The organism is Clostridium lacusfryxellense (genome assembly GCF_018861735.1).
Lineage (GTDB): Bacteria > Bacillota > Clostridia > Clostridiales > Clostridiaceae > Clostridium_AD > Clostridium_AD lacusfryxellense.
This window is the reverse complement of the sequence record NZ_JAHLEB010000043.1, coordinates 1-45,156: the sequence shown is the minus strand read 5'-3', so window position 1 is coordinate 45,156 and position 45,156 is coordinate 1. Positions and strand designations below refer to the sequence as shown.

The following is a 45,156-nucleotide window of genomic DNA, read 5'->3' as shown; positions in this document are numbered from 1 at the left end:
ATATAGATATCAATGGGATTTGAAAAAGATGACTCCTGTTCAATACAGAAACCATCTTAATAATTTAGTATAGTTTTTTTCAAATTGTCCTTGACAAAGGGTACAGATTACAGCGAGTTTATGTTTTTTAGAGGGCTAATTAAAAATAAATTTAGGAGTTCTTAGCGAAGCGAATGCAATTGTAGTAATATATACTTTTGATTTTTATACGCCTAAATAATCTCTATCAATTGTCATTACAGCATTATAAAAAGGGTATAATTTTTTAAGTTCTTTATTGATATCTTCTTCTAGATTTGATTCATCACATTCTGAAAATCTAGGATTAAAATCAATTACAACGTCAAATATTAGATTTTTGTGTTCGCCTTCGCCTACAATTCTAAAGTCATGAATTGATTTTATTATAGAAAAAGTCTTTAATACATCTAAAAGTTCATTGCGACATAAGCTAACCTCTTCATCAGTAGTATTTATGGGGTCCATATGGATTACTAGATACATGCTGAATTCATCAGAAATTTCTTTTTCAGCTTTGTCTATAATTTCATGTATCTTAACTATAGAAATATCGCAAGGAACTTCGGCATGGATAGAACCCATACATCTGCCGGGTCCATAGTTATGGATAACTAAATCATGGGAACCTGTAATATAGTCATATGATAGCAATTTTTCCTTAAGCCCATTTACAAGGTCCATATCAGGAGCTTCTCCAAGTAAGGGATTGATAGTTTCTCTAATAAGGGAATAACCGGCATACATTATTATGAGTGATACCACCATTCCCATGTATCCATCTATTGGTAAATCAACCCATTTAGATAAGAGTAGTGATAGTGCGACGCAACTTGAACTATATACATCAGTTAATGCATCAGTTGAAGAAGCTTTAAGGGCAGAGGAATTTATAGCTTTACCCATTGTTTTATTAAATCTACTAATCCAAATTTTAAAACCTATGGATATTAATATTAATATAAAAGGTATAAGAGTAAAGATTACTTTTGATGGATGAATTATTTTATCGAAGGAGGTTTTAATAAACTCGAAACCTACTAAAATCACTAGAAAAGAAACTATGAGTCCAGAAACATATTCAAGCCTTCCGTGTCCAAAAGGATGCTCCCTGTCTGGAGGTTTACTGGCTAGTTTAAACCCTAGAATTGTAATAACTGACGAGGCTACATCTGATAAATTGTTAAAGGCATCTGCAGTAACTGCTATACTGTTTGATATTATTCCTATTATTAGTTTTGTAGCAAAAAGAATTAAATTTAATATAATTCCAACCACTCCACCTAAATAACCATATTCATCTCTTACTTTTTTATTATTAACATCTTTATAATTCTTTATGAATTTTGAAATTAAAAATTTTGATAACATATTTTCACCTCTGATTGTATAGTATAATTTAAAATAAGAATTTTAATCATTAATTTTAAACATATAGTTTATTATAGCATTTATTTAGATTTTATAGAAATATTATGAAAAAAATTTGTTATACTAATAAAATAGATAATTAAAAGCCATAACATTCATTGGAGGAATATATATATGAACAAAGAATTAGAATTTGCGCAAGAGCTTATTGATTTTATTTATGATAGTCCAACAGCTTTCCATGCCGTAGAGAAGGTTAAAGGGGTTTTAGACAAAGAGGGCTTCTTACAAATTAAAGAAGGAGATAAATGGAATCTTAAAAAAGGCGGAAAATACTATAGTACTAAGAATGATTCAGCGATAACTGCTTTTGTGGTTGGACTTGGTGAAATTGAGGAGAATGGTTTTAAAATTATAGGTGCCCATACTGATTCACCTAGTTTTAGAATTAAACCAAAACCAGAAATGGTGGTGGATGATATATACGTAAAATTAAATACAGAGGTTTATGGCGGACCAATACTCAATACTTGGATGGATAGGCCACTTTCAATAGCAGGACGGGTAACTTTAAGAGGTCAGAATATTTTATATCCAGAAACTAGACTAGTCAATATTAGAAAGCCTATATTGATAATTCCAAATATCGCAATTCATATGAATAGAGAAATAAATACTGGATTTGAATTAAATAAGCAAAAGGACACTTTACCACTACTTTCAATGGTAAGTGGTGAGTTAGAAAAGGATAATTACCTTATGAGTGCTATAGCTAAGGAATTATCTGTAGACATTAAACAAATTATAGACTTTGATTTATTCCTTTATGAATATGAAAAAGGGTCAATTATTGGCTTAAATAATGAATTTATATCAAGCTCAAGACTTGATGACTTAGCTATGGTGCATGCAGGTATAAAGGCACTTACTAGGACCACAGCAGTTGTGGCAACGAACGTAATGGTTTGTTTTGATAATGAAGAAGTAGGAAGTTCAACAAAACAAGGCGCTGATTCAAATATGTTAGTTGATGTTTTAGAGCGAATTGCTATATCCTTAGATAAAAGTCGAGAGGATTTCTTAAGAGCTATTTCTAAATCCTTTATAATATCTGCAGACAATGCACATGCTCTACATCCTAATAGTCCAGAAAAAAATGACCCAACGAATAAGCCTTATATGAATAAAGGCCCAGTTATAAAAATAAGTGCAAATCAAAGTTATACAACTGATAGTAATTCCGCTGCAGTCTATGAATTAGTTTGTGAAAAAGCAGGGGTTCCAATGCAAAAGTTTGTTAATCGTTCGGATGCCCGTGGAGGTTCAACTATAGGACCAATATCTTCAACACATTTAAATATACGATCTGTGGATATGGGTAGCCCAACACTTGCTATGCATTCTATAAGAGAACTAGGTGGAGTAATGGATCATACTTATGTAACTAAATCTTTCGAAGAATTCTATAAAATTTAATTTAAATAAAGCTAAGATTCATGTCTGCAAAAGACTCACAATTATTTCGGAGGCCACTGAAAAAAGCACTCTTTTTCAGTTGAGTTTTCAAGATTGAACAGAAAAAGCATGAGATATCCATATTTTTGGATATCTCATGCGTTCTCTGTTATAATTAAGTTTAAAAGGTCCTATTTAATGCTTTTCAACTTAATTATTCTTTTTAGATTTACTGTGAAGATTGATAACGCACCTTGCATTTGCATGCTAATTAAGCCTGATGATGTTGCTACATCATAGCCATGCTGGTGCTTAAGTTCACTGTTTTTAGCCTCTATCATATAACGTTCCCTAGCACGTTTTTTAAAATATTCACTTTTTTCGAACTCCATTTGATCTTTGTGGGTATTTGACTTTATTGAAACTGAATAAGTTTTAGATTTAGCACCTTCTTTATAGCACCCATTTTTATGATCACAATTTTTACACATCTCTACATTAAAATAATAAGTTAGCACTTGGTTTCTACCAATATTCTTCCTTCCCTGTTTTGCTTTTTTAATAGCCATATAGCCTGCTGGACATACAAATAAACCTGCATCTTTGTTAAACTCAAATTCATCCTCTTTTTTTCGTTTTCCTTGTATTTAGTCTTGAAATTAATGCAATTTTATTTTCTTTTGTATATTCTAGGTTTTTCTTTTCAGAATAAGCTGTATCTCCAATAACTTCATTAACCTCTATACCAGCCTCACGGCTTTTTTCTATTAAGGTTATGAGTTCCTTTCCATCACTCTTTTCGCCAGTTGTAATAACAGCTGCTGTAATTACACGTTCTTCACTCATAGCAAGGTGTGATTTATATCCAAAAAAAGAACTATCCTCAGTTTTATGACCAACTTTTGCATCCTCATCTTTTGATAGTTTTAGATTTTCTAAGTCATCACTAACAGCTTCAGTTAAGTAGCTTAATTTAGTTTTCACAGCTGGATTTGCTACAATTTCTGGCTTCTCGTTTATGCTATCAATTAATAATTTGCAGTACTCAAGAATATCTTCGAGTACTCCAGTTGTAACTTTATTAGGCAACTCTTCTTTAATACCAGGATTTACTCCGTACAATGTTTTTCTTAAGTTTTTTGCACGTTTCAATAATTCTTCTCCTGCTGATTTTTGGTTATAACGTGACTTGGTATGTGTCGCATCAACTATTATTGCTTTACTTTTTAAAACTCCCTCTTTTATAGCCAGTTCTACAGTCTTATTTATTAATAAATCCAATAAATTCATATCTTTAAGGCGAAGCTTTCTAAATTTAGTTAATGTACTTGAGTTTATTAAATTTGTTTCTTCTGGGGCTAAATTCAGAAAATATTTAAAGGACATGTCGTAAAGAGCTCTTTCAACAACATCTTCATCTGACAGTTCATAGATAACTTTCAAAAGCAAATATTTAAATAGCATTATGGGGTTAATAGCACCTCGACCCATTGATGAACTATAGTTAATCATTAATTCGTCATAAACAAAAGAAAAGTCAACAAGGTCATTAATTTGCTTTAAAATGTTATCTTTCGGAATAATTAACGAATATAAGCTATGGTATATATTTATTTCTATTTCCAATTGTCCTTTTAGCATAATAGTTTAGCCCCTTTTATTTTATTCTACTATACTAATTCGACATATCTTTTAAATTTCCTTTTTGTTTTTTAGTCTTTTACATAAAAAAATCGCCATCTTTAATTCGATGACGATTTTTCATATAGTTTTTCAGTGGCCTCTTATTTCGTTGTGAGTTTTTTTTATTTTTACTAATAATTAAACGATTAGTTGGAGACAATAATTTCATCTAGTCCGAAAACTTTACAAATATTATTAACAAAAAGTGTTAAAGGGGTGTTTATAATGCCATATGTTATATTAGGGGCAATAGTCGTGATAAGTATTTTAATCTACATAGTGGTAAGTAAAAATCTGAAATATTATGAAGAAGAAAACTTACTAAAAGATGTTCCAACAATAAATGTAAATAGGGAAGATTTAGAAAAACATGCCTTTGAAATAGCACGTCATTATTCTGATGTCAAAAATACTAACTGTAAGAAAAAGCTTATTAGTAATTTAGATAGAAGTTATGAGAAAATTTTAAGAGGCTACGAGAATATTGATAAAGAGGGTAAAGAAAAAAAAGAGGTATTACCTGCCGCAGAGTGGCTTTTAGATAATCTTTATTTGGTAGAAAAGGAATATAAAAGTATTAAGTATAATATGCCACAAACATATTATAAAGATCTTCCAGTAATATACAAGGGAGTTATGAAGGGTTATCCAAGGGTTTATCATATAGCTATTGAGATAGTATCTCACACTGATGGGAGGATGGATGAGGTCGTTATCTCAAACTTTATTAGTGCGTACCAAAAAAATGCAGTACTTACAAGTGGGGAGCTTTGGGCTATTCCTATAATGCTTAAAATTGCATTAATTCAGAATATTAGTAAGATAACCGAGAAAATTGTTAAAGTCGAGCATGATAAAAAAGATGCAGAAATCGTTGCTGAAAGATTAATCAATGCTTTCAATGAAGGAAAAATTGCCACAGAAATTTCTGTGCTAAATAGTGAAAAGTTCACATTTAGCTCTCATTTTACAGAAAGGTTACTTAAATTGTTAAGAGATAATGGAATTGATTCTAAAGAGGTTTATGATTTTATAGATGAAAGACTTGGAGTTCAGGATACAACTTCAGATAGAGTTATAGCATTAGAACATCAGGTTGAAGCAAATTTAGAAATATCGATGGCAAATTCAATTAATAGTATAAGAGTTATTGAAGGGCTAAATTGGAAAAAATATTTTGAAAAGTTAAGTTTTGTAGAGCATATCTTAAGGGCGGATCCCTCGGGCATTTACTATAAAATGGACTTTAAATCTAGAGATAAATATAGACATGAGATAGAGAAATTATCTAAACATACAAAACTTCCAGAAGCATATATCGCAAAAAAGGCTATAGAAGCTTGCATAGAGAATGATAAAGTAGATAACAAGATTAAAGATTTAACAAATAATATATATAAAGGGCATGTTGGATATTACTTAATAGATGAGGGACTTGATGAACTAAAAAGCAAATTAGGATATAAAAATAACGGCACAGATGGTTTGAAAGATATAATAAGGAAAAATGCAGCAAGTTTTTATATAACTACTATTATTATATTTACATTCCTAATAACATCTCTGATCATTGCGAGTAGTTTATTTAATGATGTTGACAAAGATTTATGGAGATATATTCTAGCTATAATTGTTATATTAGTGCCCTGTAGCGAAATAGCAATATCAATGTTCAATTGGAGTATAAGTGTTTTGAATAATCCATCATTTATACCTAAGATGGATTTTAAGGAAGAAATACCAGATAAATATAGTACGGTTATAGTGATTCCAACATTGTTAAATAATAATTCTAGGGTGGATAAACTAATAAATGATTTAGAAATATATTATTTAGCTAATGACCAAAAGAATTTATTTTTTGCAATCCTTGGCGACTTTAGTGATAGTGATGCTAAGGATGAAAAAGGAGATAAAGAAATAATTGATGCTGGCATTTTATTAATAGAACGTTTAAATAGAAAGTATTGTAGTCAAGGTAAAAAGATATTTTTCTTTTTAAATAGATATAGACAATTCAATAAAAAAGAAAATAAGTGGATGGGTTTTGAGCGAAAACGTGGAAAACTTATGGAGTTTAACGAGTTTTTAAGGGGCAGTGAGAATACAAGTTACAATGTAATAAGTGCTGACGCCAAGGAGCTTAGAAAGGTTAAATATGTTATTACATTGGATGCAGACACAAAACTTCCAAGGGACTCTGCAAGGAAACTTATAGGCGCTATGGCACATCCACTAAATAACGCTGTTATTAATCATAGTAAAAAAATTGTGAGCAGAGGTTATGGTCTAATGCAACCAAGAATCGGAGTATCTATTCTTAGTGCAAACAAAACCTTGTTTTCAAAAATATTTTCTGGTGAAACAGGGATAGATATATATACTACTGCAGTGTCAGATGTATACCAGGATTTATTTGGCGAGGGAATTTTTACTGGTAAAGGAATCTATGATGTAGATGTCTTTAATTATATGTTAAAGGATGAAATACCAGAAAATACTGTATTAAGTCATGATTTATTAGAGGGTTCATATGTTAGGACGGCATTAGTTACAGATGTTGAATTTATTGATGGATACCCAGCTTATTACAATTCTAGCTCTATGAGATTACACAGGTGGACTAGAGGAGATTGGCAGTTATTACCTTGGCTTAAAAAGTCATCACCGCTAAATCTTATTTCTAAATGGAAAATATTTGACAATTTAAGACGGAGCTTACTTGCACCCTCCATTACGATTTTACTTATACTTGCTATAGGGGCAATACTTCCTGATGGCACAGATAAGTGGATTATTGCAGCCTTCGTTGCAATTTTAGCACCTATTCTTTTTGATGTAAGTGAAGCTGTAGTTTCACCTGCTAAAGGCATAAGCTTATCTGGTAAAATTCAAAATAGTAAGATGGCAATAGAGCAAGTATTTTTAATTTTTTGCTTTATACCATTTCAAGCATATATGATGTTAGATGCCATATTTAGAACTTTATATAGATTAATTGTAAGCAAGAAAAATTTATTAGAATGGCAGACAGCAGCAGATGTGGAGGTTAAACTTGGGAAAAGGCTTAAAGATTTTATAACATCTATGTGGATTGGTAGTGCAATTTCACTTTTGATTCTATTTTTAGCATTCAATTCGGGCATGAGTATTGGATATCTTAGTGTGCCTTCGTGTATACTTTGGTTTTTAAGCCCTATAGTTGCGTATGTTATTAGTCGAGATAGAAGTTTAGTATCCTTAAATATTGATGAGGAAGAAGAAAAATTCCTAAGGAAATTAAGTAGAAAAACTTGGGCATATTTTGAGGATTTCGTTAATGATGAAAATAACTGGCTTGGACCAGACAATTATCAAGAAGATCCACCAAATGGATTAGCGCATAGAACTTCACCAACTAATATGGGAATGGAGCTTACTACTAATATAGTTGCCTATGATTTAGGATATATAGGGATCATAGATGTATCTAACAATATAGATAAGATCATGTCTTCAATGGAAGGTTTGGATATGTATAATGGTCATTTCTATAATTGGTATGATACTAAAACTAAGGCCCCACTTTACCCTAGATACGTATCTACTGTAGATAGTGGTAATTTAGTTGGTTATCTTTGGATGGTTGCTAGGGCACTAGAGGATTTTTTGACTAACCCTATATTTAGACATATGAAAGTTAAGGGTTTGCAGGATGATATTAGGCTTGCTAGTGAAGAAATAGAGGCGACCTCTGCCGTCAAGGAAATATATAATGATGTTATGCAAAAAACTTACAATGAAAAGATTGATTTTAACTCTTGGAAAGTTATTCTTTTAGATTTAGTGCCTAAGATTCAGGAGGTGGAAAAAATTGAAGAAGGAAAGAATCTATATTGGAATAAAAAATTAAGAGTTGATGTGAATGGATTTTTAGATGAGATAAATGAATTTTTTCCTTGGACCAATTATGATTATGAAAAAGAACTAGATATAGAAATTAGTGGGTTACTACGTAGTCTACCAGAGAAAACAACAATAAATTGTATTCCAGAAAGTATAAATAACATATTAAATATGTTAAGTAACAAACTTCAAAGTAGAGAAGTACGCGAAAAGTTAAAAAACTTATTGCAACATACAAAAGAAAAAGCTCAAACGATTATTAATAACATTCAGAGCTTAAAAGAAAGACTAAACACAATGGCCGAGGATACGGATTTTAAAATGTTATATGATGAAGATAGAGAGCTTTTTAGAATCGGATATGATGTTGAGAATGATAGCTTAGGTAAGAGTTATTATGATTTATTAGCTTCTGAGTCAAGGCAGGCTAGCTTTGTTGCAATAGCAAAGGGAGATGTTCCTAAAAAACATTGGTTTAAACTTGGTAGGTCTATGACTCTAATGGGCAAAAGTAAAGGATTAGTTTCATGGAGTGGTACCATGTTTGAATACATGATGCCTCTACTAATAATGAAAAATTATTCAGGAACAATGCTGGATGAAACATACAATGCTGTAATTGGCGCGCAAAAGAAGTATTGTAATGAAAGAGGTGTACCTTTTGGGATATCAGAATCTGCATTTTATAATTTTGATATAAATTCAAATTACCAATACAAGGCATTTGGAGTAGCTGGAGTAGGCTTAAAGTCAGGACTTGAGAATGAATTAGTTATTGCACCATATGCTACTGTTATGGCACTCCAAACTGATTTTAGAGGAGCTTACAATAATCTTAAAAGTCTAGCAAGAGAAGGATTAGAAGGTACTTATGGGTTTTATGAAGCTGTAGATTACACTAAAAGTAGAATGTCTAAAGATGAACCTAAAGCTATTATTAAGTGCTTTATGATTCACCATGAGGGAATGAGTTTAATGGCAATAGACAATGTGTTACTTGAGAATATTCTTCAAAAAAGATTTCATGCTTTGCCAAAGGTGAAAGCTACAGAGCTATTGCTTCAAGAGAAGGTTTCTAAGAGAGTAGTATATGATAGGGAACATAAGTTTAATGTTCCAGGCACTACTGTAGGAAAGCAAAAGATTATAGTTAGAAAATATACTACAGCTAAAACGGAAACACCAGAAACACATTTAATTTCTAATGGAAGTTATTCACTCATGATTTCAAATAGTGGAGCAGGTTATGCTAAGCGTGGTAGAACAATGATTTACAGATGGAGAGAAGATGTCACTAAAGATAATACAGGTATGTTTGTGTATATTAAGGATGTAGGTAAAAATGAATACTTTAGTGCTACTTATGAACCATGCAAAAATGTAGGCAATAGATATGAAGTTACATTTGCCTTAGACAAGGCTGAATTTACAAGGAGTGATAGTGATATTACTTCGCGCATGGAAATCACCGTGTCTACCGAAGATGATTCGGAGGTAAGAAGGTTATCAATTACAAACAATACTAGTGAAAGTAAATACTTAGATGTTACAAGTTATTTAGAAGTAACCCTTGCTCATTATGATGCTGATATAGTGCACCCAGCTTTTGGGAATCTGTTTGTAAAGACAGAGTATATAGACAATCCTACTTGCATTTTGGCAACGAGAAGACCTAGATCTAAAGGAGGAAAACAACCTTGGATTATGCAAACCGTTGCTGTAGATGGAACTACAGTGGGGCCAATGCAATATGAGACTAGCAGAGCAAATTTCATAGGACGTGGGGAGAACACATCACATCCTATATCTATGAAGACTGACGCACCGCTATCCAATACTGTAGGAGCTGTGCTAGACCCTATAGTAAGCATAAGAAGAAGAGTTAAGGTGAAATCCGGTGAAACCTGTACTATAGCATATACTACATCAATAGCAAGTACTAAAGAGAGTGTAATAAGTTTGGCTAAAAAATATAGTGAATTTCACAATGTAAATAGGGTGTTTGAGCTAGCGTGGAGTCAAACCCAGGTAGACATGAAATATTTAGGAATAAAATCGTCCCAAGCAAACTTATACCAAGTTATGGCGTCCAAAATTTTATTTTTAAACTCTACTTTTAAACTAAGAGAGGAATATATAAAGAAGGTAGCGAAGGGGCAATTTACACTTTGGGGATATGGAATATCAGGAGATTTACCTATAATGCTTCTAATAGTACGTGAGAGCAAGGATAAAGACCTTGTACGTCAGCTTTTAAACGCTCATGAATACCTAAGTCTTAAAGGGTTAAAAGTTGATTTGATTATAATAAATCTTCAAATAGCTTCATATGACCAACCGCTTCAAACAGATATTAAAGATTTAGTAGGTAGCAGCCATTTAAGAGACAAAGAAAATAAACCTGGAGGACTCTTTGTACTAAGTAAGGCCACTATCATTGATGAGGATATAGAACTTCTAATATCTATAGCTAGGATAGTTATAGATTCATCTAAAGGAATGATTGTAACACAAATTCAAAATAATTCTAAGAAAATAGAGAAGGTGGAATTACTTAAAAACGTAGAAAAACAATTTACATTTAAGACTCATAAGTTTGAGCTGGAGCCATTAGGGTACTTTAATGACTTAGGAGGGTTTAATGTAGAAAATGAAAACTATACTATTTTACTCAAAGACTTTAATAACACTCCGGCACCTTGGATAAATGTAATATCTAATGGTGATTTTGGATTCCATGTATCAGAAAGTGGATCAGCTTATACTTGGCAGCAAAACAGCCGTGAAAATAAGATTACAACTTGGTCCAATGATTCGATAAGTGATGAATGCTCAGAAGTTATATATTTAAGAGATGATAGTAACTGCAATGTGTGGAGCATTACACCTAAGCCTATTAGGGATGGTGGTGAATACTTAATTGAACATGGATTTGGATATTCTAGTTTCAAACATGAAGCTTACGGAATTATGGGTGAAGTAATCATGTTTGTGCCTATGGAGCATAACGTTAAACTAGTCAAAATAAAACTTAAAAACAATAGTAATATAACTCGTGATTTAAGTATAACTTATTACGCAGAAATGGTAATGGGAGTTGTACGAGAGCATACAGCGCAGCATATTGTTACTTATTTGGATAAAGAAAACGAATATATATATGCAACAAATTCATATAATCAGCATTTTGGTAAATTGAAAGCTTTCTTAAAATTATATGGAGGAGAGCAGCAAAGTTTCACTGGTAATAGAAGTGAGTTTTTAGGTAGAGGAGGGAGCACAGAGGACCCTGAAGTATTAAAGAGAGTAAGACTATCTAATAATGTAGGAGCAGGGATGGATCCATGTCTAGCAGTAACTTCGAAAATTAAAATAGAACCTAATATGCAAATTGAACTAATAGTAATGCTGGGCGAAAATGAGAATTTAGATAATATTTCTAGTATTATAAGTCAATTCAAAGATTTTGAGAGAGTAGATTCAGAACTCGAAAATGTAAAGAAGTATTGGAATAAGATACTTCATACTGTTCAGGTTAAAACTCCAGATAAGAGTATGGATTTAATGCTTAATGGATGGCTTATGTACCAAACTATAGTATGTAGATTGTGGGCAAGAACTGCTTTTTATCAATCAGGTGGTGCTTACGGCTTTAGAGATCAGCTTCAAGATGTTATGTCACTAAGTATTCTTGAGCCTAGCATGACAAGAAAACAAATTTTGTATAGTGCTTCAAGACAATTTGTTGAAGGCGATGTGCAACATTGGTGGCATCCGGTTGTGGATAGTGGAATAAGAACAAGATTTTCTGATGATTTATTATGGCTTCCTTATGTAACTATGGATTATATAAAAAACACAGGTGATTATGCTATTCTTGATGAAGAAGCGGGCTATCTAATGGATACGCCACTGGCTGAGGGCGAGGATGAAAGATATAATGTATCAAGAAAGGCAGATTTTACTGGTAGCATATATGAACATTGCATAAAGGCCATAGATAAAGCGCTTAAATTTGGTCCTCATAATATTCCTCTAATGGGAAGTGGGGATTGGAATGACGGTATGAGTACCGTAGGCAATAAAGGTAAAGGTGAGAGTGTATGGCTTGGTTGGTTCTTATATGATATACTTGGCGATTTCGCTAGCGCTTGCACTTTCAAAAAGGATGATGAAAGATTTCAAAAATATAAGGATATGAAAGAATATATAAGAGTAAACTTAGAGGAAAATGCATGGGATGGCAAGTGGTACAGAAGGGCATATTTTGATGATGGAACGCCACTTGGTTCATCTCAAAATGAAGAGTGCAAGATAGATTCATTATCCCAATCATGGGCAGTTATATCAGGTGCTGCAAGTAAAGAAAGAGCAGCGGAGGCTATGGAGTCATTAGAACGTTATTTAATAAAAGAAGATAATGGAATGATCTTACTTTTAACTCCACCTTTTAGTAAATCTAATTTGGAACCTGGTTATATTAAAGGATATGTGCCTGGAGTTAGGGAAAATGGTGGTCAATACACACATGCTGCAACTTGGGTAATTCTTGCATTTGCTAAACTTTATAAAACGGACACGGCAGTAAAACTTTATAATATGATAAACCCTATTAATCATACAAAAACCATGACTGATTGCCAGAGATATAAAACTGAGCCTTACGTAATGACCGCTGATGTTTATGGAAAGGAACCCCATGTAGGAAGAGGAGGGTGGAGTTGGTATACAGGAACCTCAGGGTGGATGTATAGGACGGGAATAGAAGCTATATTAGGACTTAAATTAAAGGAGGGAAAAGGATTTACAATAGAGCCTTGTGTTCCAGACGAATGGCCTAGTTATGAGATTATTTATAAAAAAGAAAAATTTGAATATGTAATTGAGGTTAAACGTGAGGGAGAAAAAGGAATTTGGATTGATGGTGATTTATGCATAGATGGGTTAGTTCCATTTATCGATGGAGTGCATAAAGTATTGGTTATAATATAAAAATGGGATGACTTCTTTTTAGAAGTCATCCCATTTTTATATTTATTATTTTAAGAAAAGTTAATCTTCTTCATCTTTAAGTTCTTCGCCGCCGTAATAGGTATAGTCGAACTCAACATTAGATATATTCATAGCTACTATAGGATCAGTTACTGGGTCGGGAAGCATAGTAGAATCAGTTTCTGAATAGGACCTTATGTCTTGAGGTTCTTGATCATAAAAATCTCTTTGATGCGGTGGATACGTATTTGTTTTATCGTTTGCCATGTTATTACCTCCTTTAGTATATGTAATGTATAGTGTTCCACATAATAGAGAAAAAAATGAAGGTAATATTATCTAAATAATTATATGTTTACAATTAAGTTAGAGTCTTGCATAGATTAGATTAATCTAACATAAAATATATATGTATTTAAAAAAGTCTTCTAATAAAGAGGAAATTTTTAAAAAATGTAGAATATATATAATTACTATCAATAAATAACTGTTATAGATTAAATTCAAATACTATTATAGTGTTTATTGGTTTTTAAATTTAAAGGAGGAATAAAAATGACTGAATCAAGACAAATTTACAAATGTGAAATATGTGGTAATATAGTTGAGGTACTTCATAGTGCTGGCGGAACTTTGGTCTGTTGTGGAAAAAATATGACTCTTAAAGAAGAGAATACTCAGGATGCAGCAGTTGAAAAACATGTTCCTGTAATTGAAAAAATAGAGGGTGGAATTAAAGTTAAAGTTGGAGCAGTAGAACATCCAAAAACAGAAGATCATCATATTGAATTTATTGAAGCTCATACAGAAAATAAGTTGTACAGAAAATACTTAAAACCAGGTGAGACACCAGAAGCAGAGTTTAAAATAGAAGAAGAAGTATTATTTGTTAGAGAATACTGTAATTTACACGGACTTTGGAAGGCATAAAACTAGAGAATTTCTGTTGACAATTAAAGTAAGTAGGTGTACAATATTTATATGATATTTTTAATATCTTATAAATATAGTCTTTGATGGGAAGCAAGTAAATTTAAAAACAGATTCCAGAGAGTCGTTGTGGGTGAAATTACGATAATTATGTTTAAGTTGAATGGGTCTCTAAGATTCGGGGTGAAATGAAGTAGCTCTTGACGTAAGCCTTACGTTACAAAGGTAGGATATCGTAGTGTATCTGTTTAAGAAGAAGCTTTAAGTAGCTTCTAAGTATTAGGTGGTACCGTGTATATGCGCCCTATGGATTAATCCATAGGGCTTTTTTTTGTATTTAAACAAATTGAGAAAACTATTATATAGGAGATGGTAATTTTGGAGAGTAATAAAAAAGTAATATTTAGTGGAATTCAGCCTTCGGGTGATTTAACACTAGGAAATTATTTAGGAGCTATAAAAAACTGGGTTAAATTACAAGAGGAATATGAGTGCTATTTTTGTGTGGTGGATTTGCATGCTATTACAGTAAAGCAAGAACCAAAGGATCTTAGGCGAAGAACATTAGAGGTGTTAGCCATTTATTTAGCTTCCGGGATTGATCCTGAGAAAAATACCATGTTTATTCAATCACATGTTTCAGCTCATAGTGAGGCTGCTTGGCTTTTAACTTGTTCCACTTATATGGGTGAATTAAGCAGAATGACTCAATTTAAAGAAAAATCTAAAAATAGTGAGAGTATAGGAGCTGGATTACTTACTTATCCGGTGCTAATGGCAGCTGATATTTTATTATATCAAACTAATTTAGTGCCGGTAGGAAAAGATCAAACTCAACATCTTGAAATCGCCAGGGATATAGCTGAAAGATTCAATAAAACGTACAGCGATACATTTGTAATACCTGAACCATATATAGGCAAATTAGGGGCTAAGATTATGGATTTACAAGAGCCAACTAATAAAATGTCTAAATCAGGTGAAAATGTTAATGGATTCATTTTAATAATGGACCCACCAGAAGTTATAAGAAAGAAAGTAAATAGGGCAGTTACAGATAGTGTGGGGATTGTTAAATATAACGATGAGCAATTAGGAGTTAAGAACTTAATGACTATACTAATGGCTATAACTGGTATTTCTATGGGGGAAATTGAAGCTAAATATGATGGGTTAGGTTATGCTCAATTCAAAAAAGATGTAGCAGAAGCGATAGTTGCAGAACTTGAACCTATTCAAATTAAGATTAATGAATATATGGGCCAAAAATCTTATTTAGAGGAAATTTATAAAAAAGGTTCTGAGAAGGCTAACTATGTTGCCAATAAGACATTAAGGAAAATGCAAAAGAAAATAGGGTTTATACCAAGATAATGGTGGGGGGAATTCTCCTACTTGCATTGCAGGCGAGATTGAAACTGGAAATTGCATTAAGAAATTCTAATCTTTTGCTTATATAAAATCCCCTACCGCTCACACTCGACGTCCTGTCTCGGGTTCGCTAGACTGGACCTCTGGGTCGCTCTCTGGGGGACATAACAATTATCAATTGTTATGCAACCTGGCAGTCTTACGGAGATTTTATATTCGCAAAAGAAGAATTTCTAAATGAAATTTCAATGTTTCTGCGCTTCTTCTTACAAGTCACTTCGGAGAAATTATACACCATTATGAACGGCGCCTAGCGGGAAGTTCAAGGGAAAGTGGAAGTCATCAGAGGGAATTTTGATAATATCCGCACCTAAAAAATCTTTTAGCCGATAGGCGGGGTGTTTGCTACATAATATATAAATATTAAAAAAATTAGTAAAGTGAAAATTACTAATTGAGATTTTAACGACTTTAGCCTAAAGGTTTTTTAGCCGTAGGCTGTATGTTTGTCACAAAGTATATAAATTTCTAAATGTATAATCAACAGTATTTTACATTAGCTGCTATGAAATTAGTTTACGAGTAGACTTTGGATATTATGAGGGCACATAACAATTATTAATAGTTGTTATGTGTCTTTACAAGTTACAAGAGTTACTGCGTATGTAAATAAAAGTTGTAAAGAATAGCTAGGTAGTGAGGCTAAAGGCGTAGGGATAAAAGTTCTAGTACAACCTTAGTTGACAGATATGGTGATAAAAGCTAAAATTGATAGGTAGAGTTTTGATTAATGAAATTTTAGAATTACTAGAAGTTAAGCTAGTGGTTGCTTAAATATAAATACATATGTACGTTAAAACTTAAAAGGAGAGTGATGACTTTGGCGGATTACATAAATGAAATTAAAAAAAGAAGAACATTTGCTATAATTTCTCATCCGGATGCTGGTAAAACTACGCTTACGGAGAAGTTGTTATTATATGGTGGAGCAATAAGGCTTGCAGGTTCAGTTAAAGCTAGAAAGGCTTCTAAACATGCAGTTTCGGATTGGATGGAAATAGAAAAACAAAGAGGTATTTCTGTTACGTCCTCAGTTATGCAGTTTAATTATAATGATTTTTGCATAAATATACTCGATACACCAGGACATCAAGATTTTAGTGAAGATACTTATAGAACACTTATGGCGGCAGATAGTGCTGTAATGATTATTGATGGTGCAAAAGGAGTGGAGGCACAAACAAGAAAGCTATTCCACGTATGTAGTCTTAGAGAAATACCTATATTCACTTTTATTAATAAAATGGATAGAGAGACTAGAGATATATTTGAGCTTATGGAAGAGATTGAGAATGAATTTGGAATTAAATCTTATCCTATGAATTGGCCTATAGGCTGTGGAGTAGATTTTAAAGGCGTGTATGATAGGCTAACAAAGGAAATCATTGTTTTTGATGATGGGAAACATGGCCAAATAGAAGCCAAAGAGACAAAGATTAGTATTGATGATGAAAAGGCTATTGAACTTATCGGTGAATCTCTATATGATAAGCTTATGGAAGATATGGAGCTTTTGGATGTAGCAGGTGATGATTTTGATTTGGCAAAAGTAGCGAGTGGAGAGCTTACACCAGTATTTTTTGGAAGTGCTTCAACTAATTTTGGTGTTGAACCATTTTTGGATAACTTTTTAAAATTAACCCCACCTCCATTACCAAGAAATTCGAGCATAGGCAAAATTGATGTTTTCAGTAAAGATTTTTCTGCTTTTGTATTTAAGATTCAAGCTAATATGAATAAAGCTCATAGGGATAGAATTGCTTTTATGAGGATTTGTTCCGGACAGTTTGAAAAAGGCATGGATGTATATCATGTTCAAGGTGGTAATAAAATAAAACTTGCTCAACCACAACAATTTTTAGCTCAAGAGAGAGAAATTGTAGAAGAAGCATATGCAGGAGATATTATAGGAGTTTTTGATCCAGGTATTTTTAGCATAGGAGATACTATATGCGCATCATCTAATAAATTTGAGTTCGAAGGAATACCAACTTTTGCACCAGAATTTTTTGCAAGGGTGAGAACTGTTGATACTATGAAGAGAAAGCAATTTATAAAGGGCGTAACACAAATAGCTCAAGAGGGTGCGATTCAAGTATTTAAGGAACTTCATATAGGAATAGAACAAATTGTAGTTGGAGTTGTAGGAGTGCTACAGTTTGAAGTATTAGAATTCAGACTTAAGAATGAATATAATGTAGATATTAAAATAGATAGATTATCATTTACACAAATAAGATGGATTGAGAATAGTAATATTGATAAGGAAAAACTTAACTTGACTAGTGATGCTAGAATAGTTAAAGATTTTAAGGACAGAGACCTATTATTATTCCAAAATGATTGGGGTATTAGTTGGGCACTAGAGCATAATAAAGGCCTTATTTTATCAGATGTAAGTAAAAATAACGATTAAATAAAAAAAGTATATATTACTATTAATGCATTCACTTCACTAAGAAGTTCTAAAGCTCACTTCAATGCATTATACGTAATATATACTTTTTTTTGCGTTAAATTTTTATTAAAGAAATGTAGCTAAATTTATTTTTACATATTTTTTTTTCTGTTAGATAATACATCAATTACAAATACAATTGCAGCAACTATTAATAGAATGTTAATTAAACTTCCGCCTTTACTAAAAAGTACTCCCATTAACCAAAACAAAACGACAAATCCACCAAGCCATCGTAAAAAAGTCACATTAACACCTCCATTTATAAAAATAACAATTTAATAGAAAGTTAAAATTAATAACTAAATAACATATATAGTATTTATTACTTTGGCAATGTATATGCAAAATATATATAGTAATTATTTCTGAAAAGTGTATGCATACATTTGAAAAATAATAAATATTGTATATAATATTATTAGAGGGTTTTTAAGGGGGAGAAATATGGAAAGCAAACTATCATCAATTAAGACTATTGACATAGTACAAATTAGTCTAATGGCGGCTATTACTTTTATAGCAACTTCGGTTATTCATATACCAACGTTTATGGGTGTACTTCATTTAGGAGATAGTATGATTTTTTTATCAGCAATATTATTTGGAAGAAAAAAATCAGCTATATCTTCTGCTGTCGGTATGTGTTTATTTGATTTAATAAGTGGGTATACATTATGGGCACCATTTACTTTAGTTATTAAAGGCGTGATGGGATATGTTGCTGGGAGCATTGCCTATAGAAAAGATTATAATGGAGATAATACTTCAAATAATGTGTTTGCATTTGTTGTAGCAGGAATTTGGATGATAACAGCATATTACGTAGGTGGAGCAATTATATTAACATTTATTTCTAAAGAATTTGCACTAAAACAAGCATTGATTATATCGCTTAAAGATATACCTACTAACATACTTCAAATTGCAGGTGGTATGGCTTTAGCATTACCATTAATATCAGCATTAAAAAGAAAAGTAAACATGTAAAACAATATAAAATAAGAGCCTTATGTTAAAATTAGTTTTAACATAAGGCTCTTATTTTATCATTTATTCTTATACACAAACTTATTGCTTGTGGACTTATAGTGGAAGATACTGAAAATTATTGTTGGTATTAGGATAAAGCCAATTACAGAAAAATAAACGTAAAGGTTCAAAAATTTATATATTACTAAAACTTGGTCAGAAATGAAATAGGAAAATATAAATACAAACAAAGTAATAATGTATATCCAATATTTATTAAAGTAAGATAGCTTTTTTAATAGAATTAATATAGCATTGAGTGTTAACATATATTTTATAAACCATCCTCCTACCATTTGAAGCATTACAAAAAACTCCCCACCTTCAACAAAACTAAAATAACTAATTAGCTGAGTTTGTATAAGCTTAGGATAGTTAATCCCTAGTAATCTAACTAGGCTGAAGGTAGTCAAAACTCCAATGTTGGCAAAAATCTCCATTTGAATTACTATTAATAGAGCAATAATAGAATACTTTGTAATTTTTGATTTACTACTTACTCTTGATAAAAATGGGATACATATACCTATACCACTATAACATCCAAGTGCCTTTATTACAGATAAAATAAAGGGGTAGGTTATGCCATTTGCCATTATAGGAAGTAAGTAATCAAGTTTTTTATATTTAGCTGTAAGGACTGCTAATATTATCCCTGCTACCATGATAAAAGAAAGGCCGATAACAATAATTATAGTTATTGCTCTAGTACCTTTTTTTGTAATATAAATTGCGGGTATTAGTATAAATAGGAGTAAGAACCATGGTGGAGTTTCTTGAAGCATAGCTACATTTATAGAATTTGCTTCCACTGAAGAGCTTTCTATTAAGGTGACAATTAGAGTTATGATAAATAAAATCAAGAAAATATCACCTATTGTCTTACCTAAAGCTCTATGGTATATTTCATCCATATTATAGCAATTATTTTTTTTGCAAACATATAGTATATAAGTAAAATAAAGAAACATTAGTATTGAAGCAATAATAACGGAAATCCATGAATCTCTACCTCCATTTATAATAAATATATTAGGGTAAGTTTTCATTGACACAATAGAAGTACCCCAGATTATGAATATTAAATGTTTTGTACTAAGCTTATCCATGTTATCCCCTCGTCATATCATTATTTTAATTATATATAGCAGCGCATTATAATTATACATATTAGTAGTATTTACCAATTTGAAAATATTAAACTTAAATATAATAAAATTTCAGAATATTAAAGTTGTATTTTACAAACAATAAAATGGGTGATCAAAATGGAAAAAATAAATATAGATATTATAAAAGAAAAATTAAAAAATAGCTATGATGTTAAATATAGAGAAATGCAATGTGATATGGGAATAATACATGCTGTATTCATTGATGATTTATGTGATTCGAAATTTATCAGCGAATATATATTTAATCCTCTTATACAACGCAAGATAGAAAATGTAGATTTAGATTACATAAAAAAAGAAGTATTGCCAGCAAATATAATTGGAGATGTTAATAGTAATGAAGAGGCTATATCACACGTTTTGTCGGGGGACTTAGTGCTTATATTTTCTTTTTTAAATAAATCCATTTATTGCGAAGCAAAGGGCTATGTTAGGCGGAGTGTCGGAATTCCTGTTACAGAAAATGTAATTAAGGGGCCTAGAGAAGGGTTTACGGAGGCATTTGTAGATAATGTATCTATGATACGTAGAAAAATAAAAAACTCTAGTTTAAAATTTGAACCATTGTCTCTAGGAAGTAAATCAAATACGGTAGTTGTAATATGTTATATAGAAGGTGTAGCCCCTAAAAAGCTTGTTGATTATATTAGAAAAAAGGTATCTAATATACAATTAGATTTCATATTGGACACAAATTACATTGAGGAAGCACTTAAAAATAAGAACACAGCCTTTGACACAATAGGCACTACTGAAAAACCTGATGTGGTTGCATCAAAGCTTTTAGAGGGAAAAGTAGCAATAATTGTAGATGGAACACCTTTTGTAATTACTGCACCGTATTTTTTTATAGATAATATTCAATCACCAGATGATTATTATTCTAATAAATATTTTGCTAATTTAGCGAGAATTACGAGATTAATTAGTTTTATGGTGGCTTGCTTATTATCAGGTGTTTATTTGGCTCTAGCTACATTTCACTTTTCTCTTATTCCATCGGTTCTTGCAGTAAGACTTGCAGTAGCTAGAGCAGGAATACCTCTTCCAACTGTGCTAGAGTTAATATTGATGACATACTTCTTTCAAATACTTCGAGAGGCAGGTATTAGATTGCCACAGTCAATAGGTCAGGCCATGAGTATTGTTGGGGCTTTGATCTTAGGTGATGCTGTAGTTGGAGTTGGGTTAGCCTCTCAGACCACTGTAGTAATTGTAGCCCTCTCTTCTATATCATCGTTTTTAGTTCCGAAACTTTATGGTGCACTATCTATTTGGAATATAATTATTATATTATTTTCTTCAGTACTAGGTCTTCCAGGATTTTATATTGGGTTCTTTGTTTTTATCGCACATATGGCAGGACTTGAGAGTTGTGGATATCCTTATCTATTTCCTTTAGGAACACTAGAAAATTTTAAATTTAAGGATTTAATATATAGACAAGATCTTAACAAAATATCTAATAGTATTTTTGATAAGGATGATTATAATGAGAAAGTATAAAAAAATAATAATTATAGTGTGTCTAATAATCAATTGCATTAACATGTCAGCATGTTTTAGTTATAGGGATATTAATAGAGTTTTGTTTGTTACTGCATTAATGATAGATGTAGATGATATGGGTAATCCCGTAATATATGCAGAGGCTTATAAGGGAGTAAAAGGAACGGACCCAGAAGGAACAGATGAGAGAATACTATTTAATGGTAAAGGAAAAACATTATTTGAAGCAATTAGGGATATGAATTCTACATCAAGCTTTAAATTAAATTATACACAAAACAAAGTGGTAATATTTACTCAAAAGGCCGCAGAATTCGGTCTGGAAAATTTTATAGACTTGTTAGCTCGTGATCAAGAACTGATAGTAAGACCTTATATTGCAATATACCCTGGTAACCCAGAGGAACTTATGAAATTACAAATTACTCAAGAAAAGTACATTGGATTTTTTATAACAGAACTTATACAAAATATTGGATCATCTCCAAGAGCTGTAGTACTAACTTTAAATGACTTTTACAATGAAAGGGTTAGCGGAGATAAAACATGTGTAATAACTATGGTAGATATACCCAAAAATTCATTAGAGCCCAAGTTACAAATAAATGGCGGGGCAGTAATTCAACGCGATAAGATGGTTACAACTCTAGAAAGTTCAGATGGGTTAGGTTACAATTTCTTAAATGATAGTCTTTCAAGTGGTATTTTAGAGGTAACTAATCCTTTAGATATTAATAAATTTGTAACGCTAGAAATAGAAGATAGTAAAACTAAGACAGAAATCAGCTATTCTGACAACATGGTTCATTTAAAAAAGAAAATCAAAGTTAAAGTATATTTTGCAGAGGCGCAAAAAAGCATTGTACTTACTAATGAAACTATTAGAAAAATGGAGGCTGTAGCTGAAGATAATATTGAGAAGGCTTGTCAACTTTTATTTGAGAAATTCAAGAGTATGAAAATAGATATTTTTCAAATAAAAGAAAAGTTTTATCAAAAGTATCCTAAGATAGAAATTCAAGATATTATTAGTAAAACTGAGTTAAAAGTAGAGGTAGATGTAGAAATAAAGACTGCAGGAGATGATAAAAACTTTAAATAGAAATAGAGTTGTTGCACGAGAATTAAAAGGCGATGGTATTCCATCGTCTTTTGTTGTAGACTATATATATATAATAGAAAGCTGCTTTAACCTATAGTTGCAATTTGTAGTTACAAGCATAGTATATTATAATAGCGTTTTTAAGGGGACATGTATGGATACAAAAAAAATAAGTATCTTGTTAAAAAGGGATGAAGGAATAAAACTAGATTATAAGCAAAAAATTGACATAATAATCGAAAGTGGTAAAAAAGAATTAGCAAAGGACGTATGTGCTATAGCTAATTCTCGCGGAGGAAGAGGATACATTATTATTGGAGTAGAAGATAAAACAAAAAGAATTATAGGTATAAATATAAATGATTTTAAAGAAGAACAGGTTCAACAAATTATTAGTTCGAGATGTGAACCACCTATTCCGATATCCATAGATTTTGTGATACATCAGGGCAAAAATTTAGCAATAATAACTATATATGATGGTGGTCAAAAACCTCATCAGCTAAGAGAAAATGGTGCTTTTTATATTAGGCGGGGTTCAACAACGGATACTATGCGAAAAGAAGAATTAATTTGTAGTTTACAAGAAAATTTCAGTCTTAATATTGAAACTATGCCTATTATAAACAGTGACATTAAAAGTTTAGATTTAAACATAATTAATAAATTTTATTTGAATAAAGGAATTTTAGTTAATGATGAAAACAGGGTAGGATATTTAGATAACACAGGAATAACTTTTACTGAAAGAGACTATAATAATAGAGTCGTCACTCTAGGTGGGTTATTGGTATTTTCATCGATGAACAGCATTTATTTACCTCATAATATGATAAAAATAATTAATAGGGTAAATGATAAGGTTGATAAAGTTATAATTGTGCAAGGGAATTTATTAGATATGCTAGATAGAGTGGAAGAATATTTGGACAAAATATTTCCAGCTAATTATCCTGTGAGCGCAGTGAATGAGGCTGTAAAAAATGCAATACTTTATAGGGATTATACAATATTTTACAAGGAAATTGAAATAGTGGTAGGATATAATAGTGTGAGTGTGGTTAGTCCAGGGAGTTTATTATTATCTAATGAAATTAATAATCATAATTATTCTAAAAGAAATATGTGGATATATGATAAGTTAATAGCTTTAGATGATAAAAAAAGATTCACGAAATCAGGTAAAGGATTAACACGAATGAAAAAAGCTTTTATTAAATATGGTAAAGTGCTGTTTGTAGATTCAAAAGATGATAATACTTTTAAGGTGATTTTTCCAGGAATTAAAAATTTTATTTGAGTGTATTTTAGTGTAACGGTATTATTAATGACAAAGTCATAGCATATGGAGAGAATAGTTGTATATAAGAGTAAATGCTAGATAATTAGCTATATTTGTATATAAAGATCTAATATGAGTCTTGATTTTTTTAAAACAATCATATATTATTAGTAACATAAAATTATATATACAAGGCTGTGAAAGAAAAAAGTAACTATAGGAATTATCAAGAGAGCTAGTGGAAGGTGTGAACTAGTTAAGGAATATGGTGAAATACATTCTGGAGCTTTAAGCTGAAATAAAGTTACTTTAAATTAGGCTGAGACGGGTTAACCTTACGTTATAAGGAAAAAGCGGATTGTTAAATCAATTTGGGTGGTACCACGGAAATATTTCGTCCCTTTCATAGGGGGCGTTTTTTTTATTGCCAAAAATAAGTAATATATAAATAGGGAGGAATAAATTATGACAAATGTATATGATACTCTTAATGAGCGAGGATATATAAAACAACTTACTCACGAGGACGAAATTAAAAAGATATTAGCAAAGGACAAGGTTACTTTTTATATAGGCTTTGACCCAACAGCGGATAGCCTTCATATAGGTCATTTTATTGCTATGATGTTTATGGCGCATATGCAAAGGGCAGGTCACAGACCAATAGCTTTAGTTGGCGGTGGTACTGCAATGATTGGTGATCCATCAGGTAAAACAGATATGAGGAAAATGCTTTCAAAAGAAGAGATTGATTACAATATATCCTGCATAAAATTACAACTTTCAAGGCTCATAGATTTTAAGGATGATAAGGCTATACTAGAGAATAATGCAAATTGGCTACTAAACTTAAATTATGTAGATTTTATAAGAGATATAGGAGTGCATTTTTCAGTAAATAGAATGTTAGCTGCAGATTGTTTTAAACAAAGATTAGAAAAAGGTTTATCTTTCCTTGAGTTTAATTACATGCTTATGCAGGGTTATGACTTTTTAATGCTAAATCAGAAATATGGATGTACCATGCAATTAGGTGGGGATGATCAATGGTCCAATATAATTGCTGGTATGGAGCTAATAAGAAAAAAAGAAGGTAAAAATTCTTATGGCATGACATGTGCACTACTTACTAATAGCGAAGGCAAGAAGATGGGAAAAACAGAAAATGGTGCTTTATGGCTTGATGCAAACAAAACATCTCCTTATGACTTTTACCAATACTGGAGAAATATTGCGGATTCAGATGTAGAAAATTGTTTATCATTACTCACTTTTGTACCAATGGATGAGGTTAGAAGATTAGGCGCTTTAAAAGATGAAAAAATCAACGATGCTAAAAAAGTTTTAGCTTTTGAGGTTACAAAACTTATTCATGGAGAGGAAGAAGCAGTTAATGCAAGAACTGCTGCAGAGGCTCTATTTGGAGGCGGGGTTGATATGAGCACCGTACCGACCATTTCTATGCCTCTTGATATGAAGAATGCCTTATTAATGGATATACTAGTTCATACGAAGGTGTTACCATCAAAAGCCGAAGCTAGAAGACTAATTGAGCAGGGTGGATTAACTATTAATGATAAAAAAATAGAAGATAAAAATGCAATTCTACTAGATGAAGATTTTAAAAATGGTAGTGTACTTATAAAAAAAGGGAAGAAAAAATATTACTCTTTAATAATAGAGTAGCAATAATTTAGCGAGTGCAAAGTTAAAATTTATATTTTAGCTTTGCTTTTGTTTTTATTTTTAATAAGACAGTTAATAAATATTACATAATTATTAACTGTCCCCCTTAAAAAAAGAGTATTTCATACGATAATTAAATATTAGAACTATTTGAAAATGTTACAATGCCAAACAATTGGGAGGTGGCTTATGTCTATTATTAGTAATATTTCAATTTTACAAAATCCTTCTGCTAAAAAAGCTTTTAGCAGTATATCTTTTGAGGTTGGAGAAAATTTTAATGCAAGAATTGTAAGCACGGATGAAGAAAAGGGAGAGGTAAATTTAAAACTGTTAGATGGATGGCAATTCACGGCGAAGCTGGATAAGTCACTAGAACAATTTATGGATGGCAGTGTGCTCAAATTTGAAGTAGAGGGTTTTGAAGACGGCAAACTTATAATAAAATTAGCAGATGATAATAAAAAAAATGCTATTGTAGAAAATGACACTTTACAAGATTTTTTTCATGGTGAATTAGTAGAAGCTGGTAGGGACGATGTTTTGATTTTTGAGAAAATGTTAAAACATGATATGCCTTTAACTAAAGAAAATATAATTGATATAAAAAATTTACTGGATTTTAAGGACAAGATATCCTTGGATACTGATAAAGAGGATGTCTTTATTGGGAAATATCTTAATAGTAGAAATATTGACATTAATAGTGAAAAGGGTATTGAAATAACAAAGATTTTAAAAAACTTTTTCCAAGCTTTAAAGAGCTTAAATATTGACGAGATACTATTATTTAAAGGAAATAACATTCAACTTAATAAAGGAAATCTTGAGAGTTTTATAAAGTTATTTAAAGGGGATTCGGCTATATATAACAACCTAAAAGACCTTAATAGCTATTTATTAAATAATGATATAACTGAAGAAATACCAGTGGATACCAAAATTACAACCCCACCTATAAATTTGAATAATAATATTAAAGAAATAGTCAAATTAATAAACTCAGAGTTAAAGAACTTAGATATTGAACATAGCGTAGATACAAATTTAAAGCTTAAAGGTGTTATTTCTAACAAGAGCACAATAAATACTTTGGTGGATGAGATATTGAAAGCTGAGAAAATACCATTAAGTGAAGATAATCATAGTAAGTTACTAGTAAATGTAGAGAAAAAATTAGAAGTAATACAAAGTGGGCCGGGGAGTAGAAGTTTAGAGAGTATAAATAATAATGAAGAAACACATTCAAGTAATACTCAAATAAATGCTGTTAGTGAAATGGATAATAAGAGCATTAAAGTGAATGGTTATAGTAAAAACAATTCATTAAGTGAAATAATAAATATGATAAAAAAAGAATTGAGTTTTTCGGAAATAGATAAATCTGATATAGATGGGCAAGCTATAGATAATGAAGTTAAGGATAATAATTATAAGGATATACAAAAAATTACTACGGATGTTCTTATTAAGGATCAGATTAAATTAAAGACAGAAGAAATCAAAAATATGGTTAGAGAAATTATTGAGAATAAAATTAATCTAAAACCAGAAACCTATGAGAAAGTTATGAATGTATTTGAGCAAAAAATTAATGATCTAAAGGTGTATAATTCTATTTCACAAGAATACTATTATCTGGACTTGCCTATAAATGTTAATGAAAATGAATATCAATTTAAGTTGATTATTAAAGATGATAGAAAAGAAAGTAAACAAATTGACAGTAAAAATGTTAAAATTGCCACTAGCATTAAAACAATAAATATGGGAACAGTAGATGCGTATATTAAAATAAAAAATAATAATATGAACATCGATATTAATTGTAATGAATTATTCATTAAAGTGTTAGAACATAGCAAAGATCAGTTAGTTAAGGATTTATCTAGCCTAAGCTATAAAGTTAATATTAAAATTAATAATAAGCCACGTGAGTTTTCACTGGCAAGTTGTGGAGAGTTTTTTGATGATAGAAGTTTTAATACTATCAATATAAAGGTATAATGGTATTGTTCTACTTTGATAAATAACGAGGTGTGTTAAAATGAAAAAGTTAAAAAAAGCTATAGCTATAAAATATGATAAGGGATATGAAGCACCGCTTGTAACTGCAGCTGGAATTGGATATATTGCAGATGAAATTCTGCGAAAAGCTGAGGAGAGTAATGTGGCTATAGTGAAAAATGAGGAATTAGCTAATTTACTTTCAAATGTTGATGTAGGATCGGAAATTCCTGTTGAATTATATGATGCAATAGCAAAGGTTATTGCTTATGTAATGGACATAGATGCACTAATGAAAAAACAATAAAAGATAAATATTGAAAAAGAAGAGGAGGGATATTATGGCGTTATGGGCGATATCTGATCTTCATTTAGCTATAAATTCAGATAAACCCATGGATATATTTGGAGACAAATGGGAGAACCATGGTGAAAAAATAAAGAAGAATTGGCTTGAAAAAGTTTCTCCAGATGATACTGTGTTAATTGCAGGGGATATCTCATGGTCCATGAGTATTGGTGAAGGCATGGAGGATTTAGAATGGATTCATAAACTGCCCGGTAAAAAAATTCTTATTAAAGGAAATCATGACTATTGGTGGAGTGGTATTACAAAATTAAATTCGCTTTACGACGATATGAATTTTATCCAAAATAATTTTTTTAGTTATAAAGATTTTGCTATATGTGGTACAAGAGGATGGAATTGCCCAGGAAGTACAAAGTTTAACACTCATGATGAAAAGATATATGAAAGAGAGCTAATAAGACTTAGACTTTCATTAGATGAGGCCGAGCGGAAGGGGTATAAAAAAATTATTGTTATGCTTCATTACCCACCTACTAATGACAAATTCGAGGAAACAGAACTTATAAAGATAGTTAAAGAATATAATGTATGCAAGGTAATCTATGGGCATTTACATGGACCATCTCTAAATAGGTTATATGAGGGAAATATAGAAGGCGTTGAATATATAGTTACTTCTTGTGATTATTTAGATTTTGATCCTTTATTAATATTAGAATAGCTTAGAAAGTTAATGGATTGTGGATAACTAAGCTACTCAATTTGTATATGTGGATAATAAATTTAACAATTATAGACGTTTAAAAAACTTAGAGAATATGCTGCTTTTTTTAGTGTTATCTTGGAAATCTGAGTTTTGATTAATTGAATTATTGGAAGCTGCTAATAATGCGGCTTCTGTTTTTTTGTCTTCTTCTAAAATTAAGTCCTTCATGTCCCTTGCAAGTTCTTTTAAACTTTGTTTTACATTAGGGGTTGTTATCACATTACTAAACCAAATTAAAGAATCTTCTTTATGTCCTGTACGTCTACTCAATTCTCCTATAAGATACATAATGCTGTATTTATCCATGCCGTATATGGGAAATGACTCAGAGTAATATGCATCGTTAAGTCCCTCAAGAGCCTGATTTAAAAATTTAAGCTCCATTTCTTTAGCGGAGGGGGTATTTATTAATCTGTACATCCAAGCTATTTTCATACAATTAATTGCCTTCTTACTTGATTTTGCATTAATTATTACATAATTTAGAAGGGATAGTTTATATCTTTCAATAGCAATGTTAACATCATAGGTCTCAGGATAACTTCGCTCACGCCATTTAGGCGAAATAGATTTTTTAACTAAATCTATTTCCATATTTCTTAAAAGATTAAAATCTGCTTTCATAGCTACATATCCACAAGAATTACAAATCCAAACATCATAGAAATAGGGATTAATTAGTGAGTACCTAATAAAGAAGTCACTGTCTTTTTTTGTAATTCTATAAGACGAGGCCTTTACAGCGATAGCTTTGAATATATTATCACATACAGGACAAGTTACTGTTTTGCTATATAGAAGAGATTTTTTAGAAATCTCTTTTTTTTGTTCTTTTATACCCTCGGGGTTAGGTAAATCTTTTTTATCCATTTAAACACCTCAAAATTTGATTTAATATGTTACATCTTACTTAATTTATTGCTTTTATATTGATTTAGTAGTAAATTAATTATAACAGAAAAGTAATACAAATATAATATATATGATAACCAAAATATATCATAACCGGAAATACATACATGTAAATTAGAAACGTGTGTTAATTAAAGGATAAAATTTTATGTAAAGGACTGAGAATATGGCGATAAGAGAGTGGAAAAGATTTTTAATTCCTTACGAACAAGGCGTAGAAGAGTTAAAAGTAAAATTCAGAAGCATCAGGAGGGAATATAGACGTAAAAATGATTATTCACCTATAGAATTTGTTACAGGACGGGTGAAAGAAATATCTAGTATTCTTGAGAAAGCTAATAAATTTGGTATCCCTCTTGAAAGAATTGAATTTGAAATGGAGGATATCGCTGGAATAAGAATAATGTGTCAGTTTGTAGACGACATTGATAAGGTTGTAAATTTAATTCGCGAGAGACGTGACATGAAAATAGTTTACGAAAAGGATTATGTCGCAAATGTTAAGGGTAGTGGGTATAGAAGTTATCACATGATTATAAAGTATCCTGTGAACTTAGCAGGTGGGCAAACTGAAATACTCGCTGAATTTCAAATCAGAACTCTTGCAATGAATTTTTGGGCTACGGTTGAGCACTCTCTGAACTATAAATATAAGCATGATATACCAGAGTATATTAGGGAGAAACTTAAAAATGCTGCAGATGCAGCTTTTCAGTTAGATCAGCAGATGTTAGAAATTAAAGATGAAATCAAAGATGCTCAGAAGTTATTTGAGGTAAAATCTAATTTGGTATCAGATATTATGAATAATATTCTTATGATCTCGTCACTTGGAAAATTAACAGATGCAACTAGGTACAGAGAACAATTAAATAAGTTACTCGAAGAAGGGGAAGTTTTTGAGCTTAGCACCTTGCTTAAAGCAACGCAAAAAACATTAGATATGTATAGACCTTAATTTAAAATAGGAGAGTAGAACGCTTAAAGTTAGCATTCTACTCTCCTATTTTAATTATAAAAACTTAAGAAACTACTATATTAACTAATCGTCCCTTAATTACAATAACTTTGCGAATGGTTTTGTTATCTATTGCGGCAGTTACTAAGTTATCTTTAAGAGAAAGTTCTTTTATAGCTTCTTCACTTAGACCCTGAGGTATAGTTATTCTGTTTTTTATTTTACCATTAACTTGAATAGCTATTTCTATTTCATCTTTAATAAGGGCGGTAGCATCAAACTCAGGCCAATTTTGATTAAATACAGAGTAGCCCATGCCTAATGTTTCCCACTTCTCTTCTGCGAAATGTGGAGCAAAGGGAGCTAAAAGCTTAAGGTAATCTGTAAGAACCTCTTTTAAGAAATCACTATTTTTATTTTCTTCATTAATATATTTGGATATAGCATTTGTAAGCTCCATAAGTCTTGCAATAGCTGTATTAAATTGAAGTTTTTCAGCGTCTTCTGTAACTCCTCTTATTGCGAAATTCCTCCAGTAGTTTAATTCTTTTTCTGGAGCTCCAAGGTCGGTTTTATTATTGTCTTCTTTTGAAATCTCGTGACTTCCAGTGTCAACTGCTCTTTCGATTCTATCAATGAATTTTCCCATTGCTTTTATACCGTCATCACTCCAAGCACCACCATCAGTATAACCAAAACCAAACATTAGGTACATTCTAAATACATCTGAGCCAAACTCTTTTATGTACGCATCTGGAGAAATAGTATTTCCTTTGGATTTACTCATTTTTAATCCGTCTTCTCCAAGTATTAGACCTTGATGAGTTAGGGATTTAAATGGTTCATCGAAATCTAAGTATCCCATATCACGAAGAGCTTTTGTGACAAATCTTGCATAAAGCAAATGCATACATGCATGTTCAGGACCACCTACATATTTATCTACAGGTAGCATTTTGTTTATTAAGTCCTTATCAAATATTTTTTCGCTATTTTTGTTATCTACATATCTAAATTGGTAGAATGAAGAACAAACAAAAGTATCCAAAGTATCAGCTTCACGACGAGCATGCGAGCCACAAACAGGGCAAGGTACATTCATAAACTCCTCGCAACTAGCGAGTGGTGATTCACCATCTGGAGTGAATTCTACGTTGTATGGTAGTTCTACAGGAAGCTGATCCTCTGGAACTGGAACAGTTCCACATTTATCACAGTGAATTATTGGAATAGGGGAGCCCCAATATCTTTGCCTTGAAACTAACCAATCACGAAGTCTAAAGTTTACTTTACCAGACCCAAGATTCAAACCTTCTAATTTTTTAACTATTGCTTCTTTTCCATCTACTGTAGTTAAACCATTAAACTCTCCACTATTTACTATTTTTCCGTGTTCAGTATATGGTAGGTTCTCTAAATCATCATTTGAGGTTTTAAAACCAATAATTACTCTTTCGATAGGTAAGTTGTATTTGGTAGCAAATGCAAAATCTCTATCATCGTGAGCTGGAACAGCCATTACTGCGCCAGTTCCATAAGTGTTTAGAACATAATCAGCTACCCAAATTGGAACTTTGCGTCCATTTATAGGATTAATAGCGTAAGATCCAGTAAATACACCGGTTTTATCTCTTGTAATAGATTGTCTTTCTATATCTGTTTGTTTTCTAGCATCATGCTTATAAGATTCAACAGCAGAACTGTATTCACTTTTAGTAAGCATATCAACAAGATCATTTTCGGGAGCGATTACTACGTATGAAACGCCATATAAGGTGTCTACTCTTGTAGTAAATACACTAAAGTCTATGTCTGAATCTACTACTTTAAAAAGAACGTCAGCACCAGTAGATTTACCTATCCAATGTTTTTGCATTGATTTAGTTTTTTCAGGCCAATCTAGCGGATCAAGGTCATCTAGTAATTCTTGTGCATAATCCGTAATTTTTAGGAACCATTGGGTTAAATTCTTTTTAGTAACCTCGGTTCCACATCGCTCACAAGAACCATCTGCGAGTACTTGTTCATTTGCAAGTACAGTATTACAGCTAGGGCACCAATTTACAGGGGCTTTTTTTCTGTAAGCAAGCTTTTTTTCAAATAGTTTTAAGAATAACCATTGAGTCCATTTATAATAATCAGGGCGACAAGTTACAACTTCATGATCCCAATTAAACATTGCTCCCATAGCTTTTAATTGCGTTTCCATTGTGCTAATGTTTTGATCAGTAGAATCCTTTGGATGAACGCCAGTTTTTATTGCGTAGTTTTCAGCAGGAAGTCCAAAAGCGTCAAAGCCCATTGGCTCAAAGACATTATAACCCTGCATTTTCTTCATTCTAGCCCAAGAATCTACAGGAGCATAGTTAAACCAGTGACCAGCATGTAATTGACTTCCTGATGGATAAGAGAACATTTCAAGCACATATAGCTTTTTATCGATTTTATTGTCATCGAATTTATATAATTTTGTTTCTTCCCATTTTTGTTGCCATTTCTCATCGATGGTTGTATTGTATTTTGCCATTGTTATTCCTCCTTAAGATGTTTTAAAGCTTAATAATTAAGATTATTTATTTGATTTGTTCATTTATGTAAATATATACTAAATGGGAAAACAAAAAACCTCCGTCTCAAGAAAGAGACGAAAGTAATATTCCGCGGTACCACTCTAGTTAGGGTTTAAACCTCACTTACAAATATAACGGTTTAAACCGTACTTGCAAAGCAAGTAAACTCTTACTAGTATACAGTTTCTTGTTTTCTAGTAAATCATAGGCAAGTTCATATTATATCATTGCTGCTTTTCACCAAAGAGAAATTCAAATAAACTATTTAAATTGGGACTCTAACAACAGCTCTCTTTAAAATGATATATATATTACTACTCCTAATGGAAGCATTTTTTTATATTATAGTAGTCTTTGTTTATTATTGTATTATTATCCATTATAATTTAAATAAAATATTGTGTCAACACAGTGATTTATTTAAACTTCTTAAGTAGGTTCTTTTTAGCGTAGGATATGAAAGCAGTTAGAGCATAATCATATACTACGAAACATATCTCTACAATTATAATTAATAAATATATATTTATATTTATACCAGGAATCTTAAGCAATACTAATTTATATAAAAATATAATTATTGCAGAAGTTACATTAAAGTACAATAACTTTAGTACAATTTCCAAAGGCATATTTCTTAATTTTTCAATAAAGTATTTTACAAAACCATAGGAACCAAAAATCAGTATATATGATATGCTTATGAGTTTTGAAGGTATAATAAATAAACTAAGCAATGAAACGGAGCCATATACTACAACGGTATTTTTAACTCCTGTAAGCATAATGGAGAGAGGAATAATGCATGATGCTATAGTTAACATAGATAATCTATTTGTGGGTATTACTGAGGAAAGGTACAATAATATCAAACTCAGTGCTGCAAATATACCACCCTTAGCAATATCGTTAGATTTCATAAAAATCATCTCCTAATTAATATGATTAGCAGCAGGAAATAAGATCTCCGCCTAAACATTCACAAATGGTATCCGCGCACCATAGGTTAAGACACAGGTTACCCGAATCACCATTATTATTTCGTCTTCCATAATAATTGTCTCTGTAGTTTGAAGTTTGCGTAGTTAGTTCATTAAAACTACGTCTATATTCAATATTATTAGGTTCCTGGCTACAAGCCCTGCTTATAAAGGTATAAGCACTATCATGCCAACCTTTTTTGAGGTGAACCGTTCCCATTAAAAAGTTCCATTCTGCAGTTTTTGTATTCATTGAACTTAGTTTCTTCTCGGCTGAGGGGATATTCCCATTATTTAAATCCAATCTTATAGATTGATAGATATTGTTACTAGAATAATCATCGCTTGAATTAGAATCATAACTATTCGAAGAATCATAATTATTTGAGGAATTATGGTTTTTCATAAGTGAATCGTAGGCTTCGTTAAGTTCCTGCATTCTCTCCTCCGCTAAATCTTTTAGAGGATTATCACCATATTGATCAGGGTGATATTTTTTTGCTAGTTCTCTATATGCTTTTTTTATATCTTCTTTAGAGGTGCCTTCACGTACACCAAGTACTTCATAGGGATTCATCATTTTTATATTCCACTCCTTTAAATTTCTTATTGAATCTATTTTAAATTATCGATATTTAAATTTTCATTAAAAACTTTATCCATCTTTTCCATGAGACCTAGTTCTAGTATATTATATAAAATATCTTCATTTTTTATTAGAGGCAAATTATTTAAAAATTTTAAACATTGCTGCGCGCAGGTAGACAATATAAAATCAATCCTAGGCTTAACCAAAACACTAAAATTTTTAAAATCTAATTTATCTATATTGATTAATGAATTTATAGCATTAAAAGAATTACTTTTCATATCTTTTTCTAAATCGTCATAAGCATCTATAATATATATCCATTTACCTAAATTATAACCTAGCCAATACAAATCTTCTTTAAAGGAAGAGTCCTTGTAGTAAAAAGATATTATATAACCTGTAAGGTCAGCAAAAACATCTGATAATTCATCTATGGATAGATGCTCATCTATGGATAGAGGTTCATCTATAGATAGCAGCTCATCTATAGACATATCTTTGTGACTTAATTCGAGGGTATTTAGTAATACTAGTTTTTCTTTTGTATAATCCATTACTTCATTATATGCTACAATATGATTTTGTAAATAATTAGAGTTTGGTGAATAATTAGCTTTTGGTAAATAATTTTTTAAGAATATTGAAGTAAGTTTGCTTTTTATTGTTTTATTATCGTAAACATCATCCATTATCTTGTAGTATGCCAATGTAATATTACAAAAAGCTGCATAATCTAAAGCTTCATTATTATTAATCATAAGCCTTTTTTTTAGTGGATGTATTAAACATTTAAACTCAGTGAAATCATATTTTGTTTCTGATAAGGAGTCTAAAAGTATTGCTAAGAAAGTCATATCAAAATTTAAGGTAAGTCTTGGCAAATTGCCAAAATTACATTTAATTGATCTACATAATCCACAATAATAAGCTTTGAATTTTTCGTAGTCTTTTATTTTCATTTCCATTTTACATGGAGTCACATAGCCAAACATTATAATCCAAACTCTTTATTTTTCGATTTTAATATTTCATAAATAGTTTCAGAGGTAGTATCCTCTATGGTGTATCCTAGTAGCGTGATAACTTCTAAAATCTCGTCTTCATCATCGCCCTCTATTTCTATATAAGGAAAAGGACAGAACTCCTTCTCGTTTATGTCTATTTCTATAAGAGTATTTTTATATCTATAGCTTTCTCTATATTTTTTAATAGATTGTACAAGACTAAGCCCTAAGGATTCGAATATACCTCTAGCGGCAACTTCATCTTTAATCTCTGATTCATGTTCATCCATGACTTTGTATTTTTCCTGACTTATAAGTTTTTTTGTTGTGATATAGTGAATTGTAGAATTTGTTAACTCATCTGATACAGTACGTATTCTTGCATAGCCTTTGTTACTAAGCAGCCTTTTATCCGAAAAATCGTAAATATTATTTATTTGATTTTCTTGTTTTACTTTAACGACATTTAAATTTACTAATTTTTGACGAATTTCTTGTACATCAATATCTATAATTCTAGTTTCTATTTCTTTCAAAGTGATCCTCCTGTCTTTTCTTTAGGTGAATTTATTGATAACTCTCTATATTACTATTAATTGTGATTATATCATAAGTTAAATAAAGTAACATTAATTATTCATTAAAATTATGAATTTTGAATTACAAATTCATTATAAAAATTTTATATAACTTTGTTATAAGTACTAATACATAGTATAATAATTAGGCACGTTTAAATAAACAGACTAATATATTTAACATAGTATTTATTTTCATGTGCCTTATATAAATATTAGGGTGGTGTTTTTTTGGAGTATATAAAAGAAATTAATATAACTGAGGCTATTATTCATGTCTTAGATAACAATGCAGATGAACCTATCTTAAATGAATATGCATTAGATTTAGATGAAGAAAAACATGATTTTCTACTTAAACATATCCAAAAGTGTTTAAAAGATGAGGAACTAAAATATGGAATTTTTACCCAGGAGAGAAGTGTAGTAAAAGATTTATCTCAGGAATATCTAAATGGTGAGAATAATTTACTAGCGGTATCTAAGGAACTTGCGAAACAGATGTTTATTTTAATGAGATCTAAAGGAAGTATTCCATCCTGTGATTTGGTAGTTGTATCTTTTACTACGGAGTTTGGACCAATTCTTGGTATATTTAAAATGGATTATATTAAGAATTATGTTCATACTATAGATTTTGTGGATAATAAGTTGGGCATTGATATAGTATCACAAATCACTGGACTGCCAGGCAGTTCTCAAAGGATACAAAAGTGTGCTTTTTTAAAGGCAATTAGAGAAGAAAATAGTTTTGATTTAATGGTTATTGATAAAAGGCCTAAGACTAAAGGGTCAAAAAATAGTGAATCAGGTAATGGTGAAGCAGTTAATGATGAAAATCAGGATGATGGCTCAAATTATTTTATCGATGATTTTTTAGGGTGCATTATTGTTGATAATGAAAGAGATGTAACTAAAAGTTTTGTAAAGGCAGCTGAAAAATTCACTCAAAATAACTTTGCAGAAAATGCAGAAAAAGCAGAAGCAGTTAGAAGTACTATTAAAAGAAAACTTAGAGAAGAAGATAATATTGATGTCAAGGAATTATCTGAGCAAATATTTCCTGATAATGAAGAACATAAGGAGAAATTTGTAGAATTTATAGCTGAGCAAGGAATAGCGGAGAATATTAGTCTTGATAAAGAATGGATAGATAAAAAATTAAAACGAGTAAGGCTCAAAATTGATAAAGATATAGATTTATACGTTGACGCTGAAACATATCATGATGATAGTCGATTTGAAATACAAAAAAATGGTGACGGAACAATTAATATGGTTATCAAACATGTTAGCAACTATGTAGAGAAGTAGTGCACCCAGTATGAGTTCCTCCTGCGTGACATGAAATAAGAATTTGAAACGTGAAAGTTGATTAAAAAATTCTATTGTTTTGAAAATATTAAATTATCTACCGCTCACATTCGGCGTGCGCCGGTTCGCTAGCCTTCCTTTCAGTCAGGCTCACGAGAATTTTATATTTGCAAAACAAGAATTTCTAAATCAACTTTCAATGTTTCTGCATTTCTTATTTCATGTCACTCCCGTAGAAATTCATACTATATCATATATACGCTAATATATATCTAGTATAGATGGAGTATAGATGGAGTATAAATAAATAATTAATCTTAATAAACTTCACGAAAAAATCTTTTAGCCGGTAGGCTGCAGATATAGTACATATGCTTTGAATTTTATATTTGCAAAAGAAGAATTTTAAATGGAATTTCAATGTTTCTGCTCTTCTTATTTGGTGCCACTCCCGTAGAAAATCATACTGTATCATATATACAATAATATGTATCTAGTATTAATTGTATAAGGAAATAATAAAATTCAATAAAGTCAACTGCAAAAACATAAATTAGAGGGGGCTGTCTCAAAATGATTCAAAAATAATATGAAGAGACAGGCGCTTTTTTTATTTGTCTTTTATTTTTATACCACAAAAAGAAGATTTATAAAACCTCACAAATTCTATATTATTAGATTTTTTATTTTCATTTAGAAAATATTATGCAAATAAATTACTTCAGCCTTCGGCTCTGGTTTTTTTTCTAAAACTCAAAATTTATTTTTGGACAATCTGTTATTGTTTTTTCATGAAGCTACGCTTTAGATATTTTTGTAGGTTCCTTCCGTATGAAAGTATATTTATTAGCATTAGCTTAAATTTTTGTCCCATCAATAAATATATTTTTAAATTCAACTTCACAGTAAGGGTTTTAATTTTTTAACGAATTAATTAAGTAAATTACCTACGACGTTAACAAGTCCCTCGATTCTAAATCTAGCTTTTGTATTTATAAAAAAAATGAACCATCTCGAAAATAGAAATTACTTTCTATTTTGAGATGGTTCACTTTATTTAGTTTGTATTTATTTATTTATTTTGAAGAATTAGCAGAACCTAAAACGTTAGTGATTTTACCTTCAACTAATTTAGTTATGTTATTTCTTGCTTCTCCAAGATATTTTCTAGGATCGATTTCGCCAAGATTTTTTGTAAGTACTTTTCTTATTGAACCAGTCATAGCAAGTCTTAAATCAGTATCCATGTTTATTTTACAAACAGCCATAGAGGCTGCTTGTCTAAGCATTTCTAGTGGAATTCCTTTTGCACCCTTCATTTCGCCACCAAATTCATTGATCATAGTAACAAAACTTTGATCAACTGCAGATGCTCCGTGAAGAACTATTGGGAAATTATGCATTCCAGCTTCTTCTAATTTTTTAGTGATTAAAGTTAATCTTTCAAAGTCAAGTTTAGGTTCGCCTTTGAATTTATATGCACCATGGCTTGTTCCTATAGCTACAGCTAAAGAATCTATACCAGTTCTTGTTACATAATCTACTGCTTGTTCTGGATCTGTATATGTTGCATCTGCTGCTGAAACGTTAACAGCATCTTCAACTCCAGCAAGTTTACCAAGCTCAGCTTCAACTACAACACCTTTAGAGTGAGCATATTCAACTACTTCTTTAGTTGTTCTTACATTTTCTTCATAATCAAGATGAGAACCATCATACATTACTGAAGTAAATCCAGAAGCTATTGCAAGTTTACATTGTGCTAAATCTGAACCATGATCTAAATGAAGAGCAATATCAAGACCTGTGTCTTCGATTGCTGCCTCTACCATTTTCCTTAAGTAAGTAGGTCTAGCGTATTTCATAGCTCCACCTGATACTTGAAGTATAACTGCTGATTTATGAATTGCACAAGCGTCAATAACACCTTGAATTATCTCCATGTTATTGATGTTAAAAGCTCCAATTGCGTATTTTCCTTCAAGAGCTTTTTCGAACATTTTAGTAGTAGTAACTAATGCCATAATTAATTCCACCTTTCAAATTTTGTGACAGGGACATATATTGTCCCTGCGGGACTTTTTTGATATAAGATAATTATAAGCTATAAATGGAATATATTCTACCCTTTTACTATAAATACTCAAAAGAAAAAAATCAAAAAATATTACTTATAGATACTTTTTCATGCGATTTTATATGAGCTACAATATATTTTAAAACATGTACAGTTGCCAGGCCCTCTGAATTATCTTTGTTTTTTATATATTGAGTTAATTTTAAAATCTCACTATCTATATAATCTATATCTTCATGATGAATAAATACAGTTAAAAATTTAGAAGATTTTTTCCATTCAGCTATATAATCTAGAGATAAATCATATGCATCTTGATAGTTCTCTTCAATTATATAGCTTTCAAGCTTAGAATTCAAACTTTGTAGATGATTACATCTACTGTTTATACCATTAACAGAAAAGAATATTCCTATTATCATTAAAAAAAATAAGCTAAAGGATATCCAAAGACTTTTCATACTTTCTTACCTTTCCTTTCCTTAAGTTGATAATAAAACTTATTTTTGGAGTCGATCATTCCTATGAAAACATCTCGCGCACTTGAGATTCTATGTTTCATTAGTATGTCGTCTAGCCAGAGTTCATCCTTCTCTAGAAGAAGTAAGTTTTTATAATTAATATTGCCATCCATAATCAAAGGTACAGGTAAAGACTCTTGAGTTATGGGTACGTTTATATCATCTTTAGTGGCGCTACACTGACCAGTTTTTGGTAGTATGGATAATTCGCCACTAGTTTCGAGTATTGCATATTGGACATCGGATAAGTTGAAATAGCCTTTCAGCCTAAGCTCCTCTAATAGATCATTAATATTAAACCTTTGATATCTCAGCTCTGAAATATCAATTTTACCATCTTTTATTAAAATGCTTGGAGTGCCTGTTAATATTCGTCTAGCAACTTCGCTTTTGAGTTCAAAATATGATGTAGATACTTGCAAAAATAGCAATGTTACTATTGGTATAACTGCATGTAAAATTGGAATTCTTATATCTTGCATGGGTAAGGTAGCAAGGTCGGAAATCATTAATGCAATTACAAGCTCGAAAGGTTCAAGCTCACCTATTTGTTTTTTACCCATCATCCTCATAATAAAAATTACTGCAAAGTATAGGAAAAAAGTTCTGATTACTAAAATGAGCATAATACCACCTCTTAATATATAATATATAGGTTTTGTTTAATTCCAAAAATTATAAGGGGTACATGATACATTTTTTTAATATTACAGTATAATGGTATTAATCAGTAAAATATAGGGGATGATTATATGGAGAGTTTCAATATAGAACTTAAAGATGGTAGAAGCATTTTAGCTCTAGAGGGGACTATATTAAATGATTTTATTAAAGAAAATAGTATATTAAATGATTTGCCAATAGTTTTAGGAAAACTAAATAATAAATTTTATGAACTCGGATCAACCATAACAAATGGAGGCAAATTTGAACCCATAGATATTACAGGAACAGTTGGAATGAAGACATACGTTAGAACACTTCAGTTTGTACTAATAAAAGCTATATCTGAATTGTTCCCTAAAGCTAAGATTTCTATTGAGCATTCTTTAAGTAAGGGTTTATTCGGAGAAGTTGATAAGACAATAGCTCTGGATATTGATGATATATATGATATTAAAAATAGGATGAGTGAAATAATAAAAGCAGATATTCCTATAAGGAAAATATCTTTTCCAAAAGCTAGAGCAGTAGAAATTTTTATGGAATATGATATGCAAGATAAAGTAAAGCTTTTAAAATATGTTAGCGCCAAGGATATAAAGCTTTATGAGATAGATGGTAGATATGATTATTTTTATGGACCAATGGCTTACTCAACAGGTGTATTAAAAACATTTGATATAATGTATTATGAGCCGGGATTTATATTAAGATATCCAACTAGTGAGGAACCTGATAGAATTCCTAAATTTTACAAGCAAGAAAAGCTAGCTAAGGTATTTAATGAAGCAGCGCAGTGGGGTGAAATATTAGGGGTTGGAAGTGTTGGTGCACTAAATGACGAAGTAGTGAATGGTGATATAGTTAATCTTATTAGGGTGGCTGAGGCACTTCATGAAAAGAAAATCGCATATATTGCGGATATGATTCATCAAAAGGAAAAGGTGAAATTAGTTCTTATTGCAGGTCCATCATCTTCTGGTAAAACTACATTTTCAAAGAGGCTTGGAATTCAATTAAGAGTAAATGGATTAATACCTACATTTATTTCGCTTGATGATTATTTTGTTAATAGAGAAATAACACCAAGAGATGAAGATGGAGAATATGATTTTGAGTCTATATATGCTTTAGATTTAGAATTATTTAATAAGGATCTTGAATTATTATTGAAAGGCGAATTAGTCGAAATACCAAGTTTTAATTTTAGAACAGGAAAAAGAGAATGGGTAGGGAATAGAATTAAAATGCCTGAAAACGGAGTCATGGTTATAGAAGGAATACATGGGTTAAATGAAATTTTAACAGCTTCAATACCAAAGGAAAGTAAGTTCAAAATATATATAAGTCCAATAACGCAGCTGAATTTAGATGATCATAACAGGATTTCTACAACAGACGTAAGGATGACAAGAAGAATAGTTAGAGATTATTTATCTAGAGGATATGATGTAGAGGATACACTGAAAATGTGGCCTTCAATAAAACGTGGAGAGGAAAAAAACATCTTTGTGTTTCAAGAGCAGGCAGATGCAATGTTTAACTCTAGTTCAGTCTATGAACTTTGTGTACTCAAGAAGTTTGCATTAGCGCAACTTAGTACAATTGGTGAAGATAGTCCTGTGTATTTTCAAGCAAGTAGATTAAGAAGTTTCTTGAATTTTTTTAAAGATGTAGACAAGGATCTAGTACCAGATAATTCAATAATTAGAGAATTCACTGGTGGAAGTTGTTTTTATAAGTATTAGGGAGTGTAAAATATATTCTACATGCCTCGCAATTTAACTCAGAACAAGAAATTTCATTAAGAAATTCTAATCTTTTGCTTATATAAAATGCGCAAAAGCTGAATTTCTAAATGAAACTTTAATAGTTCTATAGTTCTTATTGTGAGACATTTTGGATAAAATTGTATGCTTAAAAAAGTTGTAAAATAAAAAAATGAATATTTTCTTGCATCGCTTGCAAATTACGCAAGAAAAATTGTATAATAAGATAGAAGTAAGATTAAATAGAGATAAAATTAATAACATCTAAATACAAAAGAATAATATATGTCTCTGTGTTATAAAAAAATGTAATAGTTTTCAATAATAAAGAGACGGATAAGGAGAAAAAAATGAAAAATTACAGTGCTTTTGACATATTAGGCCCAATTATGGTAGGTCCGTCAAGTTCTCATACTGCGGGTGCTGCAAGACTTGCCAAAATTGCATCTATTATCGCGGGTAAAAACATTAAATCAGTGGAATTTGTTTTACATGGTTCTTTTGCTAAAACTTATAAGGGTCATGGATCAGATAGAGCATTAGTTGCTGGTATATTAGGGATGGATCCTTGGGATGATAGACTTAAAGATTCTATTAGCATGGCTAAAGAGCAAGGGCTCCAAATAGAGTTTACCTTAGGTGATTTGGGTGATGTTCATCCAAACACAGTTAAGTTTATTATTACAAAAGAAAATGGAACAATAGTTGAAATTGCTGGGTCTTCTGTTGGAGGCGGGAATATTTTAATATACGAAGTTGATGGTAAACCAGTTGAATTTACAGGTAACTATCCAACAATTATAATTAGCCATAAAGATATTCCGGGTATGATTTCAAAAGTAAGTGCATTATTATATGAAGAAAATGTTAATATAGCATCAATGAAGGTGTTTAGAAATAGCAGAGGGTTAAAAGCGTCTATGTTATTTGAAACGGATAGTATAGTGACTGAGAATGTACTAGATAAGATCAAGTCTATGGATAATATTTATAGTACAAGACAAATATCACCAGTGGCACAGTAATAGTATATATAATTTAAGCGAGAGCGAATGATTAACAAATAATATAGCTAAAGAGTTACTAAGGAGGAAAAAATGTGTTTGTAGATAAAGGAATAAACCTTATAAACGTATGCAATGAAAAAAATATACCGATTTGGGAATATACAATAAGGTGTGAAGTAGAAGAAAGTGGGAGTACTCGAAGCGAAGTTATTGAAAAAATGAGAAAAAATTTGAATACAATGAGAGAAGCTGCAGAGTATGGACTTACACATGAAACTAGATCAATAAGTGGTTTAATAGGAGGAGACTCGATTAAACTCAAAAGATATGAGGAGGCGGGAAACTCTCTTACAGGTGGATTTATGGTAAGAGCGATGGCTCGTGCTGTCTCTTGCTCTGAAGTAAACGCAGCTATGGGTAAGATAGTTGCTGCGCCAACGGCTGGGTCCTGTGGAATTATTCCTGCAGTAGTTATTACAGCAGGTGAGAAACTAGGTAAAACTGAAGATGACCTGATTAATGCATTGTTCACGGCTTCGGGCGTAGGGATTATAATAGCTAAGAATGCTACATTATCAGGAGCAGAAGGTGGATGTCAGGCTGAATGTGGCTCAGCTGCTGCAATGGGGGCAGCTGCGGTAGTTGAAATGATGGGAGGTACTCCTGCAATGGCATTAGATGCAGCGGCTATTGTGATTAAAAACATATTAGGTCTTGTATGTGATCCTGTTGCGGGACTCGTTGAGGTGCCTTGTGCTAAAAGGAATATTGCAGGAGCAGTAAGTGCTTTAACTACTGCAGATGTTACTATGAGTGGAGTTACAAGTCGAATACCTTTTGACGATACAGTAATTGCTATGTACAAGATTGGAAAGCAGTTACCTTGCGAATTAAGAGAGACAGCTATGGGAGGTTGTGCAACTACACCTACGGGATTAAGGCTTGCAAAGGAAATTTTATTTGAATAACAATAAGTCATTATTATAAGTTAAGAGAGGGACATCCTTATGATATGCTCCCCTTATGGTAGACAGTTAAATAATAAAACTGTTTGCTATAAGGAGGGCTATTTTTTATGGGAAGAAAATCAATTATCTCAGATCAACAAAAAATTAAGGC

General features: G+C 31.2%; 31 protein-coding genes, 1 pseudogene and 1 other annotated feature. Of the genes and pseudogenes, 18 read left to right on the top strand and 14 right to left on the bottom strand.

Annotated features, from left to right (window positions below; all coding sequences use genetic code 11):
• Positions 1 to 204: 204 nt before the first annotated feature.
• A complete protein-coding gene (locus tag KPL55_RS19115; protein WP_216308348.1) occupies positions 205 to 1,389 on the bottom strand; it encodes a cation diffusion facilitator family transporter in 1,185 nt (394 codons plus the stop codon).
• Positions 1,390 to 1,563: 174 nt separating this feature from the next.
• Here KPL55_RS19115 and KPL55_RS19110 point away from each other — a divergent pair, with 174 nt between their 5' ends.
• Positions 1,564 to 2,865 (top strand): M18 family aminopeptidase, encoded by a 1,302-nt coding sequence (locus tag KPL55_RS19110; protein ID WP_216308347.1) that lies wholly within the window; start codon positions 1,564 to 1,566, stop codon positions 2,863 to 2,865.
• A gap of 170 nt (positions 2,866 to 3,035) precedes the next feature.
• Here KPL55_RS19110 and KPL55_RS19105 read toward each other — a convergent pair.
• Positions 3,036 to 4,485: pseudogene (locus tag KPL55_RS19105) on the bottom strand (IS1182 family transposase).
• Between the two features lie 267 nt (positions 4,486 to 4,752).
• Between KPL55_RS19105 and KPL55_RS19100 the strand changes: the two are divergent.
• Positions 4,753 to 13,404, top strand: coding sequence for a glycoside hydrolase family 94 protein (locus KPL55_RS19100; RefSeq protein ID WP_216308346.1), 8,652 nt, complete (start codon positions 4,753 to 4,755; stop codon positions 13,402 to 13,404).
• A gap of 60 nt (positions 13,405 to 13,464) precedes the next feature.
• On the opposite strand, the gene KPL55_RS19095 is transcribed toward KPL55_RS19100, so the two are convergent.
• A complete protein-coding gene (locus KPL55_RS19095) occupies positions 13,465 to 13,671 on the bottom strand; it encodes a hypothetical protein (protein WP_216308345.1) in 207 nt (68 codons plus the stop codon).
• 288 nt (positions 13,672 to 13,959) lie between these two features.
• Between KPL55_RS19095 and KPL55_RS19090 the strand changes: the two genes are divergently transcribed.
• The 3 genes from KPL55_RS19090 (at position 13,960) to KPL55_RS19080 (ending at position 18,181) form a co-directional block, all read left to right on the top strand.
• On the top strand, positions 13,960 to 14,334 hold the full coding sequence (locus KPL55_RS19090) for a desulfoferrodoxin (protein ID WP_216308344.1): 375 nt from the start codon (positions 13,960 to 13,962) through the stop codon (positions 14,332 to 14,334).
• A 378-nt stretch (positions 14,335 to 14,712) separates the two neighbouring features.
• Entirely contained in the window at positions 14,713 to 15,708 is a 996-nt protein-coding gene (gene trpS / locus KPL55_RS19085; protein WP_216308343.1) for a tryptophan--tRNA ligase, read from the top strand.
• 877 nt (positions 15,709 to 16,585) lie between these two features.
• The gene (locus KPL55_RS19080; RefSeq protein ID WP_216308342.1) at positions 16,586 to 18,181 is read left to right on the top strand and encodes a peptide chain release factor 3; all 1,596 of its coding nucleotides are present in this window, start codon (positions 16,586 to 16,588) and stop codon (positions 18,179 to 18,181) included.
• A 134-nt stretch (positions 18,182 to 18,315) separates the two neighbouring features.
• Here KPL55_RS19080 and KPL55_RS19075 read toward each other — a convergent pair whose 3' ends face one another.
• A complete protein-coding gene (locus KPL55_RS19075) occupies positions 18,316 to 18,471 on the bottom strand; it encodes a lmo0937 family membrane protein (RefSeq protein WP_216308341.1) in 156 nt (51 codons plus the stop codon).
• Between the two features lie 199 nt (positions 18,472 to 18,670).
• Between KPL55_RS19075 and KPL55_RS19070 the strand changes: the two genes are divergently transcribed.
• Positions 18,671 to 19,213, top strand: a complete 543-nt coding sequence (locus KPL55_RS19070) for an ECF transporter S component (RefSeq protein ID WP_216308340.1) — start codon at positions 18,671 to 18,673, stop codon at positions 19,211 to 19,213.
• A gap of 59 nt (positions 19,214 to 19,272) precedes the next feature.
• On the opposite strand, the gene KPL55_RS19065 is transcribed toward KPL55_RS19070, so the two are convergent.
• A complete protein-coding gene (locus tag KPL55_RS19065) occupies positions 19,273 to 20,364 on the bottom strand; it encodes a GerAB/ArcD/ProY family transporter (protein ID WP_216308339.1) in 1,092 nt (363 codons plus the stop codon).
• 159 nt (positions 20,365 to 20,523) lie between these two features.
• On the opposite strand from KPL55_RS19065, the gene KPL55_RS19060 reads away from it, so the two are divergent.
• From KPL55_RS19060 to KPL55_RS19030, 7 genes are all read left to right on the top strand, one after another.
• On the top strand, positions 20,524 to 21,936 hold the full coding sequence (locus KPL55_RS19060) for a spore germination protein (RefSeq protein WP_216308338.1): 1,413 nt from the start codon (positions 20,524 to 20,526) through the stop codon (positions 21,934 to 21,936).
• The gene (locus KPL55_RS19055; protein ID WP_216308337.1) at positions 21,923 to 23,041 is read left to right on the top strand and encodes a Ger(x)C family spore germination protein; all 1,119 of its coding nucleotides are present in this window, start codon (positions 21,923 to 21,925) and stop codon (positions 23,039 to 23,041) included. The genes KPL55_RS19060 and KPL55_RS19055 overlap by 14 nt, the downstream gene beginning before the upstream one ends.
• Positions 23,042 to 23,195: 154 nt before the next feature.
• Complete coding sequence (locus KPL55_RS19050) at positions 23,196 to 24,341, top strand: AlbA family DNA-binding domain-containing protein (RefSeq protein ID WP_216308336.1); 1,146 nt, start codon at positions 23,196 to 23,198, stop codon at positions 24,339 to 24,341.
• Positions 24,342 to 24,511: 170 nt separating this feature from the next.
• Positions 24,512 to 24,728, top strand: a binding site (T-box leader).
• Positions 24,729 to 24,788: 60 nt separating this feature from the next.
• A complete protein-coding gene (gene tyrS / locus KPL55_RS19045) occupies positions 24,789 to 26,009 on the top strand; it encodes a tyrosine--tRNA ligase (protein WP_216308335.1) in 1,221 nt (406 codons plus the stop codon).
• A 189-nt stretch (positions 26,010 to 26,198) separates the two neighbouring features.
• Positions 26,199 to 28,016, top strand: coding sequence for a hypothetical protein (locus KPL55_RS19040; protein WP_216308334.1), 1,818 nt, complete (start codon positions 26,199 to 26,201; stop codon positions 28,014 to 28,016).
• 40 nt (positions 28,017 to 28,056) lie between these two features.
• Positions 28,057 to 28,323, top strand: a complete 267-nt coding sequence (locus KPL55_RS19035) for an EscU/YscU/HrcU family type III secretion system export apparatus switch protein (protein ID WP_216308333.1) — start codon at positions 28,057 to 28,059, stop codon at positions 28,321 to 28,323.
• A 34-nt stretch (positions 28,324 to 28,357) separates the two neighbouring features.
• A complete protein-coding gene (locus KPL55_RS19030; protein WP_216308332.1) occupies positions 28,358 to 29,047 on the top strand; it encodes a metallophosphoesterase in 690 nt (229 codons plus the stop codon).
• 69 nt (positions 29,048 to 29,116) lie between these two features.
• On the opposite strand, the gene KPL55_RS19025 is transcribed toward KPL55_RS19030, so the two are convergent.
• A complete protein-coding gene (locus KPL55_RS19025; protein WP_216308331.1) occupies positions 29,117 to 29,962 on the bottom strand; it encodes a DUF2225 domain-containing protein in 846 nt (281 codons plus the stop codon).
• Positions 29,963 to 30,170: 208 nt separating this feature from the next.
• On the opposite strand from KPL55_RS19025, the gene yjbM reads away from it, so the two are divergent.
• Complete coding sequence (gene yjbM, locus KPL55_RS19020; protein ID WP_216308330.1) at positions 30,171 to 30,962, top strand: GTP diphosphokinase; 792 nt, start codon at positions 30,171 to 30,173, stop codon at positions 30,960 to 30,962.
• A gap of 64 nt (positions 30,963 to 31,026) precedes the next feature.
• On the opposite strand, the gene leuS is transcribed toward yjbM, so the two are convergent.
• The 5 genes from leuS to KPL55_RS18995 all read right to left on the bottom strand — a co-directional run bounded on the left by leuS (position 31,027) and on the right by KPL55_RS18995 (position 36,644).
• Positions 31,027 to 33,489 carry a leucine--tRNA ligase gene (leuS, locus tag KPL55_RS19015; RefSeq protein ID WP_216308329.1) on the bottom strand — a complete coding sequence of 821 codons (2,463 nt, stop codon included), beginning with the start codon at positions 33,487 to 33,489 and terminating at the stop codon, positions 31,027 to 31,029.
• A 459-nt stretch (positions 33,490 to 33,948) separates the two neighbouring features.
• Positions 33,949 to 34,452, bottom strand: a complete 504-nt coding sequence (locus KPL55_RS19010; protein ID WP_246599663.1) for a hypothetical protein — start codon at positions 34,450 to 34,452, stop codon at positions 33,949 to 33,951.
• A 25-nt stretch (positions 34,453 to 34,477) separates the two neighbouring features.
• A complete protein-coding gene (locus KPL55_RS19005; RefSeq protein ID WP_216308349.1) occupies positions 34,478 to 35,089 on the bottom strand; it encodes a J domain-containing protein in 612 nt (203 codons plus the stop codon).
• 38 nt (positions 35,090 to 35,127) lie between these two features.
• Positions 35,128 to 36,096: a DUF5685 family protein gene (locus tag KPL55_RS19000; protein ID WP_216308327.1), complete on the bottom strand. Its 969-nt coding sequence runs from the start codon at positions 36,094 to 36,096 to the stop codon at positions 35,128 to 35,130.
• Positions 36,096 to 36,644 carry a class IV adenylate cyclase gene (locus KPL55_RS18995; RefSeq protein ID WP_216308326.1) on the bottom strand — a complete coding sequence of 183 codons (549 nt, stop codon included), beginning with the start codon at positions 36,642 to 36,644 and terminating at the stop codon, positions 36,096 to 36,098. Before KPL55_RS18995 ends, KPL55_RS19000 begins: the two co-directional genes overlap by 1 nt.
• Before the next feature lie 273 nt (positions 36,645 to 36,917).
• Here KPL55_RS18995 and KPL55_RS18990 point away from each other — a divergent pair, with 273 nt between their 5' ends.
• A complete protein-coding gene (locus KPL55_RS18990; RefSeq protein ID WP_216308325.1) occupies positions 36,918 to 38,000 on the top strand; it encodes a nucleoid-associated protein in 1,083 nt (360 codons plus the stop codon).
• Positions 38,001 to 39,076: 1,076 nt separating this feature from the next.
• On the opposite strand, the gene KPL55_RS18985 is transcribed toward KPL55_RS18990, so the two are convergent.
• From KPL55_RS18985 to KPL55_RS18975, 3 genes are all read right to left on the bottom strand, one after another.
• Positions 39,077 to 40,024, bottom strand: coding sequence for a ketose-bisphosphate aldolase (locus tag KPL55_RS18985; RefSeq protein WP_216308324.1), 948 nt, complete (start codon positions 40,022 to 40,024; stop codon positions 39,077 to 39,079).
• Between the two features lie 133 nt (positions 40,025 to 40,157).
• The gene (locus tag KPL55_RS18980) at positions 40,158 to 40,499 is read right to left on the bottom strand and encodes a DUF4363 family protein (RefSeq protein WP_216308323.1); all 342 of its coding nucleotides are present in this window, start codon (positions 40,497 to 40,499) and stop codon (positions 40,158 to 40,160) included.
• Between the two features lie 35 nt (positions 40,500 to 40,534).
• Positions 40,535 to 41,224 carry a DUF421 domain-containing protein gene (locus KPL55_RS18975; protein ID WP_216308322.1) on the bottom strand — a complete coding sequence of 230 codons (690 nt, stop codon included), beginning with the start codon at positions 41,222 to 41,224 and terminating at the stop codon, positions 40,535 to 40,537.
• Positions 41,225 to 41,350: 126 nt separating this feature from the next.
• Here KPL55_RS18975 and KPL55_RS18970 point away from each other — a divergent pair, with 126 nt between their 5' ends.
• The 3 genes from KPL55_RS18970 (at position 41,351) to sdaAA (ending at position 45,005) form a co-directional block, all read left to right on the top strand.
• Positions 41,351 to 43,009: a nucleoside kinase gene (locus KPL55_RS18970; RefSeq protein ID WP_216308321.1), complete on the top strand. Its 1,659-nt coding sequence runs from the start codon at positions 41,351 to 41,353 to the stop codon at positions 43,007 to 43,009.
• Between the two features lie 371 nt (positions 43,010 to 43,380).
• Positions 43,381 to 44,055 carry an L-serine ammonia-lyase, iron-sulfur-dependent subunit beta gene (sdaAB, locus tag KPL55_RS18965; protein ID WP_216308320.1) on the top strand — a complete coding sequence of 225 codons (675 nt, stop codon included), beginning with the start codon at positions 43,381 to 43,383 and terminating at the stop codon, positions 44,053 to 44,055.
• Positions 44,056 to 44,129: 74 nt separating this feature from the next.
• Complete coding sequence (gene sdaAA, locus KPL55_RS18960) at positions 44,130 to 45,005, top strand: L-serine ammonia-lyase, iron-sulfur-dependent, subunit alpha (protein WP_216308319.1); 876 nt, start codon at positions 44,130 to 44,132, stop codon at positions 45,003 to 45,005.
• Positions 45,006 to 45,156 lie beyond the last annotated feature (151 nt).

What these genes read in the sequence shown, in the direction of transcription:
- KPL55_RS19025 (WP_216308331.1), bottom strand. Translation starts at nt 29,962, where the DNA reads ATGGATAAAAAAGATTTACCTAACCCCGAGGGTATAAAAGAACAAAAA.
- KPL55_RS19010 (WP_246599663.1), bottom strand. Translation starts at nt 34,452, where the DNA reads ATGAAATCTAACGATATTGCTAAGGGTGGTATATTTGCAGCACTGAGT.
- KPL55_RS19060 (WP_216308338.1), top strand. Translation starts at nt 20,524, where the DNA reads ATGGAAAAAATAAATATAGATATTATAAAAGAAAAATTAAAAAATAGC.
- KPL55_RS18970 (WP_216308321.1), top strand. Translation starts at nt 41,351, where the DNA reads ATGGAGAGTTTCAATATAGAACTTAAAGATGGTAGAAGCATTTTAGCT.
- KPL55_RS19035 (WP_216308333.1), top strand. Translation starts at nt 28,057, where the DNA reads ATGAAAAAGTTAAAAAAAGCTATAGCTATAAAATATGATAAGGGATAT.
- KPL55_RS19100 (WP_216308346.1), top strand. Translation starts at nt 4,753, where the DNA reads ATGCCATATGTTATATTAGGGGCAATAGTCGTGATAAGTATTTTAATC.
- KPL55_RS19065 (WP_216308339.1), bottom strand. Translation starts at nt 20,364, where the DNA reads ATGGATAAGCTTAGTACAAAACATTTAATATTCATAATCTGGGGTACT.
- KPL55_RS19050 (WP_216308336.1), top strand. Translation starts at nt 23,196, where the DNA reads ATGGATACAAAAAAAATAAGTATCTTGTTAAAAAGGGATGAAGGAATA.
- yjbM (WP_216308330.1), top strand. Translation starts at nt 30,171, where the DNA reads ATGGCGATAAGAGAGTGGAAAAGATTTTTAATTCCTTACGAACAAGGC.
- tyrS (WP_216308335.1), top strand. Translation starts at nt 24,789, where the DNA reads ATGACAAATGTATATGATACTCTTAATGAGCGAGGATATATAAAACAA.
- sdaAB (WP_216308320.1), top strand. Translation starts at nt 43,381, where the DNA reads ATGAAAAATTACAGTGCTTTTGACATATTAGGCCCAATTATGGTAGGT.
- KPL55_RS19005 (WP_216308349.1), bottom strand. Translation starts at nt 35,089, where the DNA reads ATGAATCCCTATGAAGTACTTGGTGTACGTGAAGGCACCTCTAAAGAA.
- leuS (WP_216308329.1), bottom strand. Translation starts at nt 33,489, where the DNA reads ATGGCAAAATACAATACAACCATCGATGAGAAATGGCAACAAAAATGG.
- KPL55_RS19030 (WP_216308332.1), top strand. Translation starts at nt 28,358, where the DNA reads ATGGCGTTATGGGCGATATCTGATCTTCATTTAGCTATAAATTCAGAT.
- KPL55_RS18980 (WP_216308323.1), bottom strand. Translation starts at nt 40,499, where the DNA reads ATGATAATAGGAATATTCTTTTCTGTTAATGGTATAAACAGTAGATGT.
- KPL55_RS19055 (WP_216308337.1), top strand. Translation starts at nt 21,923, where the DNA reads ATGAGAAAGTATAAAAAAATAATAATTATAGTGTGTCTAATAATCAAT.
- KPL55_RS18975 (WP_216308322.1), bottom strand. Translation starts at nt 41,224, where the DNA reads ATGCTCATTTTAGTAATCAGAACTTTTTTCCTATACTTTGCAGTAATT.
- KPL55_RS19090 (WP_216308344.1), top strand. Translation starts at nt 13,960, where the DNA reads ATGACTGAATCAAGACAAATTTACAAATGTGAAATATGTGGTAATATA.
- KPL55_RS18985 (WP_216308324.1), bottom strand. Translation starts at nt 40,024, where the DNA reads ATGGCATTAGTTACTACTACTAAAATGTTCGAAAAAGCTCTTGAAGGA.
- KPL55_RS19110 (WP_216308347.1), top strand. Translation starts at nt 1,564, where the DNA reads ATGAACAAAGAATTAGAATTTGCGCAAGAGCTTATTGATTTTATTTAT.
- KPL55_RS19040 (WP_216308334.1), top strand. Translation starts at nt 26,199, where the DNA reads ATGTCTATTATTAGTAATATTTCAATTTTACAAAATCCTTCTGCTAAA.
- KPL55_RS19095 (WP_216308345.1), bottom strand. Translation starts at nt 13,671, where the DNA reads ATGGCAAACGATAAAACAAATACGTATCCACCGCATCAAAGAGATTTT.
- KPL55_RS19115 (WP_216308348.1), bottom strand. Translation starts at nt 1,389, where the DNA reads ATGTTATCAAAATTTTTAATTTCAAAATTCATAAAGAATTATAAAGAT.
- KPL55_RS19070 (WP_216308340.1), top strand. Translation starts at nt 18,671, where the DNA reads ATGGAAAGCAAACTATCATCAATTAAGACTATTGACATAGTACAAATT.
- KPL55_RS19000 (WP_216308327.1), bottom strand. Translation starts at nt 36,096, where the DNA reads ATGTTTGGCTATGTGACTCCATGTAAAATGGAAATGAAAATAAAAGAC.